Annotated in this window: 61 protein-coding genes and 4 pseudogenes (1 of these 65 only partly in view); 37 read left to right on the top strand and 28 right to left on the bottom strand. The window is 69.4% G+C overall.

Translation table 11 applies throughout. From position 1 onward, the window contains the following. A protein-coding gene (locus ACLZN2_RS19175; protein ID WP_416979701.1) for an alpha/beta hydrolase domain-containing protein crosses the window boundary here: on the bottom strand, positions 1-1393 show its 5' portion. It extends 74 nt beyond the left edge of the window; 1393 of the gene's 1467 nt are visible here — the first part of the coding sequence; its start codon is at positions 1391-1393; its stop codon lies beyond the left edge, outside the window. Between the two features lie 89 nt (positions 1394-1482). Between ACLZN2_RS19175 and ACLZN2_RS19170 the strand changes: the two genes are divergently transcribed. Continuing rightward, a complete protein-coding gene (locus tag ACLZN2_RS19170; protein ID WP_416979700.1) occupies positions 1483-2139 on the top strand; it encodes a response regulator transcription factor in 657 nt (218 codons plus the stop codon). A gap of 639 nt (positions 2140-2778) precedes the next feature. On the opposite strand, the gene ACLZN2_RS19165 is transcribed toward ACLZN2_RS19170, so the two are convergent. The 7 genes from ACLZN2_RS19165 to ACLZN2_RS19135 form a co-directional block, all read right to left on the bottom strand. Next, the gene (locus tag ACLZN2_RS19165) at positions 2779-3426 is read right to left on the bottom strand and encodes a hypothetical protein (protein ID WP_416979699.1); all 648 of its coding nucleotides are present in this window, start codon (positions 3424-3426) and stop codon (positions 2779-2781) included. Then, on the bottom strand, positions 3423-3962 hold the full coding sequence (locus tag ACLZN2_RS19160; RefSeq protein ID WP_416979698.1) for a TIGR03618 family F420-dependent PPOX class oxidoreductase: 540 nt from the start codon (positions 3960-3962) through the stop codon (positions 3423-3425). The genes ACLZN2_RS19165 and ACLZN2_RS19160 overlap by 4 nt, the downstream gene beginning before the upstream one ends. Further along, positions 3959-5383 (bottom strand): FAD-binding oxidoreductase, encoded by a 1425-nt coding sequence (locus tag ACLZN2_RS19155; RefSeq protein ID WP_416979697.1) that lies wholly within the window; start codon positions 5381-5383, stop codon positions 3959-3961. The genes ACLZN2_RS19160 and ACLZN2_RS19155 overlap by 4 nt, the downstream gene beginning before the upstream one ends. Next, positions 5380-6336 (bottom strand): fumarylacetoacetate hydrolase family protein, encoded by a 957-nt coding sequence (locus tag ACLZN2_RS19150; RefSeq protein WP_416979696.1) that lies wholly within the window; start codon positions 6334-6336, stop codon positions 5380-5382. Before ACLZN2_RS19150 ends, ACLZN2_RS19155 begins: the two co-directional genes overlap by 4 nt. 36 nt (positions 6337-6372) lie before the next feature. Then, on the bottom strand, positions 6373-7575 hold the full coding sequence (locus tag ACLZN2_RS19145) for an NAD(P)/FAD-dependent oxidoreductase (protein ID WP_416979695.1): 1203 nt from the start codon (positions 7573-7575) through the stop codon (positions 6373-6375). A 53-nt stretch (positions 7576-7628) separates the two neighbouring features. Continuing rightward, on the bottom strand, positions 7629-8165 hold the full coding sequence (locus tag ACLZN2_RS19140; RefSeq protein ID WP_416979694.1) for a VOC family protein: 537 nt from the start codon (positions 8163-8165) through the stop codon (positions 7629-7631). Positions 8166-8358: 193 nt separating this feature from the next. Continuing rightward, positions 8359-8520, bottom strand: a complete 162-nt coding sequence (locus ACLZN2_RS19135) for a hypothetical protein (protein ID WP_416979693.1) — start codon at positions 8518-8520, stop codon at positions 8359-8361. 284 nt (positions 8521-8804) lie between these two features. On the opposite strand from ACLZN2_RS19135, the gene ACLZN2_RS19130 reads away from it, so the two are divergent. From ACLZN2_RS19130 to ACLZN2_RS19120, 3 genes are all read left to right on the top strand, one after another. Beyond that, positions 8805-10991: a LuxR C-terminal-related transcriptional regulator gene (locus ACLZN2_RS19130; protein WP_416979692.1), complete on the top strand. Its 2187-nt coding sequence runs from the start codon at positions 8805-8807 to the stop codon at positions 10989-10991. A gap of 110 nt (positions 10992-11101) precedes the next feature. Continuing rightward, positions 11102-11290, top strand: a complete 189-nt coding sequence (locus ACLZN2_RS19125) for a hypothetical protein (protein ID WP_416979691.1) — start codon at positions 11102-11104, stop codon at positions 11288-11290. A 91-nt stretch (positions 11291-11381) separates the two neighbouring features. Beyond that, entirely contained in the window at positions 11382-12701 is a 1320-nt protein-coding gene (locus ACLZN2_RS19120; protein ID WP_416979690.1) for a PucR family transcriptional regulator, read from the top strand. Here the strand turns inward: ACLZN2_RS19120 and ACLZN2_RS19115 are convergent. Further along, positions 12683-13210 carry a flavin reductase family protein gene (locus tag ACLZN2_RS19115; RefSeq protein ID WP_416979689.1) on the bottom strand — a complete coding sequence of 176 codons (528 nt, stop codon included), beginning with the start codon at positions 13208-13210 and terminating at the stop codon, positions 12683-12685. The two genes, ACLZN2_RS19120 and ACLZN2_RS19115, sit on opposite strands and share 19 nt — an antisense overlap. A 186-nt stretch (positions 13211-13396) precedes the next feature. On the opposite strand from ACLZN2_RS19115, the gene ACLZN2_RS19110 reads away from it, so the two are divergent. Together ACLZN2_RS19110 and ACLZN2_RS19105 are read left to right on the top strand one after the other, a co-directional pair. Further along, a complete protein-coding gene (locus ACLZN2_RS19110) occupies positions 13397-14653 on the top strand; it encodes a CaiB/BaiF CoA transferase family protein (RefSeq protein WP_416979688.1) in 1257 nt (418 codons plus the stop codon). After that, positions 14650-15567 carry a hydroxymethylglutaryl-CoA lyase gene (locus tag ACLZN2_RS19105; protein WP_416979687.1) on the top strand — a complete coding sequence of 306 codons (918 nt, stop codon included), beginning with the start codon at positions 14650-14652 and terminating at the stop codon, positions 15565-15567. The genes ACLZN2_RS19110 and ACLZN2_RS19105 overlap by 4 nt, the downstream gene beginning before the upstream one ends. A gap of 323 nt (positions 15568-15890) precedes the next feature. Here ACLZN2_RS19105 and ACLZN2_RS19100 read toward each other — a convergent pair whose 3' ends face one another. After that, positions 15891-16274: a winged helix-turn-helix transcriptional regulator gene (locus tag ACLZN2_RS19100; protein ID WP_416979686.1), complete on the bottom strand. Its 384-nt coding sequence runs from the start codon at positions 16272-16274 to the stop codon at positions 15891-15893. Between the two features lie 176 nt (positions 16275-16450). On the opposite strand from ACLZN2_RS19100, the gene ACLZN2_RS19095 reads away from it, so the two are divergent. The 12 genes and pseudogenes from ACLZN2_RS19095 to ACLZN2_RS19040 all read left to right on the top strand — a co-directional run bounded on the left by ACLZN2_RS19095 (position 16451) and on the right by ACLZN2_RS19040 (position 26602). Further along, entirely contained in the window at positions 16451-16939 is a 489-nt protein-coding gene (locus ACLZN2_RS19095) for a luciferase family protein (RefSeq protein ID WP_416979685.1), read from the top strand. 63 nt (positions 16940-17002) lie between these two features. Further along, the gene (locus ACLZN2_RS19090) at positions 17003-17470 is read left to right on the top strand and encodes an ester cyclase (protein WP_416979684.1); all 468 of its coding nucleotides are present in this window, start codon (positions 17003-17005) and stop codon (positions 17468-17470) included. Between the two features lie 46 nt (positions 17471-17516). Next, positions 17517-17645, top strand: coding sequence for a hypothetical protein (locus ACLZN2_RS19085; protein ID WP_416979683.1), 129 nt, complete (start codon positions 17517-17519; stop codon positions 17643-17645). A 60-nt stretch (positions 17646-17705) separates the two neighbouring features. Beyond that, positions 17706-17990 (top strand): annotated as a pseudogene (locus ACLZN2_RS19080) (IS110 family transposase); the annotation flags it as partial. An 18-nt stretch (positions 17991-18008) separates the two neighbouring features. Continuing rightward, a complete protein-coding gene (locus ACLZN2_RS19075; protein ID WP_416979682.1) occupies positions 18009-18713 on the top strand; it encodes a response regulator transcription factor in 705 nt (234 codons plus the stop codon). A gap of 123 nt (positions 18714-18836) precedes the next feature. Then, positions 18837-20096 carry a cytochrome P450 gene (locus ACLZN2_RS19070; RefSeq protein ID WP_416979681.1) on the top strand — a complete coding sequence of 420 codons (1260 nt, stop codon included), beginning with the start codon at positions 18837-18839 and terminating at the stop codon, positions 20094-20096. Further along, a complete protein-coding gene (locus tag ACLZN2_RS19065; protein ID WP_416979680.1) occupies positions 20093-21091 on the top strand; it encodes a cupin domain-containing protein in 999 nt (332 codons plus the stop codon). Before ACLZN2_RS19070 ends, ACLZN2_RS19065 begins: the two co-directional genes overlap by 4 nt. After that, complete coding sequence (locus tag ACLZN2_RS19060) at positions 21091-21945, top strand: fumarylacetoacetate hydrolase family protein (RefSeq protein WP_416979679.1); 855 nt, start codon at positions 21091-21093, stop codon at positions 21943-21945. The genes ACLZN2_RS19065 and ACLZN2_RS19060 overlap by 1 nt, the downstream gene beginning before the upstream one ends. A gap of 64 nt (positions 21946-22009) precedes the next feature. Continuing rightward, positions 22010-22318: a 2Fe-2S iron-sulfur cluster-binding protein gene (locus ACLZN2_RS19055; protein ID WP_416979678.1), complete on the top strand. Its 309-nt coding sequence runs from the start codon at positions 22010-22012 to the stop codon at positions 22316-22318. A gap of 48 nt (positions 22319-22366) precedes the next feature. Continuing rightward, positions 22367-22906 (top strand): VOC family protein, encoded by a 540-nt coding sequence (locus ACLZN2_RS19050; protein WP_416979677.1) that lies wholly within the window; start codon positions 22367-22369, stop codon positions 22904-22906. A 112-nt stretch (positions 22907-23018) separates the two neighbouring features. Continuing rightward, positions 23019-24212, top strand: a complete 1194-nt coding sequence (locus tag ACLZN2_RS19045) for an NAD(P)/FAD-dependent oxidoreductase (RefSeq protein ID WP_416979676.1) — start codon at positions 23019-23021, stop codon at positions 24210-24212. A gap of 44 nt (positions 24213-24256) precedes the next feature. Beyond that, positions 24257-26602 (top strand): transketolase-like TK C-terminal-containing protein, encoded by a 2346-nt coding sequence (locus ACLZN2_RS19040; RefSeq protein ID WP_416979675.1) that lies wholly within the window; start codon positions 24257-24259, stop codon positions 26600-26602. A gap of 136 nt (positions 26603-26738) precedes the next feature. Here the strand turns inward: ACLZN2_RS19040 and ACLZN2_RS19035 are convergent, their stop codons facing one another. Next, a complete protein-coding gene (locus ACLZN2_RS19035) occupies positions 26739-26933 on the bottom strand; it encodes a hypothetical protein (RefSeq protein WP_416979674.1) in 195 nt (64 codons plus the stop codon). Between the two features lie 337 nt (positions 26934-27270). On the opposite strand from ACLZN2_RS19035, the gene ACLZN2_RS19030 reads away from it, so the two are divergent. Then, entirely contained in the window at positions 27271-27414 is a 144-nt protein-coding gene (locus tag ACLZN2_RS19030) for a hypothetical protein (protein ID WP_416979673.1), read from the top strand. Between the two features lie 194 nt (positions 27415-27608). On the opposite strand, the gene ACLZN2_RS19025 is transcribed toward ACLZN2_RS19030, so the two are convergent. From ACLZN2_RS19025 to ACLZN2_RS19015, 3 genes are all read right to left on the bottom strand, one after another. Then, positions 27609-27716, bottom strand: coding sequence for a hypothetical protein (locus ACLZN2_RS19025; RefSeq protein ID WP_416979672.1), 108 nt, complete (start codon positions 27714-27716; stop codon positions 27609-27611). A gap of 395 nt (positions 27717-28111) precedes the next feature. After that, complete coding sequence (locus tag ACLZN2_RS19020) at positions 28112-29098, bottom strand: aldo/keto reductase (protein WP_416979671.1); 987 nt, start codon at positions 29096-29098, stop codon at positions 28112-28114. Between the two features lie 48 nt (positions 29099-29146). Beyond that, positions 29147-30037: a helix-turn-helix domain-containing protein gene (locus tag ACLZN2_RS19015; protein ID WP_416979670.1), complete on the bottom strand. Its 891-nt coding sequence runs from the start codon at positions 30035-30037 to the stop codon at positions 29147-29149. A gap of 225 nt (positions 30038-30262) precedes the next feature. Here ACLZN2_RS19015 and ACLZN2_RS19010 point away from each other — a divergent pair, with 225 nt between their 5' ends. Next, entirely contained in the window at positions 30263-30586 is a 324-nt protein-coding gene (locus ACLZN2_RS19010; protein ID WP_416979669.1) for a carboxymuconolactone decarboxylase family protein, read from the top strand. Positions 30587-30618: 32 nt separating this feature from the next. Then, positions 30619-31020 (top strand): cupin domain-containing protein, encoded by a 402-nt coding sequence (locus ACLZN2_RS19005; protein ID WP_416979668.1) that lies wholly within the window; start codon positions 30619-30621, stop codon positions 31018-31020. A 147-nt stretch (positions 31021-31167) separates the two neighbouring features. Here the strand turns inward: ACLZN2_RS19005 and ACLZN2_RS19000 are convergent, their stop codons facing one another. Then, a complete protein-coding gene (locus ACLZN2_RS19000; RefSeq protein ID WP_416979667.1) occupies positions 31168-31380 on the bottom strand; it encodes a hypothetical protein in 213 nt (70 codons plus the stop codon). Between the two features lie 80 nt (positions 31381-31460). Further along, the gene (locus tag ACLZN2_RS18995) at positions 31461-31835 is read right to left on the bottom strand and encodes a hypothetical protein (RefSeq protein WP_416979666.1); all 375 of its coding nucleotides are present in this window, start codon (positions 31833-31835) and stop codon (positions 31461-31463) included. Positions 31836-32098: 263 nt separating this feature from the next. Here ACLZN2_RS18995 and ACLZN2_RS18990 point away from each other — a divergent pair, with 263 nt between their 5' ends. The 4 genes from ACLZN2_RS18990 to ACLZN2_RS18975 all read left to right on the top strand — a co-directional run bounded on the left by ACLZN2_RS18990 (position 32099) and on the right by ACLZN2_RS18975 (position 35054). After that, positions 32099-32263, top strand: a complete 165-nt coding sequence (locus ACLZN2_RS18990) for a hypothetical protein (RefSeq protein ID WP_416979665.1) — start codon at positions 32099-32101, stop codon at positions 32261-32263. A 103-nt stretch (positions 32264-32366) separates the two neighbouring features. After that, positions 32367-32552, top strand: coding sequence for an SDR family oxidoreductase (locus ACLZN2_RS18985; protein ID WP_416979664.1), 186 nt, complete (start codon positions 32367-32369; stop codon positions 32550-32552). Between the two features lie 280 nt (positions 32553-32832). Then, positions 32833-34047 (top strand): MFS transporter, encoded by a 1215-nt coding sequence (locus ACLZN2_RS18980; RefSeq protein ID WP_416979663.1) that lies wholly within the window; start codon positions 32833-32835, stop codon positions 34045-34047. Between the two features lie 128 nt (positions 34048-34175). Next, complete coding sequence (locus ACLZN2_RS18975) at positions 34176-35054, top strand: helix-turn-helix transcriptional regulator (protein WP_416979662.1); 879 nt, start codon at positions 34176-34178, stop codon at positions 35052-35054. 142 nt (positions 35055-35196) lie between these two features. Here ACLZN2_RS18975 and ACLZN2_RS18970 read toward each other — a convergent pair whose 3' ends face one another. Beyond that, positions 35197-35808: a TetR/AcrR family transcriptional regulator gene (locus ACLZN2_RS18970; protein ID WP_416979661.1), complete on the bottom strand. Its 612-nt coding sequence runs from the start codon at positions 35806-35808 to the stop codon at positions 35197-35199. 65 nt (positions 35809-35873) lie between these two features. Here ACLZN2_RS18970 and ACLZN2_RS18965 point away from each other — a divergent pair, with 65 nt between their 5' ends. Together ACLZN2_RS18965 and ACLZN2_RS18960 are read left to right on the top strand one after the other, a co-directional pair. Continuing rightward, positions 35874-36704, top strand: a complete 831-nt coding sequence (locus tag ACLZN2_RS18965) for an SDR family oxidoreductase (RefSeq protein ID WP_416979914.1) — start codon at positions 35874-35876, stop codon at positions 36702-36704. 509 nt (positions 36705-37213) lie between these two features. After that, a complete protein-coding gene (locus ACLZN2_RS18960) occupies positions 37214-37699 on the top strand; it encodes a hypothetical protein (protein WP_416979660.1) in 486 nt (161 codons plus the stop codon). Positions 37700-37741: 42 nt separating this feature from the next. On the opposite strand, the gene ACLZN2_RS18955 is transcribed toward ACLZN2_RS18960, so the two are convergent. Beyond that, positions 37742-38197 (bottom strand): putative PEP-binding protein, encoded by a 456-nt coding sequence (locus tag ACLZN2_RS18955; protein WP_416979659.1) that lies wholly within the window; start codon positions 38195-38197, stop codon positions 37742-37744. Between the two features lie 244 nt (positions 38198-38441). Between ACLZN2_RS18955 and ACLZN2_RS18950 the strand changes: the two genes are divergently transcribed. Beyond that, on the top strand, positions 38442-38873 hold the full coding sequence (locus ACLZN2_RS18950) for a PRD domain-containing protein (protein ID WP_416979658.1): 432 nt from the start codon (positions 38442-38444) through the stop codon (positions 38871-38873). Continuing rightward, positions 38860-39141, top strand: coding sequence for a PTS transporter subunit EIIB (locus ACLZN2_RS18945; RefSeq protein ID WP_416979657.1), 282 nt, complete (start codon positions 38860-38862; stop codon positions 39139-39141). The genes ACLZN2_RS18950 and ACLZN2_RS18945 overlap by 14 nt, the downstream gene beginning before the upstream one ends. A gap of 165 nt (positions 39142-39306) precedes the next feature. Here the strand turns inward: ACLZN2_RS18945 and ACLZN2_RS18940 are convergent, their stop codons facing one another. After that, on the bottom strand, positions 39307-39693 hold the full coding sequence (locus ACLZN2_RS18940; RefSeq protein WP_416979656.1) for a DDE-type integrase/transposase/recombinase: 387 nt from the start codon (positions 39691-39693) through the stop codon (positions 39307-39309). Positions 39694-39815: 122 nt separating this feature from the next. Then, complete coding sequence (locus ACLZN2_RS18935; RefSeq protein WP_416979655.1) at positions 39816-40178, bottom strand: hypothetical protein; 363 nt, start codon at positions 40176-40178, stop codon at positions 39816-39818. A 300-nt stretch (positions 40179-40478) separates the two neighbouring features. Between ACLZN2_RS18935 and ACLZN2_RS18930 the strand changes: the two genes are divergently transcribed. From ACLZN2_RS18930 to ACLZN2_RS18910, 5 genes and pseudogenes are all read left to right on the top strand, one after another. Then, positions 40479-41327, top strand: a complete 849-nt coding sequence (locus ACLZN2_RS18930) for an SDR family oxidoreductase (protein ID WP_416979654.1) — start codon at positions 40479-40481, stop codon at positions 41325-41327. A 96-nt stretch (positions 41328-41423) separates the two neighbouring features. Further along, entirely contained in the window at positions 41424-42218 is a 795-nt protein-coding gene (locus tag ACLZN2_RS18925) for an SDR family NAD(P)-dependent oxidoreductase (RefSeq protein ID WP_416979653.1), read from the top strand. 163 nt (positions 42219-42381) lie between these two features. After that, positions 42382-42922: pseudogene (locus tag ACLZN2_RS18920) on the top strand (2Fe-2S iron-sulfur cluster-binding protein). 32 nt (positions 42923-42954) lie between these two features. Then, positions 42955-43185: pseudogene (locus ACLZN2_RS18915) on the top strand (FAD binding domain-containing protein); the annotation flags it as partial. Between the two features lie 108 nt (positions 43186-43293). Beyond that, positions 43294-44391: an XdhC family protein gene (locus ACLZN2_RS18910; RefSeq protein ID WP_416979912.1), complete on the top strand. Its 1098-nt coding sequence runs from the start codon at positions 43294-43296 to the stop codon at positions 44389-44391. A 278-nt stretch (positions 44392-44669) separates the two neighbouring features. Here the strand turns inward: ACLZN2_RS18910 and ACLZN2_RS18905 are convergent, their stop codons facing one another. The 8 genes from ACLZN2_RS18905 to ACLZN2_RS18870 form a co-directional block, all read right to left on the bottom strand. Further along, complete coding sequence (locus ACLZN2_RS18905; protein WP_416979652.1) at positions 44670-45755, bottom strand: dihydrodipicolinate reductase; 1086 nt, start codon at positions 45753-45755, stop codon at positions 44670-44672. After that, entirely contained in the window at positions 45742-46122 is a 381-nt protein-coding gene (locus ACLZN2_RS18900) for a nuclear transport factor 2 family protein (RefSeq protein WP_416979651.1), read from the bottom strand. The genes ACLZN2_RS18905 and ACLZN2_RS18900 overlap by 14 nt, the downstream gene beginning before the upstream one ends. Next, a complete protein-coding gene (locus ACLZN2_RS18895) occupies positions 46119-46967 on the bottom strand; it encodes an SDR family NAD(P)-dependent oxidoreductase (protein WP_416979650.1) in 849 nt (282 codons plus the stop codon). Before ACLZN2_RS18895 ends, ACLZN2_RS18900 begins: the two co-directional genes overlap by 4 nt. A gap of 21 nt (positions 46968-46988) precedes the next feature. Next, entirely contained in the window at positions 46989-47762 is a 774-nt protein-coding gene (locus tag ACLZN2_RS18890) for an SDR family NAD(P)-dependent oxidoreductase (protein WP_416979649.1), read from the bottom strand. 39 nt (positions 47763-47801) lie between these two features. Continuing rightward, positions 47802-49082, bottom strand: a complete 1281-nt coding sequence (locus ACLZN2_RS18885; protein WP_416979648.1) for a cytochrome P450 — start codon at positions 49080-49082, stop codon at positions 47802-47804. Beyond that, positions 49069-49983 carry an NAD(P)-dependent oxidoreductase gene (locus ACLZN2_RS18880; RefSeq protein ID WP_416979647.1) on the bottom strand — a complete coding sequence of 305 codons (915 nt, stop codon included), beginning with the start codon at positions 49981-49983 and terminating at the stop codon, positions 49069-49071. The genes ACLZN2_RS18885 and ACLZN2_RS18880 overlap by 14 nt, the downstream gene beginning before the upstream one ends. A gap of 25 nt (positions 49984-50008) precedes the next feature. Further along, the gene (locus tag ACLZN2_RS18875) at positions 50009-50539 is read right to left on the bottom strand and encodes a nuclear transport factor 2 family protein (RefSeq protein WP_416979646.1); all 531 of its coding nucleotides are present in this window, start codon (positions 50537-50539) and stop codon (positions 50009-50011) included. A gap of 104 nt (positions 50540-50643) precedes the next feature. Continuing rightward, positions 50644-51699 carry a zinc-binding dehydrogenase gene (locus ACLZN2_RS18870; RefSeq protein WP_416979645.1) on the bottom strand — a complete coding sequence of 352 codons (1056 nt, stop codon included), beginning with the start codon at positions 51697-51699 and terminating at the stop codon, positions 50644-50646. 152 nt (positions 51700-51851) lie between these two features. On the opposite strand from ACLZN2_RS18870, the gene ACLZN2_RS18865 reads away from it, so the two are divergent. From ACLZN2_RS18865 to ACLZN2_RS18855, 3 genes and pseudogenes are all read left to right on the top strand, one after another. Beyond that, positions 51852-52430 carry a TetR/AcrR family transcriptional regulator gene (locus ACLZN2_RS18865; RefSeq protein WP_416979644.1) on the top strand — a complete coding sequence of 193 codons (579 nt, stop codon included), beginning with the start codon at positions 51852-51854 and terminating at the stop codon, positions 52428-52430. 109 nt (positions 52431-52539) lie between these two features. Beyond that, positions 52540-53280 carry a TetR/AcrR family transcriptional regulator C-terminal domain-containing protein gene (locus tag ACLZN2_RS18860; RefSeq protein ID WP_416979643.1) on the top strand — a complete coding sequence of 247 codons (741 nt, stop codon included), beginning with the start codon at positions 52540-52542 and terminating at the stop codon, positions 53278-53280. After that, positions 53222-53542: pseudogene (locus ACLZN2_RS18855) on the top strand (DUF6204 family protein); the annotation flags it as partial. The gene ACLZN2_RS18860 and the pseudogene ACLZN2_RS18855, both read left to right, overlap by 59 nt. Between the last annotated feature and the right edge of the window lie 76 nt (positions 53543-53618).

The following is a 53618-nucleotide window of genomic DNA, read 5'->3' as shown; positions in this document are numbered from 1 at the left end:
GCAGCCGGTTCGTCTCGCGGGCGATCTGCTTCACGTACGACGTCTTGCTCCCGTAGAGCGACTTCATCCGCTCCTGGGAGAAGGGCTCCTGGGCGCCGGCGCTGGTGCAGATCGAGTAGCGCTGGTCTGTGGAGTTGGCGAAGTAGCGGGCGGTCGGCAGGTCGCTGTAGGTGGTGCGGACACCGCCGAGGGGGATGCCGTACGCGTCGAGCTTCGCGGTGCCGTCGGTGTTGCGCTCGAACTGGGCGGAAGCCGGCGGGGTCTCACGCTTCTCGGACCAGTTCTCCAGGCGGGTCAGCGAGGACTGGAAGGTCTGGTTGAAGGGGAAGCGGCTGACGTCGTAGTCGCAGGCGAAGGGGCCGGTGGTGAGGAAGGCCTCCGGTGTCTGGCCGTAGGCGCGGGCCGCGCGAGGGGAAGCGGTGGAGGCGCCGGCGACCTCGTAGACACGGTAGTTGGGGCCGTCCGGGCGGCGACGAAGCTCCTCCTGTGGCCCGGTCAGGAGCACGATGACCGGTACGTCGAGGTCGCGGACCTTCTGGCGTGGGTCGTCCTTGGCGACGGCCGGTGCGGCGGAGTTGATCGGCTGGTAGTCGCCGGGGTTGCCGATCAGGTAGCCGTCGAAGACGGGCCGCCCGTTCGGCATGCGGATGCGGTCGTGGAAGCCCTCGCCCGTGTACGTCAGCCAGACCGAGGCGGCGAAGGCCCAGCCGTTGGCGTACACCGCCTTGACCCGGTAGCCGTTCAGCGGGTTGTCCGCGGTGCGGGTCTTCAGCAGGGTTCCCACCTGGCTGAGGATGTCCCAGTTCTGCCCGAACTCCGGGAGGCTGAGGGCGTCGTAGCGGACCGGGTCGGCCGTCTTCATGCGCTGCGTGGAGGACGACAGCGCGTGGGTGAGCACGGTGACCCAGGCGTCTCCGTCGGCGAACACCTTGTCGGCGGAGCGGGACAGGCCGTCGAGCCCGGAGGGACCCGCCTCCATGTGCACCTTGCCGGTGAAGTCCCGCGGGTCCTTCGGCATCCGCACCAACACCCGGGTCGTGTACGGCACATCGGCCTGCTTGACGCGCACCTCGCCGTCGGGGCCGTGCTCGTAGACGTTCGCCGTGCCGGAGACCAGGAACTCCTTCTCCGTGTAGTTGTCGGGGAGTTGGAGCTTGCCGCTGTAGTCGATGATCGGGTTGTGGTAGAAGGCTTGGCCGTTGCCCGCCGGAGGTGCGGTGACCGCGGTCGGCAGGGCGGCCGTGGCGGCGGCCACTACGGGCGTGGGTACCGGCGTGGGCGCCGGCGCGCCCGTCACGGTGGAGTTCGCCCCCATCACCGATGTCACTGGAACACCCACCGTCAGACAGGCCAGCCCGATCACCACGCACACACTCTTCTTGGACGTCCTCATCAGGTTCCTTCTCTCCCGTCCCCGAGGTCACCGCAAGTCAATACAGACCCGCATAACCAGGTCGTAACCACAGAAGGGAGAGGTAGCGAGTGCGCGTTCTGATAGCCGAGGGCGAGCGGATCCTGGCCGACTCGGTCGCCGAGCGGCTGCGGCGGGCGGCGTTCGCGGTGGACCTCGTGTCCGACGGGTCGGCCGCTCTGGAACGGATCGAACTGCACGCGTACGACGTCGTCGTACTGGACCGCGACCTGTCCGGCATCCGCGGCGATGCCGTCTGCCAGGCGATCGTCGCCTCCCGGAGCACCGCCCGGATACTGATGGTCACCGCGGCGGCCACCGTCGACGACCGGGTCGAGGGGCTGACCCTCGGTGCCGACGACTGTCTGCCCAAGCCGTTCGCCCTCGCGGAACTGACAGCCCGGGTGCACGCCCTCGCCCGCCGCGCCCGCCCCGCGGCTCCCCCGGTATTGGAACGGTCCGGCGTCCGGCTCGACCCCGCTCGCCGCGAGGTCTTCCGGGAAGGGAGCCAAGTCCGGCTGGCGAACAAGGAGTTCGCCGTCCTGACCGAACTGCTGCTGGCCGAAGGGGCGGTGGTCTCCGCCGAGCAGCTCCTGGAGAAGGCGTGGGACGAGAACACCGACCCGTTCACCAACACCGTCCGGGTCACCGTGATGAAACTGCGCAAGAAGCTCGGGGAGCCACAGGTGGTCGAGACAATCTCAGGGGCGGGATACCGCGTGCGGTGAACGCCTTTGGCAGAGGCGGCCGTCTTGGTCCTGAGCACGATCTCGACGTCGAGGGACTCCGACTCGCTGAAGGTGCGCAGCCGGATATCGGCCTCGTCGAGCGTGCCCGTCAGCAACTCCTTGGACAACGGCGGGGGGTTGTAGGGCTCTTCGCCCTCTGCCGAGGCCAGGGCGATGCGCCGACTCCCTTGCCGCGGAGGGGGTCCACCGCGCGCAGCCCTGCCACCCCGGCGCCGAGGGACGACGACGTTCTTCATAGTTGTTGCTCCCAGGACGCGGCGGCGAAGGCGCCGGCCATCGCCTCCGCGTCGACGAAGGTGCGAAAGCCCGCGACCCGGCCCCGTCCTCGGCGAGAGTGAAGATCTGGATCGCGTCGAGGTTCTTCTGTCCCGCTGAGGTCTGCGGTGCGACCTCCATGCGGGCGGCGGCCTCCGGCCAGTTCACGATGACGTCCACCGGGTTCAGGACGACCTTCACCCCGAGCGCCTCGAAGGTGTCGAAGAGCTGCTCGAAGTGCCGGCGCCCCCTTCGTACGCCGCTGTGCTGAACAGCGTGCGATGCCGGTCGATCACCCGCCGCGCGATCTCGATCTGTCCCGTGGTCACTGCCTTTCGAGAGCGAAGAGTTCGGAGTTCCACCTCAGGCCAGAGGAGTGATGGGTTTCTCGACGCCCACGAGCACCCGGCCGTACGCTTCGGCTGCGATCTGCGGGTTGAGCACTCCATGCCGGCTGGCGACCTCGAGGTCGCGCCAGAACCGCTGCAGTGGGCTGGATTCGGCGAAGCTGCTCGCGCCACCGATGTCCAGCAGGTGCTGCATCGACGTACGCAACAGCCGCAGGATGTTGCGTACGTCCATCTTGGCGCGGGCACGCTCGGCGTAGTCGGGGTAGGTGCCTGCGGCGGCCGCCTCGTCCACCACCGTGGCGACCCGGCGAGCGTGCAGCCACGCGTCGTCGAAGGCGATCTGGGCCTCGGCCCGGCTGCGCTGCACGCCGGCCACCGCGCGGGCGCTCGGTGCCAGCACGTACGCCATCGCCTTGTCCCTGGCGAGGAGTTCGTCGATGTGCTTGAGGGCGCCCTGCACCATGCCGAGCATCGGCGCGGTCACGATCAGGCACAGGTACGGCACGAACGCCGACCGGTACAGGGCTTCGTCGGGGTGCTCGTTGCCGTTGATTCCACCGACGGCCTTGACTACGGAGATGGTTCGGTGTTCCGGCACGACGATGTCGTGCGCGACCAGGGTGTTGGACCCGGTGCCCCGCATGCCGGCGACGTGGCTCATGGGCACTGGTCGCCGAACAGGCCGGCGAGGAAGCCGTTGCCGTTGCTCAGTGCGGTGACCCACGCCGTCGCCCCACAGCCCCGGCCCAGTTCGGCGACCGTCTCGACTAAGGTGCGCAGGTTGTGTTGGGCACCGCCGGACCGCTTCGGTACGGCGAGGTGGTTCAGGTCGGCGTCACGGAGCGCCTGGATGTTCTCGGCGACCACCACCCGGGCCTGTTCCACACCGAGGTACTTCTTGGCCAGCCGGTGGACGTGCTCGAGGGCGCCGTCCTCGACGATCTCGGCGCGGCCGCGCACCGAGAGCCACCGCCAGTGGTTCGCCGGGTCCACAACGGCCGGCGACACCATCGGGTTGCGCCGCAGATTGCGGTACTTGATCCGGTCCTTCGCCGTATTGAACAGCACCGTCTCCCCGTCGGTATCGACCCAGACGGGGGTCAGCTGTGGGGACCCGTCGCGCATCAGGGTCGCCACGATGCCCACGTGTGACTCGCCGAGCAGCGCCAGGTCGTCCCCGGTCAATTCGACGGTCATGTGCCCGCCTTCGCCGGCGCGATGTTCTTGTTGAAACGCAGCATGTTTCCCGGATCCCACGCGGTCTTCGCCTCGGCGAGCCGAGCGAACTTCGCCGGGCTGCCGTAGAGCCCACGAAGCCACTTGGGCCCCTGGTCGACGCTGAGGTTGACGTAGCCGTTCGCCCGCAGGTGCGGCCGCATCGCCGTGCGCACACCGTCGACCCAGGCGACGTAGGCGGCATCGTTCTCCTCGCCGTCCCACTGGCCGAGCGTCTCCCAGAACCAGCCGGCCCCCTCGCGCGAAAAGGCCACGGAATCCTCGGCGAAGTCGTTGCTGATGGCCCCGCCCATCGCCCAGAAGTTGATGATCGTCGGCGGCAGCACGTCAGCGGGTGGCGGCGCGAGCCGGGTGTGCTCCAGGGCGACCGCCACGGCGCCGTCGGTCAGATCGGTCAAGTACCCACCGCAGGTGTGCGCGCGGTGGCCGTAGGGCGCCACCACATCGAGCATCCGGTTGGTCTCCACCCATGTCGTGGGCTGGACGAGGTTGGCCAGCGGTCTGCCCAGCGCGACGAGCGGCGCGACGATGTCACCGGCACGCGCCTGATCACCCGTCCAGACGACCACCAGCAGCAGCACCCACTGGCCGTGCGCCTGTTCGGGGACGGACGGCAGCGGCGGACACGGCGCCATCGAGGCGATCACGCCCAACTCACGTGGAGCGGTGCGCATGTGGTGCGCGAGCCCGTCGAGCACCTGCGCCGCTTCGTCCATCCCGAACACGAGCAGGCCGCTGGTCACGTCGGGCCCCAGTTCGTGCGCCCGGTACTCGAAGCGGGTGACAACCCCCAGATTCGCGCCGCCACCGCGCAGACCCCAGAACAGGTCGGGATTCTCCTCCGCGCTGGCCCGCACCTTCCTGCCGTCGGTGGTGACCACGTCGCACGCCAGGAGGTTGTCGACCGTGGCTCCGAACCGGCGCATCAGGTACCCGACGCCGCCCCCGAGGGTGAGTCCCGCGACGCCCGTGGTGCTCACGGTCCCGGCCGGCACCACCAGTCCGTACCGCTGCAGCCCGCCGTCCAGCTCCCCGAGGAGGACTCCGGCGTCGATCTTCGCCACCCGGGTCCGCGGGTCGACGTCGATCCGTTTGAGCAGTGAGGTGTCGAGCACCAGACCACCACCGGGCATCGCTGTCCCGTCGACGCCATGGCCACCGCTGCGGATGGCGAGCGGGATTCCGGAGTCGGCGGCGAACCGCACCGCGGTGACGACGTCGTCGGCGTCCACGGCCCGCGCGATCAGCGCGGGGTCTTCGTGGGCCAACCGCATGTTGAAGATCGACCGGGCGGCGGTGTACCCCTCTTCGCCGGGCCGCAGTACCGGACCCTGAAAGGTCTCGGGGAACTTCGACAGGATGTCGGCGTGGTTCTGGGTCATCGGGTGCCCTTCCGGGTGGAGGCGGCCTCGACCGGGTTGATCAGCGCACCGAGACCCTTGACCTGTACGGCCACGACGTCGCCGGGTGCGAGGTAGACCGGAGGCGTGTGGCCGGCGCCGACCCCCGCCGGGGTGCCGGTGCTCAGCACGTCACCGGGCTCGAAGGTGTAGTACCGGGAGAGGCGTTCGATGAGTTCGGGGATGCCCACCAACAGGTCGCTCGTGTTGGCGTTCTGCATCACGGTGTCGTTGACCGTGGTGGTGAGGTCGAGGTCTCCGGGATCGCCGATCTCGTCGGCGGTCACGACTGCCGGGCCGAGCGGGGAGAAGGTCGGGAACTGCTTGCCCAACAGCATGTTCATCCAGGCGTACCGGCCATCGGCGGGTGTCCGCGCCGCCGCCAGGCCGTCGAGCGCGTCCCGGGCCGAGACGTCGTTCATGAGGGTGTAGCCGCCCACGTACGACAGGGCGTCCTCGGCGGACACGGCATGACAGGTGCTGCCGAAGACGACGCAGAGCTCGCCCTCGAAGTCGACCTTGTCCTGGAACCGCGCGGGGAGCCGGATCGGTTCGCCGGTGCCGATGACCGAGTTGGGGTTCTTGACGAACCAGGCCAGTTCCTCGGCCGGTTCCTCCCCCATCTCCGCGAGGTGGGACCGGTAGTTCGCGCCGGCGCAGACCATCAGCACCCGCTCGCCGAGAGGAGCCAGCAGCCGCGCACTGCCCGCCGGTACGAGCCGTCCCGCGGCCACGGCAGCGGCCGGGTCCGCAGCGGCGGCGTCGAGCGCCGCGTCGATCTCCTCGAACAGGGCGCGATCGGCGCCCATGAGCCTCGCGACGGTGGGTGGCGTGCGGTCACCGAGTATCGCGGGCAGGCTGAGCACGGCGCCGTCCGGCAACTCGGCGCCGGGCAGCGGGGGCCCGCCGAACGCGGTGTACGTCACAAGTCGCATGGCTGTCCTTCGTGTAGGTGGCGGGTGCGGCCGGGGTCAGGCCCGGCTGTCGTAGTGGTCGGGTAGCGCTGACCACGAAATCCTCTCGGCGATCAATCGCCTGAACTGTCGGAAGGCGACGCCCTGGTCGAACCCGACCGCGCCGACGACCAGCTCCTCGTCGACCAGCACCGCCAGCCAGGAACCGTCGTCTGGACCGCCCCGCAGAAACCGAATGTCCCCACCGTGGGTCGACCCGGCAATCTGCAGTAGCCGGCCGTGCTGCTCGGACCACCGGTAGGGCACGCCGTTGTAGGGCTCGGCGGCGTCGGGCCGTAGAAGGTTCGCTGCGGCGCGCGCTCCCTGCTCTCGGGCATTGGTCCACAGTTCGACCCGAAGGGAGCAGGACCGCCCATGAGGCCAGCGGGCGGCGTCGCCGGCCGCGTAGACACCCGGCACGGCGGTGCGCAGCATCCGGTCGGTCGCCACGCCGTCGGTGATCTCCAGGCCGGACGCCACGAGCCAGTCCGTCGCCGGTGCCGTTCCGACGCCGAGCACGACGACGTCGGCGCTGATCCGGGTCCCGTTGGTCAGTTCGAGCTCCTCCACCCGGTTGCGGCCGAGTAGTCGGGCGACCCCGACATCGCAGAGCATGCGCACACCGTGATCTTGGTGCAGACGCATCAGCGGCGCCGCGAGCGCCGGTCCCAAGGCGCGCTGCAGGGGCAGTGGTTGAATCTCGACAACCGTCGTGTCGAGGCCGCGGGCTCGTGCCGAGGACGCGATCTCACATCCGATGAAGCCGGCACCCACGATCACCACGTGCGGCCTGCCGCGGGCCAGGTCGGCCCGCAGGCCGCGGGCGTCGCCCAGTGAATGCAGCACGTGGACGCCGTCCAGGGAGCCCCACCCTCGCGGACGCACCGGGACCGAGCCGGTGGCGATGACCAACCCGTCGAAGCTGATCCCGCCGTTGTCGGTGCCGATCCGGCGGCCGCCGATGTCGAGGCTGCGCGCCGGCGTTCCCAGCATCGCCTCGATGTCGAAGTCGACGAGTTGGTCATCGGTCAGTAGCCGGATGTCGGACTCGTCCAGGTCGTCGGCGAGGAGTTGCTTGGACAACGGCGGGCGGTCGTACGGCAGCTCGGGTTCGGCGTCCAGGAGCGTCAGGCGACCGTCGTACCCCTGCCGACGCAGGGTCCGAACGGTATGGACGCCGGCGACACTGGCGCCGACGACCACGACGTTGCGCGGCGTCACCTGATCTCCTCTACGGGGTCTCGTCCTCATGACCGGGCGTTGCCCGGCTGCGTTCACCTCGTGGAGCGCAGCCGCGCCGCGAACTCGTCGTCGAGGACGTGCTCCACGGCGTCGGGATCGATGTCGGTCCGGCCGGTGATGTCGCGGCCTTCCGCATAGGTGAAGGCGTAACCGTGCGGGCGGCCGTGCTGGACCTCCCACCAGTTCCCGTCGCGGTCCTGGAGGTAGAAGGAATAGGAGCCGTGCTGTTCCATGATCTTGTTGACGCGCTTGATTCCGTACTTGTCCTTGACCTCGTTGAGCGTCTCGTAGGCAGCATCGACGGCCTCCCTCGACGCGACGTCGATCCCGTTGTGGTCGAGCATGGTCATCGTGCTCGGCGCCTCGGTCTCGACGACGACGTACGTGTGGTCCGTCCCCTTGCGCAGCAGTATCGAGACGGAGCTGAGCTGGACGACTTCGAGGCCGAAGACCTCTTCGTAGAATTCGCGAGAAGCCTGCAGGTCGATACTGGCCAGGGTCCCGTGCGAGAGCATGGCGACGTCGAGCAGCGGCTTGTCCGTACGGTGGCTGATGGTGATCTGCGGCATCGGAATTCCTTGCTCTTCGGTGACACGATTGCGGCGGGATGCGGGGTTGGTTTCTGGGCGCGACCGTCACTTCCAGGCCATCAAGCTCGGGCTGGTATTCGATCTGGCAGCTCAGCCGGGAGCTGTCGCGGCGACTCCCCAGTTCCTCGAGCATTTCCGTTTCGTACTCGTCCGGTTCTTCGAGCTGCTCAGCTCATTCCGGTGCGACGTAGACATGGCAGGTATCGCGCGTGGCGTTCCCGTTGCAGAGTCCGACGATTCCGATCTTGTGCGGACGCAGCTGCCACATCAGCGCCTGGCCCGTCTTCCCGTCGTACTCTTGCCGGGAGCCGTCAGGGCCTTTCACGACGATCATGCTGAGTTCATTTCCTCTCGTTCGGTAAGGACGAGTGACGAATCCCGGACTCGTGGGCTGACACTCCGGTGTGTGCAGGCTCCGGAGCGTTCGTTCGGAATAGGAGCGTGGATCGCTGAGGACAGCTCCCACAAGCGGCGATACCCGCAACGGTGGTGGGGTTCCCCCGCAAGCCGCTTTCGTGGAACATGAGCGGGGCTCGATCTGAACCGAGGTGTGCGATGGTCGCTGATGACCTCCTGCTGCCCCTTCCAGGCGGGGTGCGGACATCCGTTCCTCGGGTCGTGGAGGGATCCGACCGGCTGCTCCGGCTGGCGAAGTGTCTGTTGTCCGCGTCCGACTGGACCCAGTTGCTGTTCTGCGTTGGTCAGGCGTTCGAGAACGTTCCGGAGTTCCGTGGGCGCATCTGGGTACTGGGCTCGATCGACACCGTTGAGCTGGCACGCTTCCCGGTTGACGCGGTGTTGCCGAGCCAGTCGACCGAGGTACTCTCGACTGCCGCCGTAGCTTCCGAGGTGGCCCGTAGGCCGGACGGAACCGTGTTCGTCCCACTGCGGTCGCTGGGTGTGCAGCCCATGCTTCTTGAGCTGCACGGCTTCCCCGATGAGGAGCTGTCTGCGGTCGAGCACGCGGCATGCGTCGTCGCGTCGCGCGCGGCTTACCTCGCCATGGCGGATCCGGACGGCCGTATCATGCCGGCGCACCGCGGGACGGAGGAGGTGGCGCGGGCGGTTCGTGGCTTCTCGACCGCGCTGCAACCGCTCCTCCGGCACGACCGTCTCACGGTTTTCCTCCTGACGGCGGGGGATCGCGCGATCGAGCGCTTCGCGGTTGCCGGCGCCGTACCGCTGCCGGACGAGGAGACGATCTTCCCCATCTCGGAATTCGGACTCCGAGACAGCCTGATGCGGGACCTGCCGATGTTGACCGAGGACATCGCTCGTGACCGCGCGCCGCACAGCAGGGGGGCGCGGATCCTGGCGCGGGCCGGCTTCCGGTCGTCGCTGAGCGTGCCGCTGCGGCTGGCCGATCAACGGCTCGGGATGGTGCAGTTCCTCAGCCGGACCGCCGGCTTCTACTGCCGGCCCGACATCCGGGTCGCCCAGGACATCGCGGACCACGCGGCACCCTTCATCGATCATCTCCGTCGACAGGAGTCGGTGCGACCGGCGGCGCTGCGTGAGGCCATCGAGACGGAGCGGACCAGGTTGGCGCGTGACCTCGGTCGGGTTTCGCAGGGCGTGCTCGTTTCCGCCCGCCAGGCAATCGGCGACCTACTCACCTACGACGGCTCGGTGCCCGGCCTCCAGGGCCCGCTGGCCGGTATCGGCGAACTCCTCGACTCCGCGCGTGCGGAGATCAACGCGGCGCTCGCGGACATCGCCCCGCCCCCGCTCCGCTCCCGGCCGTTCGAGCGGGTCCTGAGGGAGACGGTGGCATCCTTTACCGCCACGTACGGTGTCGCGGCGGAGGTTCGGCTGGCCGGCGATCTCGCGACGCTCTCGATGACGGCCCGCCGGATGGGCCACGGGGTGATGTGTGCCGGGCTGGCCGCAGCGCACGCGGCGGGTGCCAGGCGCGTCCGGGTCTCGGTCACTGTCGACGACGACCTGCTGCTCAACGTGACCGACGATGGGGCACGTGGCCAGCGCCATCTCGACATCCAGACCGCTGCTCGCGGCGAACTGCAGACCATCGCGGAGTGCGCCCAGGCGCTCGGTGGCCGGGTCTACACCGAGTACGAGTCCGAGCGCGGCACCACGCTCGTACTCGACCTGCCCCGTACCCAGCCGATCCGCCGTGATCTTGAGGACGAGCGGTGGCTCGCTGCGGTTCCGGAGAATGAGCCCACCCGCTCCCTGCGGGTGTTCGTTCTGGATCAGCAGGGCGTCCGGCGAGCGGGTCTCACGCACTTCCTCGACGCCCAGCATGAGCTGCGGGTCGTCGGGCACGCCGCGGCCGCCGAGGAGGCGCGACGGTCGCTGGGTTGGCTGCAACCCGATGTCGTCTTCGTGGACGCCGAGGACGAGACGGCCGCCGACACCACGCGCGAGGTCCGCGCGGCCTGCTCGGGAGCCGTGGTGATCGGCCTCACGAGCCGCCCGGGCGCGGGCTTGACAGAGGATCTCGCTGCGGCAGGCATGGCGGGCGTTCTCCGGCAGAACCTCGAACGAGCTGAGCTCCTCGAGTCCGTCACAAGTCTGGTCGCGGGGGGCACAGTGGAAACCCACAGTGGCTCGCCGGGGGAGAACACGGCCGCCGACGCCGCACTCAACTCGCGCGAATGGGCCACCCTCAGGCTCATCGCCGAAGGACTCACGAACGCCGAGATCGGCGCGAAGCTCTACCTCGCCCCCAAGACGATCGAGCGGCATGTCGCCTCCATCGTTCGCAAGCTCGGCGCCCGGAACCGGGTCCATCTGGTGGCGGTCGCGATCGGCCGGGGAATGGTGCGCCCGGCGGCCGACTGACGCTCGAGCATGACGAGCCTGCGGGATCTGCCCTCGCAGCATCGGGTTCTCCCGCTTACTTGCGCGGCGTCGTGGGCCACACACTCGGGTGGTACCCCGAGCGGAGGACCATGAGCACACCGCAGCCCACGAGCGCCGAGGCACAGGCTCGCTCCTTCGACATGTTCAGCGTGCCGCCGACCTGCTTCGACGATCCGCACCACTGGCTGCGGATGTTGCGCGAATACGACCCGATCCACGCCAACGGCGATGGCACCGCCCTGCTGACCCGCTACGGCGATGTCCGGAAGTCGAGCTGAAGGTGCCGGCCATGGCCCGCACCTGACCGGGTAGGACCCGCACCCAGCGGCTCGGGCCCGGGATCGTCACGACCCCAATGGAGGGGACAGCGTGGATATCGCGATTCTGTCTGCAGCGCCGCCCGTGTGGGTTCGGCGGCTCAAGCCGCAGGCAACCCACAGCGCCACACCCCAGAGGCACTTCACCGACGATGTCGAGACACGCAATCGGGTCGGCGAAGGGGCCTGGCGATGGGCGATCGAGATGGGCCGGCGGGTAGCCACCGAGCTCGCGCGGCTGCATCCGGAATTTGCCCTGCCCGGAGATCCGGTCCGTCCCGCACCGACCTTCCTCAACGGCGTTCAGGCAGGCGCGGTCCGCGTCTTGCTGTCGGTCGCACTCAACGAGCAGCGCGGACTGATGACGAGGGAGAACCAGCTCGCGAATCAGGAGTTCGTCCGTATGGGGATCCCCTTGCCCACGGTGCTCCAGGCAGTCCGGACCGGCCCCACGTGGTTCGTCGACGCGTTCCTGGAGCAGATCGAGATCCACGCACCGGCCGACCAGCGCCCGGCGGAGATGCGTCGCGTCGTCCCGATCGTGCTGGCGGCGTTCACCGATTTCACGACCGACATGCAGGAGCGCTACCTGGCCGAACGCGCCCAATGGGCCACCGGCGTCGCAGCCAACCGTCGGGAACTGATCCGTCAGTTGGTCGCCGGCCACAGCCTCGACCTCGCCCAGGCATCAGTCACCCTGGACTACGCGCTGGCGGGCACACATCGCGCCTACATCCTTTTCTGCCCCGATCCTCCTGCCCCCGCCGTGCTCCAGCGCGCGGCCGCGGCCTTCACGACGCAGTTGGGCACCGCGCCGACGCTCGTCGTCCCTGTGAACGAACAAGAGGTCTGGATCTGGTACGCCGGTGAGCCCGCGCAACCAAGACCTCCGGCTGCGGCCAGGACCGGTGCGCCGCCCATCCGGGTAGCGTGTGGCCGTCCCGGCCCGGGTTCGGAGGGCTTCCGCATGAGTCATCTGCAGGCCCTCGAGGCGATGCGGCTGGCCCGGCATGACGTGGCCGCACCCGCCGAAGTGGATTACGCGGACGTCGAGGTCGTCGCCCTGCTCACGGCGAACCCGGAGCTGGCGCGACGCTTCGTCGAGGACACCCTGGGCGAGCTCGCACAGCCGACGGCCGAGATGCGCGAGGTCCGCGACACCGTCGCCTGCTATCTCGCCGAGAACGGCAGCCTCGTCCATGCGGGCAACCGGCTCTACGTCAACCGGAACACCGTGGCCTACCGGCTGTCGAAGGCCGAACGGCTCCTCGGCCACCACGTCAAGAGCCGTCAACTGGAGCTTCGCTGTGCGTTGGCGGTCATGCAGTTCCTGGAGAACGAGGCGCTGACCGTTCATGCGACCGTTCCATAGGCACCGCGCCAGAACACCAGTGGCTCAGCGGACCGGGCGTGCACCTCCATCGACTGCACCTCACCAATGACGATCACGTGGTCACCGGCTTCGCGTTCGGCCCAGATCCGGCAGTCCAGCCAGGCCATGGTGTCGCTGAGGGATGGTCCGCCCGGCCTGCGTCCCCATGAGCCGGCCCCGAAGCGGTCCACCCCGCGCATGGCGAAGGTCCGAGTCAGCTCGGCATGATGGCTGGCGACCACGTTGACGCAGAAATGGCCGCCTGCGCGGATGAGCGGCCAGGTTGACGACGTGAGCACCGCGCAGATCGACACCAGTCTCGGCTCGAGCGAGACCGACGTGAAGGAATTGCAGGTCATTCCGACCGGACCGTCCGCCGAATAGGCGGTGCCGAGCACAACACCCGTCGGGTACTCCGCCATGACCCGGCGCAGATCGGATCCGAGTTCCGCCCGCACGCTGCCGCCCTGATCGGCCGGTCCGGTGACAGTCGCCCCCTCAGAGGTCATCCGTCTCGTCCCTTCCTTTGCATACACCCGAAAGCGAGAGAGAATTGCGCACTTGGAATTCTGCGACGGGCGCCAATCTAAGCGGCGCCATAACCGGAGTCACGAGGCCCGCGAACCAAACGAAACGGTCCCAGCCTGGGCCGGCGGCTGGTATTCACGCCACCACATCTCATTGATACTGCAGGCATGGCGACGAACGTATCGCTACCCCTGGCGGGTATTCGAGTACTTGAGCTCGGCAACTATATCGCCGCACCGGCCGCAGGCCGGTTGCTGGCCGATTTCGGAGCCGAGGTCGTAAAAATCGAGAGACCGAAGACTGGAGACGAACTGCGGAACTGGCGGCTCTATGCCGGCACCACGTCGATGCTCTACCGGACGATCAACCGCAACAAGAAGTCGGTGGTCCTTGATCTGAAGACGGCGGACGGTCGCGCGGCGGCACTCGGCCTCGTTGCCCGCTCCGATGTGGTCCTGGAGAACTTCCGGCCCGGCACACTGGAGGCTTGGGGGCTCGGCCCTGCGGAGCTGGACGCGGCGCGTCCGGGCGTCGTCGTGGTGCGGATCTCCGCTTTCGGTCAGACCGGACCGATGTCGGACCGTCCTGGCTTCGCCGCCGTCGCCGAGGCGGTGGGCGGCCTCCGTGACCTGGTCGGCGAACCGGACCGTCCGCCATCCCGCACCGGCATCTCCATCGGGGACTCCCTCGCCGGCCTCTATGGCGCGTTCGGCGCCGTGATGGCGCTCTACCGCCGCGAGTCCTTGAGTGGGCGCCCGCACGCGCCGCTTGCCGAGCGGGTGATCGATGTGGCGCTCAACGAAGTGGTGCTCTCGGTGACGGAGTCGCTCGTCCCCGACCATCTTGCCCACGGGGTCGAACGCACCCGCGTCGGCGGACGTGTGGAAGGAATCGCCCCCTCCAACGCCTATCCGTGCGCCGATGGCACCAGCGTGGTCATAGCCGGAAACGGGGACGAGATCTTTCGTCGGCTGATGCGCGCCATCGGGCGAGCCGATCTCGCGGAGCGCCCCGATCTGACGGACAACGCCGGGCGGTGGGAACGACGAGACGAACTGGACGAGCAGATCGCCCACTGGAGCGCGTCCCTTCCGCAGCGGCAGGTACTCGAAACGCTCGCAACCGCTGGGGTGCCGGCCGCTCCCATCTACAAAGCCGCCGACATCGTCACCGACGCCCAGTACCGGGCGCGCAACATGATCCAGTATTTCGACGTCGACACCGGGGCCGCCGAGCCGCAGCGGGTCGGCTTCCCGGGGATCGTGCCCGTGCTGGGCGGGGCATCGCTTCCCGTCCGGAGTCTGGGTCCGGACCTCGGGGAACACACCGCCGAGGTCCTCGAAGAGTTCCGCAAGCACGACAGCGCCGACCGCGACACCGCCTCGGAGGCAGACGAATGGGCCGGGATCGAGGTGCCCCGATGACCGTACTCGTGCGGGACGTGACACTGCGCGACGGACTGCAGCTGACCGGCAAGACGCTACCGGTCGGCGTCAAGGTGCAGGTGGTGCGGGAACTGCTCCGGATCGGCCTGCCGGCACTGGAGGTCGGCTCCCTGGCCCGCCCCGATCTTGTGCCGCCGCTCGCGAACACCCTGGAGGTCCTCGCCGAGCTCACCGATGAGGAACGCGACCGGTGCTGGATCTGGGTGGCGACACCCGGCCAGGTGCGGCGCGCGATGGACGGCGGCGCCCGGCACGTCCAGTACTGCCTGTCGGTGTCCGACGCGCACAACCTGGCCAACATCGGCAGAGACACCGAGGCGAGTCTCGCCGCCATGCCCCAGGCCGTGGAGAACGCGCTCGGCGCCGGCGGCAGCATCCAGTTGTGCCTGGCCACCGCCTTTACGTGCCCCTTCGAAGGCCCGGTCGACCCGAACCGGGTCATCTCGATCGCCCAGGACCCCCGGACGGCCGGCGCCGAGGACATCGTCGTCTGCGACACCCTCGGTCAGGCCGTTCCGGCGGAGGTGACCCGGCTCATCCGTAGGCTTCGGACGGAGGCCCCTGCCCGCCGCACCGTGTTCCACGGACACGACACCTGGGGACAGGGCGTCGCCAACACTCTCGCCGCCGTCGAAGCCGGCGCGAGCATGGTGGACGGTGCGCTCGGCGGCCTCGGCGGGTGCCCTTTCGCCCCCGGCGCCAGCGGAAACACCGCGACTGAGGACCTGCTCTTCGCGCTCCGCCCCCACTGGCTGACGCCGTCGATCCTGGAACAACTGACGCGACTCGGCGAGGACCTCCTGTCCGAACTGGGCGAGCCGAACCGGTCGCGGTCAGCCCAAGGGGTGCGATCGCAGGCGACCGCGTTCCCGTGGACGGCAGGACCGCGGTGAGTGGTGTGCCGCGCGCCTGGATGCCTTCCGTGAGCGAAACCGGAGTTCGCCGCGCAGGCGGTACTCGAACATCCCGGTCAGAACGAGAAGTCGCGCAACGGGCGCTGGCCTGCGGGCCCTTCCTCGTGGACGGCGCGGTGAGGCCGTCCCTGTGGATGACCCCCAAGAAGGCGCGCACAGCCGCATTCACCGGGGCGTCCACCGGCGCCACGGAACCAGCTCTCGCCGCGCAATCGCCGCCGCAGCCGCCGCGAGCGCACAGGGCGGCCGCCTTGAGCTGGCCACCTAGGCTACGCAACGCACCTTCTTTATAAAGACCAAGCTCAGCCTTCGGCCCAGGCCGCCTCTTCTGCCTGCGCGGTGTCGTAGGCGCGGCGGGCTGCGGCGACCTGCTGCATATGCGCACCGGACCAGCTCGTGAGGGTGTCGAAGACTGGGATCAGGGTGCGGCTCAGGTCGCTGATCTCGTATTCCACGCGTGGCGGGATCTCCGCGTGGTAGGTGCGGACGACCAGGCCGTCGCGTTCGAGTTGGCGCAGGCGCTGGGTGAGAACCTTCGGCGTGATCGAGGGCACGGCCCTTTGCAACTCGTTGAAGCGCAGCCGACCGTGGTGTGCCAGCGCCCACAGGATCGGCGTCGTCCAGCGGCTGAACACCAGGTCAAGCATCGGGTTGATCGGGCACGCCTGCTCAGTCACGTCGGTCATGGTCTTTCCTTCGCCTCAGGATTCCCGCCACCGCGGGCACTTTCCTCAAGGTAACCACTATATCGGAGATAGTAGCCTGGTGGTAGAAGAAGCGGCGCCTGGAACACCCACCGGGGCGCTGACACGTCGGACCCGCCCCGCCACGGGCAGGTCCTGGACGCGAAGGAGGTATCACCATGACATTCCCGGCACTGCCCGAACGCGAGGGCACTCGGCCCCGGACCGGCCCCGAGGTCCCGCACCTCCAGCTCACCCAGACCAGCCCGCCGCAGATCAGGGAACAGTTGCGGCAGTGGATGGCCGGCACACTGCCCGGCACCGTCACGGGCCGCAGCGAAATCTCCGCCCCCGACACCTGGGCGGTTCTCCTCAAGGACGTCGCCCCGGCCAAGGACGCCGTGCTCTTCCCGCCCCGCTGGAACGCGGAGTTCGCCCACCTGCACGCCGACGGCAGCCTCCACCTGGCCCTGGACCCAGCCGACCACGCCTCGTTCCTGGCCTCCGGCTGGGGCGAGAAGCACCCGCTCTACCATCGCGGCGTCAACGTCGTCATGTTGTACGCCCCTCGCGACCAGGCCGACCTCGCCGTGGCCGGGAAGGTCATCGCGGCCGCCTACGAGTACGCCACCGGCCGCGCCCCAGTCACCGGAACCGCCGCGGCCTGACCCCGGCCCCGGAAACGGAACCCATCGCAAGCAAGACCAAGTGAACGCAGAAGGAAAAGAGACATGTCAGATCTTGAGAATGGCACCGAGCAGGACCTCGTCACGGCGAACATCGCCCGGCAGAAGGCAGCCGATGACGGCTTCAACACCCACGACATGCAGGCTTTCGAAGCGCTCCACACCGACGACGTCAAGGTGTACCTCACCGGACGCACCGAGCCGACGACCGACATCCACACCCACCGCGCAGACACCGAAGCCCTCATCACGGCATTCCCCGACATCCGAGTCGACAACGACCCGTACCGCACCACGTTCGGGGGCGGCGACTGGACATGTGCGATGAGCCTGATGCGCGGCACGCACACAGGACCGCTACAGGGCCCTGGCGGCCGGGTCATCCCGCCGACCGGCAAGTCCTTCGTGGTCAACTTCGCCACCATGTGCCGCTGGGACGACAACGGCAAGATCGCCGAGGAATACGTCATGTGGGATGCCCCCGCACTGATGGAGCAACTCGGCCTGGCCTAACGGAACCTGCCGGGTCGTTGAGACTCGGTGCCGTAGCCACCAGCAGGTGAGCACCTTCCTCGCCGGAACTTTCGAGTTCTGCTGTCAGACCGTGCCCCTGCTGGTCGGCCGGGAGGCCAGACCGCTGATGGGGTGGCGTGCCCGCTCCATGGGGCGTGAGCACTGGATCCATTAGGCCGCGTCCGTGCCTTCCGCAGGCTCCATGGGAAGCGAACTGCCTGACCGGGAGGATGATTTGCTGCTGATCGGTGACGACTGGGCCGAGGACCACCACGATGCCGAGCTTCAGGACGAGACCGGCCGACAGCTGGCCGCGATGCAGCTGCCCGAAGGCGCAGCGGGCATCGCGAAGCTGCACGAGCTCGTCGCCCGGCACGGTGGTGAGGACCTGGATCCGGCCGAGGTGGTGGTGGGGATCGAGACCGACCGCGGTTCCTGGGTGCAGGACCGCTCCCTGATCGCCTCCGGCTACCAGGTCTACGCGATCAACCCCCGACAGGTCGCCCGGTTCAAAGAACGCTAACGGGGTACCACCCTGGTGCTGGAGCTGCCCCGGGTCCAGCCCGTGCGCCGCGACCTGGAGGACGAACGCTGGCCGGCTGCCGTGCCGGACAGCGAGCCGTCGCCGTCGCTGCGGGTGTACGTACTCGATCCCCACGGGGTGAGAGGTGCCGGACTGAGGCACTTCCTCGACGCCCAGCACGAATTGCGGGTGGTGGGGAACGCCGCGACGATCTCCGAGGCCCGGCGCTCGATCGGCTGGCTGCGCCCCGACATCGTGTTTCTCGACGCGGAGGACGAGACCGCCCCCGTGGCCACCCGTGAGGTGCACCAGGTGTCACCGGACTCGATCGTGGTGGGCCTGACCAGCCGTATGGGGAAGGCACTGGACGGCGAACTCCTGAAGGCGGGCGCTGCCGGAGTGCTCCCGCAGGATCTGGAGCGCGCCGAGCTTCTCGGGGCGATCACGCGACTGGTGCGCGGGGATTCGCCGGAACGACGGACATGGACGGCCCACGCCGTGCCACAGGGTGCTTCCGCGCTGAACTCCCGGGAGTGGGACGTGCTGAAGCTGATCGCCGAGGGCCGCACCAACTCCGAGATCGCGGCGGAGCTCTATCTTGCGCCCAAGACCATCGAACGCCACGTCGCGACGGTGATCCGCAAGATCGGGGCCCGCAATCGGGCCCACCTCGTCGCCCTGGCGATCGGCCGCGGACTGGTGCGCGCGCCCCTCGACTGACCGCACGCGGGCAAGGCTGCGGGTTCTCCCCCACGCACATGCAGGTCTTCCCGCTTATCCGCGATGTCCTCTCCGTCGCAGACTTCGGGCACTGGCACCCGGCAAGACGCACGGAGGAGAGACATGGGTACACCTGATGTCGCCACAGGCGGGACGCTGGAGACGACGGCCGAGGCTCGCTCCTTCGACCTGTTCGATGTTCCCGAGGGGTACTTCGACGATCCCCAGCGCTGGCTGAGGCTGCTGCGTGACCACGACCCGATCCACAGCAATTCCGACGGCACGGTGCTGCTGACCCGCTACCACGACGTCCGCCGCGTCTGGCGGGACCTGTCGGCGTCCGTCGACAAGAGTGAGATGTTCCTCCGCAAGTTCGGCGAGGGCCCGCTCCTGCGTCACCACACGACCGGAATGCTCTTCCGCGACCCGCCGGACCACGACCGGCTTCGGATGATCGTCAATCCGTTCTTCGACCCCGACCAGGTGGAGCGGTTCCGCCCGTTCATCAACGACCTGACGGACCGGCTGCTGGACGAGGCCGCCGACCGCGGCGAACTGGACTTCGTCGCCGACTTCGCCCGGCGGATCCCCATCTCCCTGATCACCCGCATCGTGGGTTTCCCGCCCGAGGACGGCGGCCTGCTGCGCTCGCTCGGGCTGCGGGTGCTCTTCCCGCTCAACCCGCGGGTGAGCCAGGAGGTCATCGACGACGGCAACGCCGCGGCCGCCGAGTTCTCCGACTACATCCTCGAACACGTCCGCCGGGTCCGGCGCCGTGGTGTCGACGGCGAACCGGAGAGCGTGATCGAAGCTCTGGTCGCGGCCGAGGCCGAGGACCGGAGGATGTCCGAGGAGGAGGTGGTGCAGATGTGCCTGCTCGTGTTCAACGGCGGCCACGAGACCACCACCAACCTCATCGCGGTCGGTACGCACCACCTGCTGAATCACCCCGACGAGTACGCCCGGCTGCCGGAGTTCACGGAAGAGCAACTGCCGGGCGCCGTCGAGGAACTGGTCCGCTACGTGACGCCCTTGCAGCTCCAGGGGCGTCGTACGACGAAGGACCTGGAGCTCGCGAGCGGTCCGCTGGCCGCCGGCACGGAGGTCATCCTCTGCCAGGCGTCGGCCAACCGCGACGAGCGGGCCTTCGACGACCCGGCTCGGCTCGACCTGAGGCGCACGTCGAACGCGCACGTCTCGTTCGGCCTCGGGGTGCACGCCTGCCTGGGCAACCAACTGGCCCGGCTGGAAGCGAAGATCGTGTTCCCCAAGCTGGCCCGCCGTTTCCCGGCCCTCGCCCGAGCGGGAGCGCCGGCCTTCAACGAGAACGTCCGCTTCCGGGGCCTGAACAGCCTCCCGCTGGACGTGGGAGTCAACGCATGACCACCACCAGCCTGACACACGACCCGGCCGGCTTCTACGACCGTCTCGGCCCGTTGCACTACGAGCCGCTGTGGCGGATGCGGGGCGCCCTCCCCCTCGAGCCGGTCACCGCGATGGTGCCCCACCTGTGGCGCTACGACGAGGTACGCCCGCTGATCATGGAGGCGGGCGACCTGATCACCGCCGAGGAAGCCGAACGACGGGTTCTGGCTCTCAAGAACCCCGGCACGGCCACCCACGAGGTGGCCAGGGCGACCGACACCCTGTGGGCCGCGATCCAGCTCGTCCTGCCCGGTGAGGTGGCCCCCGCCCACCGGCACACCCCGGCCGCCCTGCGCTTCGTCATCGAGGGCGAAGGCGGCTACACGACGGTGAACGACGAGCGATACGACATGCGCCCCGGTGACCTCATCCTGACCCCGAACTGGTCCTGGCACAGTCACGGCCACACCGGCGGCGCGCCCATGCTGTGGCTGGACGGGCTGGATCTTCCGCTCTCGCACGCGCTGCACACCGTCTTCGCCGAGTTCCCCCCTGCCGAGGCGAGGCGGCCCGCCGCCTCTCCGGCCGGCCCGGCCAGAACCCACGCGTTTCCCTTCGCGGAGATGCGGGCCGCACTCGAAGCCCGCCGCGACGAGCCGGGCGATCCGTACGACGACATCCTGATCGAATACCTCCACCCGGAGACCTCCGGCCCGGTCATGCCCACCATCTCGGCGGCCATACAGCTGCTGCGCCCGGGCGTACGCACCGCGGCACACCGGCACACCCACAGCGTCGTGTATCACGTGGCCGCCGGATCGGGGTGGTCGACCATCGGCGGACAGCGCTTCGAGTGGACCCGGGGCGACACCTTCGCCGTCCCCTGCTGGGTACCGCACCGGCACGCCAATCCGACCAACGGGGACGCCCTTCTCTTCTCCTTCTCCGACGCGCCCGTCCTGGACGCGCTCGGCCTGTCACGGGAGAGCGCCGTCGACGAGGAGATCCACTGATGCGGCTGTACACGTTCGACGACTACCGCCTCGGCGCACAGGCCGACGACGGCCGACTGGCCGACATCACCGACCTCGTCAGCGCTGACATCGCCCCGCGCGACCGCATGACGGCGCTGATCACGCACTGGGATCGACTCGCCTCTCAGGTGCGAGGAGCCGTGCGATCGCCGTCCGGCCCGGCCCTCTTTGACGTCACGGTCCGCGCCCCGCAGCCCAGGCCCCGCACCCTCCTCGCCGCGCCGGTGAACTACCTGCGCCACCAGGCCGAGATGGGCGGCGACGGCGGTGTGTACGCCGACGCCGACATCAAGACGATCGCGTCGTACGCCGGCTTCGTGAAGGCGAGTTCGTCGATCACGGGCCCTGACGGAGCCATCGAGATCCCCTTCCCGGACCGGCGCGTCGACCACGAGGCCGAGGTCGGCGTCGTGATCGGGCGCCGTGCCTCCCGGGTTCCGCGCGAGCGGGCACTCGACCATGTCTTCGGCTACGTGCCGCTGCTCGACATCACCATCCGCGGCGAGGAGGACCGGTCCTACCGCAAGAGCTTCGACACCTTCACCCCGATCGGTCCCGCCATCGTGACCGCCGACGAGATCCCCGATCCCGCCGACATCGCGTTCCGGCTGAGCGTCAACGGACAGGAACGGCAGAAATCCACGACCCGTCATCTGATCTATGACATCCCGCGCCTGATCGAGCTCTACTCCGAGGCCATGACGCTGGAGCCCGGGGACATCATCGCCACCGGAACACCCGAGGGTGTGGGACCCATCTCCCCCGGAGACCAGGTGGTCCTCACCGTCGAGGGCGTCGGCGAGCTCACCATGCCGGTCGTCGAGCGACCATGACAGGCCTCTTGCGCACACTTTTTCGAGCCGTCTCCACATCTGTGAAAGAAAGCGGGAACCAGCCGTGATCATCGTGAATGGCCAGGACGGGGCACGACATGAATTCGACGCCAAGAAGGGGCAGGCACTCATGTGGCAGCTCCGCCCCCTCAAAGCGGGAGTCGTCGGGCTCTGCAACGGAAACGCGGCCTGCGGGACCTGTCACGTGTACGTCGCTCCCGAGTGGGCCGACCGCCTCGAAGCCCCGGACGAGTACGAGGAGGAAATGCTCGCCGAGATGAGCAATCGTCAGAAATTCTCCCGTCTGAGCTGCCAGATCGAGTACCAGCCTGATCTCGACGGTCTGGAACTGACTGTCGCCCCCCGCCGCTGACCCCGACCCACTGCCGCCAAGGCATCACCCGGACAACGGAGTTCGACCATGCCACAGATCACCAGAAGTCACCGGACCGACAAGCCTCTCCTCGACATCACCATGATCTCCCACGGCACGCTCGGGTCGGTCGACCTGCAGGTCTCACGCCGGTTCTACGAGGAGGTACTCGGCTTCGACGTCATCCAGCTGAGCCCGGTCTCGATACTGCTGCGCAAGGGCAGCGACCACACCTACGTCGTGGTCGAGACCGGTGAGCAGAGCAGGATGTCGATGCTCGACCACAACGGAATCGACGTCGCCTCCCGCGCAGCGGTCGACGCGGCCCACGAGGCGCTGCACTCGGTCAAGGACGAGTACGGGATCCAGCGCATCAACCCCGTCATGGAGCAGCACGGCGCCTACTCCTTCTACTTCAGGGACGTGGACGGGAACTGGTGGGAGCTGCTGCACGGCCGCTCCCAGGGCTATGCCTTCGCCTACGGCGAAGGCCGTGACATCACCGGTCGCACGGACGTGGATCCCGCCGACATGGAGCACGTGCTCGACGACGAGTTCGCCGAGCGCCTGCTCGGCGGAAGGGGCTGAGACATGCCACTCGTGGAAGCCGAACTCATGGACCACCTCTTCGACGGCGAGTTCGTGGGGGAACCGGCCGCCAAGCGCGCCGAGTCCGACACGGATTGAGGACAGGAGCGACATGCCGAGCAACATCGTCGTGGTCGGCGGCAGCGTCGCCGGGGTACAGGCCCTGCAGACCCTGCGGGCCTCCGGTTACGACGGCCGACTGACCCTCGTGGGCGCCGACCCCGAACTTCCGTACAACCCCACGCCGTTGTCGAAGGAACTTCTCACCGGGGAGATGGACGAGGACGACGTCCGCCTCCTGGTGGACGAGGAGTACGAGGATCTCCAGGTGGACCTGCGACTCGGGACACCGGCGCAGGCCCTGGACCTCACGGAGCGCAAAGTCCACGTCGGCCCTTCGCGTCTGGCCTACGACGGGCTGATCATCGCCACCGGCTCCGAGGCCGTCCGCCCCCGCGGCTGGTTCGACCTCGAGGGAGTCCACACCCTGCGCAGTCTCGACGAGGCCCGGCGCATCAATCAGGCCATGAACAGCGGCAGTCCGTCCGTAGCGATCGTGGGGGCCGGTTTCATCGGCCTGGAGATCGCCGCCGCCGCCCGCCACCACGGTCTCGACGTCACCGTCGTCGAAGCCGCGCCGTCCCCACTCCAGCGGGCGGTGCCCGCGGCACTGGCGGCGCCCGTGGTCCGCCTGCACCGCGACAGCGGAGTACGTGTGTTGTGCGGCGTCGGAGTGGCGCGGCTCGTCGGGTCGGGGCGGGTCGACAAGGTCGAACTCACCGACGGCACCGTCCTCGACGCCGATCTCGTCGTGGTCGGCGTCGGCGCCCGGCCGGCCACGGGGTGGCTGACGGGGTCGGGGCTCGCCCTCGACGACGGGATCGTCACCGACGCGACGCTGCTGACCAGCGCGCCCGGGGTCTACGCCGTCGGCGACGCGGCCCGCTGGACCGGCCCGGACGGCCGGACGATCCGGGTCGAACACTGGACCAACGCCCGTGAGCACGGACGACGAGCGGCCCTGAACCTGATCGACCCGCAGTCCGCGGAGCCGTACGCCGGAGTGCCGTACGTCTGGTCCGACCAGTTCGGGCAGCGCTTCCAGCTCGCCGGCACGGCACACGCCGAGGACCTCTACTTCCTCAGCGGAAGCCCCGAGGACGAGACCTACGTCGCGCTTCTCGGCGACGGCAACAAGGTCGTGGGTGCCGTCGGATTCGGCGGCCACCCACGGCAGTTCACCAAGGCCCGGCGCCTGGTTACGGCGGGCACCCCATGGCCGGAGGCCATCGGCCAACACCAGTGACCCCGGACGCGTTCCGCGCGATCCGGGGAGGAGAAAGGCAATTCATGGTCACCACTGTCGATTCGGCGACCCCCGACATCCGGGACGGCTCCCGGAAGGAGCTGCTGCGCACGCTCGGCATCGTCGAGAAACGCGTGTTGTGGCTCGCCACCGCGATCATCGACCACGCGAACCGGGTGCGGCCCAATCCCTCAGGGCTGAAGGTCGGTGGCCACCAGGCGTCGAGCGCTTCGATGACCTCCATCATGACCGCCCTGTGGTTCCATGAACTCACCCGGCACGACCGGGTGTCGGTCAAGCCGCACGCGTCTCCCGTCCTGCACGCCATCAACTACCTGCTGGGCGACCTCGCACCGGAGTTCCTCACCCAACTGCGGTCCTTCGGTGGCCTGCAGAGCTACCCCAGCCGTTCCAAGGACCCCGATCCGGTCGACTACTCCACCGGATCCGTGGGCATCGGCGCGACCGCGCCTCTGTGGGGAGCCATCGCCCGCCGCTACGTCGACGGCCGATTCGGCGGCGCGGACAGCGGCCGCCAGTATTCGCTGCTCGGGGACGCGGAACTGGACGAGGGCGCGATCTGGGAGGCCGTGCAGGATCCCATGGTGGCCGGCCTCGGCGAGATCGTCTGGGTCGTCGACCTCAACCGCCAGTCACTGGACCGGGTGGTCCCCGGAACGGCGGCGGAGCGACTGCGCGGCATGTTCGCCGCCGCCGGCTGGCAGGTCCTGACCCTCAAGTACGGGCAGCTCCTGGAGGAACTGTTCGCCCGCCCCGGCGGCGCCGAACTGCGCCTGCGTCTGGACACCATGGAGAACCCCGAATACCAGCGGCTGCTGCGCTGCACCCCGCAGCAGCTGCGGGACCGGTTGCCCGGCACGGGCACCTCGTCGGCGGCCGTGGCCGAGCTGATCACCCAGTTGGACGACGACACCCTGCACCGCGCGGTCCGCAACCTCGGCGGTCACGACCTCGGCGCGCTGTTGACGGCCTACGACGACATCGACGACTCCCGGCCGACCGTGATCTTCGCGTACACGGTCAAGGGGCACGGGCTGCCGACCGAGGGCCATCCGCAGAACCACTCCTCCCTCCTGACAGGCGAACAGATGGCCGAGTTCGCCGCCCGCCTGGGAGAGGACCTCGAAGCTCCCTGGTCGGTCTTCGCCGACGGCTCGCCGGAGGCGACGCTGTGCGCGGCGACGGCCGAGCGGCTGCGCAGGCCGCGCCAAGAAGCGCTGACTCCCCCAGCGGTGCCCGCCGACCTCGACCGGGCGGCTCCCGGCGGTGTCGGAAACACCCAACAGGCCCTCGGCCGCGTCCTGCTGGACCTGACCCGCAAGGCACCGGAGGTGGCAGGCCGGATCGTCACCGTGAGCCCGGACGTCAGCTCGTCCACCAACCTGGGCGGCTGGCTGAACAAGGTCGGCGTCTGGTCACCGACCGAGCGCACCAACTGGTTCGCCGACGACGCCGAGACAATCCTGCACTGGCGGGAGAAGCCCTCCGGCCAGCACCTCGAACTCGGCATCGCCGAGACGAACCTGGTCGGGCTGCTCGGCGAACTGGGCGCCACCTGGAGCCGCTGGGAGCAACCGCTGCTGCCCATCGGCGTGGTCTACGACCCCTTCGTCAACCGTGCCCTGGAGCCCTGGTCGTACGGTATCTACGCCGGCGGCCAGTCCATCCTGGTCGGTACCCCCTCCGGCGTCACCCTGGCCGCTGAGGGCGGCGCCCACCAGTCGATCACCACACCGTCGTTGGGCATCGAGCAACCCGGATGCGTCTCGTACGAGCCCGCGTTCGGGATCGACACGGAGTGGTGCCTCCTGGAGTCGCTGTCCAACCTCGGCAAGCCCGACGGCAGTTCGGCGTACCTGCGGCTGTCGACGAGGCCGGTGGACCAGAGCCTGGCGGCCGTACCGACCGATCCGGCCGCGCGCGAACGCCGCCGTCGCCAGACCGTAGCCGGCGCCTATCCGCTACGCCGCGCCCATACCCCGGCGGTCACCATCGCCGTGATGGGCGCCCTGGTGCCCGAGGCCCTGGCCGCCGCCGACCGGCTCGCCTCCCTCGGACACCCGGCCGATGTCCTCTGCGTCACCAGCCCCGACCTGCTCTTCCGGGCCCTGCGGGCCCGGCGGGGACAGGAGGACGCACCCAGCTGGATCCTCGACCAGGTTCTCCCTGCGGAGCGCGCCACCCCCCTGGTCACCCTCGTCGACGGGCATCCGCACACACTGGCCTTCCTGGGCACGGTGAACAACGTGCCGGTGACCACCCTCGGCGTCAGCCGGTTCGGTCAGTCCGGGGCACTCGACGACGTGTACCGGTACCACCACATCGACACCGACAGCGTCGTGCGGGCCGCCCTCGATCTCATCGGGTGAGACGCGCGCAGCACCGAGCCCACCCGAACAGCCGCCGGCCGAGCCCTGTCCTGCCCGACAGTCGGCCGGAGGTTCCATGTCCGGACAATCCTCGATGCGACATCGATAACAAAAGCCAGGTCGCCGAATTTTCGGCTCACCCGCTGGGGCCCTGCTGACCTTCCAGAAGATCCACGACGCCGACATGCGCACTGGCCCGGCGCCCCTGACCGACACTGAACGCGCAGCCGCCGAAGCCCACACCCCACCCGCCCTCACTGCGGCCAAGCCCGAACCGGTACACCCACAGCCGGAGATCGTTCCGGCCTACCTGGCAGATGCCGTCGACCACGACTCCCTCCTCGATACACACGGCGGATGGGAGAAATGGCGGACCTGGTCGGACAAGACACCCCACGCCATCCACGAATCCCAGACCCTGCGTATCGAGCGCGTCCACGAAACCCACGCCCACGAAACAGCGTGGACCCTGGCCGCCTGCGAGGCGCCCGTATCCGACTGCATATGGGTCCTCACCGCGACCGGCACCGCCCCTTCCCAGTGCTGCAGGAACTGCTGGACCACCTCGCCGGCAGCGACGGCTGGGAAACCGCCATCGGCGCACCGGTGGGCGAGAAGCTGGTCACCACGGCCACTCAGCCCCTCTCCGGAGCGGATCGAAGCACACCGTGGACGGGCGATGGATCCGCTGGACGTCCCCCGCCGGGGACGCGGGTGTCCCGTTCGACGCCTTCACCGCCCAGCACCCGAGCCAGAACCTGGCCACCTGGACCGTCTGGGCTCGTCCTGACCCGGACCTGACCCGGACCTGAGGCTGGTCCCCCTTGGTACCGCAGTACCACTCCCGCATTCAAGGAAGTCCCCCGCGGCCTCAGGGGTCACGCCCGATAATGTGTGCGACGGCCTGGTCAGCCTCACCGGCGCCGACGTCGTCCCCCGAGCGGCGCCTTCCCGCGCTACCACCGCAACCCCGGCTGGGGCGAGCCGAGGGCGACGGCGACCTCACTCACCCGTGCGTCGCACCGGGCAGCAGCCAGCCCTGGCGCTCCAACCGGTTCGCCTCCCGGACGACCCGTTTCACGTACGACGCCTTGCTGCCGTAGAGCGACTTCATCCGCTCCTGCGAGAAGGGCTCCCGGGCGGCGGAGCTGCTGGAAGGGCGGCGGGGTTTCGCGGCCGTCGTCGAGGGCCGGGGAGTCCGCGGAGTTTCCGTCGCCGCCCTGGGAGCTGCCGGAGACCCGGCCGCCCTCCCGGCTCCTGGCGGATGCCGTGTTATTTCAGTCATTCTGTGAAGAAGCCGCATTGTCAGTTCGGTCGACAGCCTGCGCTTCATAGCCCCTCGGCACCAGGAATGCCGCCCCGAGCCCCCAGTACTTCGTGAAGAAGGCGTTGTAGTTGGCCATTTTGTCGGCCCGCAGTTGGCCGATCGGGAGTTGATTGATGGCGCTGGTGCGCCGGTGGCCGGTACCTCCAGGCCGGCCACGGCCGCACTGTTGGGGCGCGGTCCGTTTACTTGTCGACCAGACTCATGTGGACCTCGTTGTAGCGGTCGCCGCGGACGCCGACGCGGGCCGCCAGCGCGTCCAGGTCCGCCTGCTCGTCCGCGGACAGGGCGAGCTGCGTGGCGGCGGCGTTCTCCTCCACCCGTGCGATGCGGCGTGTGCCGGGGATCGGCACGATCGACGGGTGCTGGGCGAGCAGCCAGGCCAGGGCCACCTGTCCGGGTGTGGCGTTCTTCGCGCGCGCAAGGGCGGCTACGTGGTCGATCAGTGCCTGGTTGGCGGCGAGGTTGTTCTGGTCGAACCGTGGGATGGTGGTGCGGATGTCGTCGTCGGTGAACGCGGTCGTGGTGTCGACGGTGCCGGTGAGGAAGCCCTTGCCGAGCGGGCTGAACGGTACGAATCCGATGCCGAGTTCGGCGAGCGTGGGCAGGACTTCGGGTTCGGGGTCGCGGGTCCACAGAGAGTACTCGCTTTGTACCGCCGTCACGGGATGGACGGCGTGCGCACGGCGGATCGTCGCGGCACCCGCCTCTGACAGGCCGAAGTGCCGCACCTTGCCGGCCTGCACCAGCTCTGCCACGGCGCCCGCGACGTCCTCGATCGGCACGTCGGGGTCGACCCGGTGCTGGTAGAAGAGGTCGATCGTGTCCGTGCGCAGCCGGCGCAGCGAGGCGTCCGCCACCCGCTTGATCTGCTCCGGCCGGCTGTCGAGACCGACGGCCTTGCCGTCTTCGATGCGCCAGCCGAACTTGGTCGCGATGACGACCTGGTCACGCACAGGGGCGAGTGCTTCGCCCACGAGCTCTTCGTTGGCGTAGGGGCCGTAGACCTCGGCGGTGTCGAAGAAGGTGATGCCGCGGTCGACGGCGCCACGGAGCACGGCGATCATGTCCTGCCGGTTGCCGGGATTGGGGCCGTAGCTCTGGGACATGCCCATGCAGCCCAGGCCGATGGCCGAGACCTTGAGGCCCTGACCGAGGATACGCGTGTGCATTGTGGTGGCTCCTTGCGGTGATCGAGGTCCGGCGGCGAGGGGCACGGTTCAGTGGCTGCCGGTACGGTCCGGGTCTGCGGTTGCGGAGGCGTCTTCGGTGGCGGCCCAGGCGGCCAAGAGCTGCAGTGCGTCCTGCGCCGGGGTATGAGGTCCGGTGCTGTAGGCGGTCAGGGTCAGGCCGGGCTGTGCGGGCAGTTCCATGGCGTCGAAGTCGAGGGTGATGTCGCCGACGACTGGGTGACGGAAGCCTTTGCGGCCAGTGTGGTGCAGGCGCACGTTGTGCTTGGCCCACGCGTTGCGGAACTCCTCGCTGCGGGTGACGAGCTCGCCGATCAGCCCGGTCAGGTCTCTGTCGCCGGGAGCCCGTCCGGCCGCGGTGCGCAACAGGGAGACGGTCGTGTTCACGGACTGCTCCCAGTCGGGGAAGAAGTCCCGGCCGTGCGGGTCCAGGAACTGGAAGCGGGCGATATTGACCGGGCGTGGTGCGCCCTCGGTGAACAGCGGAGAGTACAGGGCGCGGCCGAGGCGGTTGACGGCGAGGATGTCGAGGCGGCCGTTGCGGATGAAGGCCGGGGAGTCGGTCATGGAGTCAAGGACGCGCAGGACGCTGTGCGGGAGCGGGCCGCGGGTGCGTTTGGTCCGGCGGGTGGGGCGTCGGGCGACGGCGCGGGCGAGGTCGTAGAGGTGGGTGTGTTCGGCCTCGTCGAGTTGCAGGGCACCCGCGACCGCGTCGAGGACTTCCTCGGAGGCTCCGGCGAGGTGGCCGCGTTCGAGGCGGACGTAATAGTCGACGCTGACGCCGGCGAGCATCGCGACTTCCTCGCGGCGCAGCCCGGGCACGCGCCGGTTGCCGCCGTAGGCGGGCAGCCCGGCCTGCTGGGGGGTGATCTTGGCGCGGCGGGAGGCGAGGAACTCGCGGATGTCGCTCTCGGTACTCACGCCCTTCAGGCTAGGCGGGCCGGCGTAGGCGAGGGGGGTTCTGTCAGTACCTGGAACGGCCGTACCTTCCGCACTCGCGGGACCTGCGGTTCCCTCGGTGGTGGCCGCTGCTGCGGCTCCCGGCCGGGCCACCTCGGACGAGAGCTTCGGGCTGCCAGGGCGGGCACCTGGTCCCGGGACGGGAGTGCCCGGTTACACGCCGTTCGTGAGCGAAGGAGTTGTCCTATGGCGAAGCAGTCCGCACCCCAGGAGCTGGCCGGCATCGCGCCCAAACTCGTCGAGGTCACCAACGAGGTCCTCTTCGGCGACGTCTGGGAGCGGCCCGGGCTCTCCCCGCGGGATCGCAGCCTGGTCACCGTGAGCGTGCTCGCCGCGCTGTACCGCAGCGAGCAACTCGGCTACCACCTGCGCGTGGCGCTGGAGAACGGGCTGAGTGTGGAGGAGCTGTCCGAGGCGATCACGCACCTCGCCTTCTACGCCGGCTGGCCCAACGCGATGACCGCGATCACCCTGCTCAAGCAGATCGCCGACGAGCAGGCCGCCGCCTGACCACGCCACCTGCGACAAGAAAGGCACCACTCATGGAATTGTTGAACAAGCAGCCGACGATGAAGTTGCCCGCCCAGTGGTTCACCGGGGACGCGTGGGCGGACGTGATCTACCGAGGTGAGGAACCCTCCCGCGCCCGAGCGAACGCGGTGCGCTTCGCACCCGGCGCCCGGACCGCCTGGCACCGCCATGGCCTGGGCCAAACCCTCTATATCGTCGAGGGCATCGCCCTGATCCAGTCCCGCGGCGGCGAGATCCTCCAGGCCCATCCGGGCGACGTGATCTGGACGCCGCCGGGCGAGGACCACTGGCACGGTGCCGCCCCGGACCACTTCATGACACACATCGCACTGTGGGAGACCGACGAGGTCGACTGGCTCGAACACGTCAGCGACGACGAGTACGGCGGCCCACGCGCCAGAACCCACCGCTGAGGACAACCCGTGCGGAGCACCATCACGTGCGGACTCATTCTCTGCGCTGCTGGTGACGTGTGCTTCGAGGAGCGAGCCGACCCGAAGATCATAAGGGCGACCGAGTGCATCAACCCGGCCAGGCAAATCCCCTTCGCTCGCCTCGCTCTACCGAATGCCGTCGCCGAGGCCGAACTCGGTCCGCATGGAGGCCTTGATCGACCCCGCCGGAGAGGAGGAATCCTGGGCGGCGGCCCGCGAACGGCCGACGAACACCATGGTCACCCTCGCCATCGAGCGCCGCCGGACCATGCGGGCCGTCCTGATGGAACCCAGGATCATCAGGTTCGCTCCGAAGATGACGTCGTGCCGGCGGGTCATGGGCCGGATGAACCGGCTACTGGTGGGCAGCGTCGCCGGGCCCGACGGCTCGGCCCGGACGGCGCTGTTCGTCGCCGCGGTCAGCGGGGGGCCGTACACCCGCTGGTGGAGAGTCTCGACGACGACACCCTGCGGGCCCAACTGCTGCCGATCGCGCAGCGGTTCCTCGAGGAGAACTGAAGCCGCCGTCTGCTCCCAGGCACGTGGGCCAGGTGCATGCCGGTGGCGGTGGCGGTGACCCAGTCGGGTTCGGCCACCGGCAGACTCGGCTGCTTGTCCTGGAGATCGACGTCGACCGCGTACCCGAAGCCGGCGGCCTCCGCAGCCTCGAGGGACGTCCGGTCGCCCTCCGGCACGGCGTGGACCACCCGTCGGCAGCCGGGGTCCGCCGCGCGGACAGCGTGCAGGAGGGACCCGAGAAGCCCCGGCGTGCCGGAGTCGACGAGAAGTTCCACGTCCCGGGCACCGACCGGGTAGGCCTCGCGCAGCCGGCCCGCCGCGCAGCGCTCCGCACCGAGACGGCCTCGGTGCCGTCCGGCCCGCGCAATCGCAGACGGCCCGTGAAGCGCGTCCAGGACTCCACGGTGGTCCGCCGGGAGCCGGGGACGTCGAGCGGCGGCAGGGCCGGCACCGTGAGCATCGTCAGTTCCCCTCGTCGGCCAGGCGCCGGATGCTGACCTTGTCGAGCTTTCCGGAGGCGTTCTGGGGACGGGGGACAGTGGGAGTCGGCGACCTCCTCTCCGGCACCGACGCCGACTGGAACCTGTCCTGGCAGGTCAACGTCCTCGGCATGGCCCGACTCTGCCGCCTCGCCGCACCCCACCTCGCCGCCCGCGGCCCCGGCGCCGTCGTCAACGTCACCAACACGCTGTCGTCGGCCTGACTCGCCTCCTCGCCGCCGAAACTCGGCCCTCAGCGCATCCGGGTCAACGCCGTAGCCCCGGGCTTCATCCACACCGACATGGGGGGCGGCGGAGCTGGAGAGGATGGCCGAGGAGGCGGGCACCTCGGTCGAGGATGCCACCGAGGCAGCGGTCAAGGACGTCCCCCTGGGCAAACTCGGCAGTGCGGACGACGTGGCGGACGTGGTCGGCTGGCTCGCGTCCGCGGCCGCCTTGGTCACGGGCGTCGTCATCCCGGTCAGCGGTGGCATCAGCCCTGGCCTGAACTGACGACAGCTCGCGCGGCGTACGGCGAAGACCGGTGATGTCGGGGGTTCTGCCAGTACCCCTCACGGCAGGGACTCCCACGTCCCGGCTGCGTCCCATTGGATGGCCCCGGAAACCCCGGCAACGGTGTGGGAAGCCTCTGTCCGAGTTCGCGCTCCTTCTGGCGCGTCAAGGCGGGCCCATGACGCGCTACCGCGCGAACTCCGCAGACTCGACGCCTCGCGGTGCAGCCCCACCCTGCAGAAGACAAGGACCTGTTGTGACCTCTGTGTCCCATGGCGGGATGCCCCCGGCGCGCACCGCCGTTTTCGCGATCGCCTCCGGTCTGGTCATCGGCAATCTCTACTGGGCCCAGCCGCTCATCGAGACCATCGCGGCGTCCCTCGGTGTCTCGCCCTCCAGCGCCGCAACCCTCGTGACGGCCACGCAGGTCGGATACGCGCTCGGCATCTTCCTCCTTGTGCCGCTCGGTGATGTCCTTGACCGGCGTCGCCTCATTCCCCTCGTTCTGGCCCTGTCCGCCGTGATGCTCTTGGGCGCCGCCCTGGCCCCTACGTTCTCAGTGCTCCTCGCGGCGCTCGGCGGCGTAGGACTGACGACGGTCGGCGCGCAGCTGCTGGTACCGCTGGCCAGCGAGCTCGCCGACCCCGAGCGGCGCGGGCGAGTCGTCGGCGCGGTCGCCTCCGGAATCCTGATCGGCATCCTGCTCTCACGCACGATCAGCGGTCTCGTCGCCGATCTCCTCGGCTGGAGGGCCATATACGTGATCGCTGCCGCGGTGGCGATCGCCCTGGCCGGCGTACTCCGCGCGGTCATTCCGACCCTTGAACCCCGTGCTGCCGTTCCCTACCTACGCCTGCTGGGGTCGGTCTTCACCAGCGTGGCACGCCATCGCGCGGCTCCTCCGACACTGATCCTCTGCGCCTCGGTCTTCGCAGTGTTCTCGTTGTTCTGGACGTCGACGACCTACCTGTTGACGGCCGCACCGTTCTCCTATTCGACCAGTCAGATCGGCCTGCTGGGCCTGGCGGGCCTTGCCGGTGCCGTCGCGGCCCGGCGCGCGGGCGCACTGCACGACAGGGGCTGGTCCGTGCCGGCCACCGGCGCCTCGCTCGCGGTGCTGGGGCTGGCCTTGGTCGCCGCCTGGGCCTCCCGGGGCTCGATCATCGCGTTGACCGTCGCTGTCATCGTGCTCGACATCGCCGCTCAGCATGTATTCGTGCTGAGTCAGACCCGGCTGTTCGCCCTGCCCGGGGCCGCGCACAGCCGACTGAACACGGGACTGGTCGTCAGCAACTTCCTCTGCGGCGCGGTCGGATCGGCGGCCGCCGGCCCCTTGTGGGCGCTCGGCGGCTGGACAGCGACCATGGTCGCCTCCTTGGCCATCACACTCGTCGGCCTTGCCGTCTGGGCCGCCAGTCGCGGCCGTCTTGAGGACACCAGCTCTCCGGACGACCCTTCCGACCCGCGAGTGGAGACTGCGAAAACATCCCTTTAGGTCCGTGAGACACGTGGTGCAAAGATCGACGGCACCGACCTCGGTTCCGCGCCGCATGTGCGGATCCCTCTTGTGAGAGGTACTGACAGGGACCCCCAGCCGCCGCATGGTCTTTCTACACTGGATCCATGAACAATCGGGCCGAGGTCAGCGCATTCCTGAGGTCTCGCCGCGACAAGATCACGCCGGAGCAGATGGGGCTGCCGGTGTATGGGCGGCGGCGGGTGGCTGGGCTGCGCCGCGCGGAGGTCGCGATGCTGGCAGGAGTCAGCGTGGACTACTACACGCGTCTGGAGCGTGGCGACCTCCGCAGCGCCTCGGACAGTGTCCTGGACGCGCTCGCCCAGGCCCTGCGGCTCGATGACACCGAGCGGGATCACCTCTTCGCCCTGGCCCGTGCGGCCAACGCGGGACCCGTCCGCGGCCGGCGTCGGCCCATGAAGGCCACCGTGCGCCCCAGCGTGCTGCGCATCATCGAGGGCCTGCACGACCAGCCCGCCTACGTGCGCAACAACCGACTGGACATCCTGGCGGCCAACCCGCTCGCCCGCGCTCTGCACTGCCAGGCGTTCGAGCACGAGCCCGTGAACCCATGCCGGTTCGTCTTCCTCGACCCGCGGGCGCCTGCGTTCTACCGAGACTGGGAGCGCGTGGCCCGCGACGGGGTGGGGGTACTGCGGGTCGAGGCCGCCAGGAGCCCCTACGACCGCGAGCTCCAGAACCTGATCGGTGAACTGTCCACCCGCAGTGACGCCTTCCGCACCATGTGGGGCGCGCACGACGTGCACGTCCACACCGACGGCACCAAGCGGTTCCGTCACCCGGTGGTGGGCGAGCTGGAGCTGGCCCACGAGACGCTGGCCCTGCCCGGCGACGCGGGTCTGTCCCTCACCGTCTACAACGCGGAATCCGGCACGCCGGCCGCTGACGCGTTGCAGCTCCTGGCCAGTTGGGCAGCCACCCGGACCCCGGCCGACGTTGCCGTGCAGTCCGAAACGGAGCGCTGACCGAGGCGGACCTCTCGTAGAACTCCGCTCGCGCTCTGCCCGCGCGCGTGCCGTTTGCCGTACGCCTCCGGGTCCCGTGGGTCTGCCTCTCCCAGCACCACGGGGACAGCAACGCCAAGCAGCCCAGCCGCGCCTTTCGAGGTCAGTGACCAGCGGTGCGCAGCCCTGCCAGCAGAATCTCGAGCAGGTGCTCGGTCCGTTGGAGTGAGACGTCGCTTGTGCGGGTGAGGAGCTGATAGAGGACCGAGCCGATGAGGGCGTCAGCAACCGCTTCGAGGTCGGCATCGGCGCGGAACTCGCCGCTCGACACCCCCGAGCGCAGGCAGCTCACGACGGCGGCGTGCTGCGCACTGGTGTGGTGACGATAGAGGCTTTCGGCGTCGTGCGGGCTCTCAGCGGCCGCAGCGGTCAAAGCGAGAATCATGGCTGCGTGGCGTGGATCGCCGACCGAGGTGGCGTAGGCGCGGAACCAGTCGGTCAGCTGCTGAGCGGCACTGCCCGTGACGCCAGTCCAGGGCAGGCGGATGTCGGGCACGACAGCGAGAAAGCTGTGCAGCACGGCGTCGCCGACGAGAGCCGCTTTGGAGGACCAGCGGCGGTAGAGCGTGGGCTTGCCGACCCCGGCCGCGGCGGCGACCTTCTCCATCGACAGACCGGCGTAGCCCTCGCGCAGGAGGACTTCCCGGGCTGCGCCGAGGATGGCCTCGTCCCTGCTCGCATCCCGGGGCCGTCCAGGCAGCCGTGCCTCATCCATGGCGGCTCATCCTACGAGAGGTACACTCGCATTACGAAACGTATCGTAACGATATGGAGGTGCTCATGGGCGCGAACGTGGTGGTCGTCATCGGCGTGGGCGGAATGGGACAGGCCATCGCCCGGCGCCAGGGCACGGGCAACAAGGTGCTGCTCGCCGACTTCAACGAGGAGACTCTCGCCGTCGCCGCAGATCTACTGAGCGGGCAGGGACACGACATCATCACGCAGACGGTCGACGTCTCCTCACGCTCTTCGGTCGCCGCTCTCGCGGACATGGCTGCGCAGCTCGGCTCCGTCGCCCAGCTCGTGCACACCGCGGGACTCTCCCCTGTTCAGGCCCCCGCCGCCGCGGTCCTGAAAGTGGACCTGCTCGGCACGGCGCTGGTCCTGGAAGTATTCGAGCGGGTCATCGCACCTGGCGGATCAGGCCTCGTGATCTCCAGCATGGCCGGCTACATGCTGCCCGCCCCCCTGAGCGCGGAGCAGGAGCACGCCCTCGCCCACACGCCCGCCGACGATCTGCTGGACCTGCCCTTCACCGACCCGGAGGTCGCAGGCCAGGGCGCCTACGGGCTGGCCAAGTACGGCAACCGGCTGCGCGTCCAGGCCGCCAGCGCACCCTGGGGCGAGCGGGGAGCCCGAATCAACTCCATCAGCCCCGGCGTGATTGCCACTCCCATGGGACAGCAGGAACTCGACGGGGAAAACGGCCAGATGATGCGCGCCCTGATCGCCGCGTCAGGAAGCGGCCGCCTGGGTACTCCCGACGACATTGCCGAGGCCGCAGCCTTCCTGCTGGGACCCGGCGCCACCTTTATCACCGGAAACGACCTGCTCGTGGACGGCGGCGTCGTGGCGGCCATCCGCGCGGGCCGTCTTGCCCCGGCCGCGTAATGGGAGCTACGGGGCCGGGAATGCTCGGTTCCGTAGCCGCGGGCAGGCTAGGACCCTGGCTGCCGGAAGCAGTCGAGTTCTGGTGTCAGACCGTGCCCCTGCTGGTGGCCGGGAGGCCAGACCGCTGATGGGGTGGAGTGCCCGCCCCGTGGGGCGTGAGCACTTGATCCATGGGGCCGCGTGGGTGCCTTCCGCAGGCTACGCGCATCAGAGGGCGTTCGTGCAGGTCAAGCCCTATATGCGGCTCTCACCCCTACGCTGCCTTGAGGGCTTTCATCCCATGGTGTTCTTCACCGACAGGCTCGTACGTCCCGTACCCGCGTACCCGGGGCATCGGCCAAGGTCTGACGCAGCTCAGAAGTCCGACTACGACGCGGCGCTACTCCTGGTCCGCCCCTTCCCCGATGTCCACCTGCGCCGTCCCGATCTCCCCCCGTGCCCACCGCATGCCCCGCGTTGGACTCGGCCGTGAAGCTCGCCGCGAGAGCCGGGCCTCTGGCGTCGCCGTCATGTTTGTCGTGCTCAAGCACAAACGGCTCGGCCGCGTCATCGAACTCACCATGCCTGCCGAAGAACTGAAGGCCGGGCAACGTCGGCCTGAAGTTCGTCACCGGGGAGCTCAAGGGCTCGCACCCCCTCCGGCATCGGGCTCACTGCTCACCGCGATCTCCGGCATGGAGCGAGTACATCCGCGACCGCACCCCCGAAGGCCAAAAGTCCGCCCGCAAACGCGGCGGCACCATCGGCGGCGCCTCCTCGGCTCGGCACGGCTGGTGACGCGGCCGGCGCTGGATGCCGCCGCCACGGCCAGGAAGGCCTTTCCCGGCGGAACCTGGCTGGTGGACCTCGCACCGACGCGGGAGCGCTCGGCGGTGGCGAGTGCAGCTGCCGCCGCCATGGGGATCGTGGAGCAGACCTATCGGCCCGTCCAGCAGCATCTCGATCACCATGCCCCCCGAGACCATCAGCCGGCTGTGAACGCCCGCCTCGGCTGAGAGGCACCGCCTCAAGGCGCGTGCCTCCCTCCGCGCCGAGCGTCAGAGACCGAGCCGCGCCACCACCTCCCCGTCGGCGAGAGCACGGGCGGCCTTGCGGGCCTCCTCCGCGCTCGGCGCGGCGAGCACGGCTTCGGCGATCGCCTCGCACTGGGCGAGACTGTGACGGCGCAGTGCGTGACGCACTGCGGGCAGCGCCGGAGGGGACATCGAGAGACTGGTGACGCCCATGCCGGTCAGCGCCAGAGTCATCAGCGGATCCGACGCCGATTCGCCGCACACACCGACAGGTTTGCCCGCGGCCGTCCCCGCGCGGGCGGTCGCGGCGACGAGTACGAGCACCGCCGGCTGCCACGGGTCCAGCAGGTCCGTGAGTTCACCGCGGAGACGGTCGGTGGCCATCGTGTACTGGGCGAGGTCGTTGGTGCCGACGGAGACGAAGTCGACCTCTGCGAGGATCGCCGCCGCCTGGAGGGCCGCTGCCGGGACCTCGATCATCACACCGACGGTCCGGATGGACCCGGGGCGCGGCTGCCTCGTGACAGCTCGTCCCAGGTCTTGCCCGGCTGACGCCGGTAACAATCCGTGAACCGCACCGTAACCGCAGGGAGAGCGCGACGTCAACGGGTCGGCCGCCACAGGTTACTGCCGTCGATCCGGCGAAAAATGGGGCCTCTACCCGGCGGAGGCGGCCACCGGCCGAGCCGCCCTGGACGTCATCGAGCGGCGGCTCGGCATCCGCATGGACGAGGACGAGGCACTCCCCCTCGCCCTGCACTTCGTCAACGCCCAGATCGGGTCGGGCTCCGGCGACATCGCGGCGACCATGCAGATGACGCAATGGCTGAGGGTCGCGCTGGAGACGACAGGCGAGGACTTCGGCGTCGAGATCGACCAGCACTCCCTGGCGGCGGCACGCTTCATCAGCCACCTGCGCTACCTCTTCCTGCGCGCCCGGGACGGCGAGCCGACCCCGGAAGTCGGCGACGGGATCGGCGAGGCGGTCAGACAGGCCAAACCGCTCCAGTACGCCACCGCCGAACGCCTGGCGCACAAGATGGAGGAGATGTTCGCCTGGAGCGTCGGCAGCGAGGAGATCCTCTATCTCGCCCTGCACGTCAGCCGACTGACAGCACGGGACGACACAGCGGAGGGCACCCATGCCGGCACCTAGCGACGACCAGGCCGCAGCAGCGATCCTCCGAGCCGTCGGAGGCCAGGAAAACGTCACACGCCTGACCCACTGCTTCGTCCGCCTCCGCTTCCGCCTGCGCGACCCGGAAGCCGCCGACATCGAGGCCCTGACCGCGCACCCTGCCGTCGCCTACGCCGTCTGGCAACTGGACGAACTCCACATCGCCCCACGGCGCGACCTCTTCGGCCTGTTCGGCGGGCTGAAGGAGGTGCTCGGCGACGCGGCTTCGCCCCAGGACCTTCCGTGATGTCCGACGTGACACAAATCGCCGGAGCTCCCGACATCACCCGTCGGTCGGCACGCGACTTCCTCCGCAGCAGGTCTGCGACTGTGTCCACACTGTGAATCGCCCGGGTTCGATGGAGACATCGGACTGTCCCGAGGTGGTGGAGTCGAGTTGCTTGGTTTCAGGCTACTGGCAGGGTGCGGAGTTCGTACTCCACCGGGCTGAGCATGCCCGGCGCGGAGTGCCTGCGCGGTGGACGGTTCCAGACGCGTCCGCCACCGTCTTCGGTTGAGCAGTTCGACCTGGAGCCGGGCCCAGAAGGACTTCATTGGGCGCGGCATCGACCGACCGGCCCACCACACGTCGCGAGAACGTGTCCAGGACGACCGCGCAGTACACCTTGCCCTCCAGAGTGGGGTGCTCGGTGATGTCCGTGACCCATAGCTGGTCCCTGGCGTGGCGGGTGAAGTTGCGCTCCACCAGGTCGGTCACGGACGGGGTCACGTGCTGGGCGCGGGAGCGCCGGTTGCCGGGCAGGCCGTGCAGGCCGGCGCGCTGCATCAGCAGTTCCACGGTGCCATGGCTGACATGGATGCTCAGGCCCAGACGACGTTCGAGGGCGGACGATCCCGCCAGGCGCAGTAGCCGGATTCGGCGACGTGCAGCACCCGCAGGCCAGCCGCACCGGCAGATACTCACGGGCCATCACGCGGATGGCTTCGAAGCGCCTTTGGGGGGGACGTCACCTCGCCCAGCGGTTCGGCAGCCCACCGGTGGATGGCCAACTCGGCCTCCGACTCGGCGATGCGCTTGCGGGCCGCAGCGAGCCCGGACAGGTCGCTGCTGTTCGCGCCGGGCAACTGCCCCGTATCGATGAGGTGCCGACGGCGCCAGACATGGATCGTCTGGTCGCTGATACCGAGGAGCTGAGCCAGGCGTTCTGCGTCCGGCGGGCATCGCCCGGCGCCCGCCGCCACTACGACAAGCAACACGCCCGCGACGTCGACTACAACCCCGCACTGCGGCACGTCGGCAACCGCCTCGTCGGCATCCTCCACGAATGCCTCAAGACCCGAACCCACCATGCCGAAGCGACCGCATGGTCGCACCACGCCGAACCCCGGAGGCCGTCCGCATCACGGCCCATGACACAGCAGCTCACGCCGACATGGACGGGCGGTCAACCCTGCCGGGGCGGACGGCTACGGCTCACGACCCGGCCCTTGGACCACGGCCGCTCACCTCACCGACCTGAAGACTCCACGGACCGCCCGACCTCCACGAGATGGACATCATTGACGACCGTGTTGAATAATAAACGCCAAAGCGGAACCCCGAACCGTCCGGAAGGTCTTCCCATGAGCATCGTCATCACAGGAGCCTCTGGGGCAGCGGGCCAAAGCCTGATCGCCGCCCTGAGGTCGCGGGACGTCAAGGTCGTCGCGCTCAGCCACAGCGACGCGGGCGAGCAACGTCTGCGTGACACGGGCGCGGTCGTTGTCCGCGCCGACCTGGCGCACGCGGCACAGTTGCGGGACGCGTTCGCCGGTGCGCAGGCCGTACACGTGATACCTCCCTCGCTCCACCCCCGCGAGGACGTCCTGGTCGAGAACGCCGTGCAGGCGGCCGAGGCGGCCGGTGTGCCACGCCTGGTCTACCACTCCGTGATGCATCCGCACACGCCCACGCTGCGCAACCACATGCGCAAGTCGCGGGCCGAAGTCGCCGTGCGCGAGAGCGGCCTTCGGTGGACGATCCTCCAGCCGTCGATGTTCGCCCAGGTCGTGTTGCCCCTGCTCGGCCGCGTCGTCGACGGAGAGATAGTCGTCCCGTTCAGCCCGGAGGCCCCCATCTCGGTGATCGACCTGCTCGACCTGGCCGATGTCGCGGCACGGGTGCTGACCGAGGACGGCCACGACTACGCGACCTACGACCTCGCCGGGCCGCTGACGACCCTGGAGAAGATGGCCGCCGAGATCTCCGCGGCCCGAGGTGTACCCCTGAACGTACGTCAGGTACCGGTGGCGGCCGGCCCGTTGCCACCGTCCGCCGCCGCACACCCTTTGTCCGCAGCCGACATGATCTCCACCTTCGCCCACTACGACCAGCACGGCTACCGCGGAAACCCCCGTGTCCTGGGAATGCTGCTCGGCCGACCTCCGGCCACCTTCGCCGAGGTCGTCCGGCGGGAACTCGCGAAGGTCTGACCCCGGCGACCGGGACTCACCCCCGGCAGACATACCGACAGTCTCAACGCCGACACCAGCAACCCGACACCAGCAACAGAACGGAACGTCATCAACATGTCGCGAACCCTTGCCCTGATCACCGGCGCCTCCTCCGGCATCGGCACCGCCTACGCCCGACAGCTGGCCGTCGACCACGACTTCGTCCTCGTGGCCCGGCGCAAGGACCGACTCGACGATCTCGCCGATGAACTGCGGAGCGCCGGGGCCACGGTGGAGGTCCTGCCGGCCGATCTGGCCACCCCGGAAGGCCTCGGCACCGTGGCGAAACGCGCGGCCGTCGGAGACATCCGGCTGCTGATCTGCAACGCCGGGGCCGCCGGCTACACGCGGCTCACCGAGATCGACCCGGACGAGATCGACCGCATGCTCCGCCTCAACGCCGTCGCCCCCGTCCAACTCGTCCGGGCGGCCCTTCCCGGGATGCTGGACGCCGACGAGGGGACCGTCATCACGATCGCGTCCCTGCTGGCCTTCAGCGCCGGGCAGAAGAACCCGCCGGTGCCGCGAACCCTGTACACGGCGGCGAAGTCCGCCACCCTCGCCTTCATGCGGACGCTCTCCCTCGAAATCGCCGGCACCGGCGTCCGCACCCAGGTCGTGTGTCCGGGACTGGTGGCCACGGAGTTCTACGGCGGCTACGGCAACGGCAACCCCACCGCCATGACCGCCGAGGACATGGTGCGGTCCAGCCTCGCCGGACTGCGCCTGGGGGAGTCGATCTGTTCCCCGGCCCTGGTGGACCAGACTGCCGCGCTGGACGCGCTCCTGGCCGCCGAGACCGCGCTGATGGCGGGCGGCAGTGGGCCCTCACCCGCCGCCCGCTACCAGGAGAAGGAGCCGACGGCCTGATGTGGCGCATCGACCGGCAGCAACTGAGCTGCGCTGTCCACGACTCGCTGCACTCCCCCGTTCACGATCGGGTGCCGTCCCGCTTCTGATGCGGCCCCCGTCACCCGCCTGCCGGATCCCCCCACGCCCCACTCCACCCCGGATCCGTGAAAGAAGCTGACGCATGGCTCCAACGGCCACCAGCACCGTCACCGTGCCCGTCAGCGGCGAGAAACACGCCCTGCCCGTCGACCACCGCACCACGCTGCTCGACGCCGTGCGTGAACACCTCGATCCGACCGGCACCAGAAAGGGCTGTGACCAGGGACAGTGCGGCGCCTGCACCGTTCTCCTGGACGGGCGGCGGGCCGCGTCCTGTCCGCAGCTCGCAGTGGCCGCCGAGGGTCGGGAGGTCACTACCGTCGAGGGCTTGGCCGAAAGGGACCGGCTCCATCCGGTGCAGCAGGGCGTTCCTCGACCTCGACGGCTATCAGTGCGGCTACTGCACACCCGGTCAGATCCGTTCCACGATCGCGGTGATCGAGCGGCACCCGGCCGGCTGGCCGAGCGCCGTCACCGCCGATGTCAGGCCCGAGTCAGGGCCGCCGCCGCTGACCCCGGAGGAAATGCGGGAACGGATGAGCGGCAACCTGTGCCGCTGCGGGGCTCAGGGGGTGTTCATCGTCGAGGCAGTCACCGCTGCGGCGGAGGAGGCCACGGTGTGAGGGAGTTCGACTACCGACGCGCCCACGATCTGATGAAGACCGGTGTCGAGCGCCCCACCCGGCGGGTCGACATGCGCGAACTGCCGCTGGACGAGACCCAGTTGGCGCCGGACGGTGGCCTGCGCATCGGTGCCACCGTCACCGACAGGGACCTTGCCGCCCATCCAGAAGTGCGCCGCCGCAACCCGGCGTTGGCGCAGGCAGTGCCGGCCGGCGCCTCCGGGCAGCTGCGCACCACGGCCACCGTCGGCGGGAACCTGCTCCAGCGCACACGCTGCGGCTATTTCGCCGACCTGAGCAAGCCCTGCAACAAGCGCCTGCCGGGCAGTGATAGCGCGCTGCCTCCGGGTGCGCTGATCACCGGCGTCGCGCTGCCGCCGGTCCCCGCGGCCGCGGGCTCCCGCTACCGGGAGGTGCGCGAGCGTGCCTCGTACGCCGCGCTCGACGTCGAGGAGGGCGTCGTCGGGTCGGTCTCCGGCGGCTGCGTGGAAGCAGCCGTGTACGACCTGTGCGTCCAGGCGCTCCAGGACGGCGAGACGGTCCTGCAGCGGTTCGGGTACAGCGACGAGGACGCTTTCGCCGTCGGGCTGACCTGCGGCGGGGTGATCGACATCCTGGTCACGCCGGTCACCGGCCCGGCCCCGGAACTCCGCGAAGCTCTGGCGGCTGCCGCGCGCGGTGAACCGGCGGCCCTCGCACGGGTGATCCGCGGCCCTGCCCGGCTCCTCGGCACCGCCCTCTTCGTGCGCACCGACGGCTCGTACAAGGGCGGGCTCGGCGAGCATCCTGACCTGGATCGCACGGCGGCTGCCGAGGCCCGCGCCCTGCTGGATGCCGGCCGCACAGGCACGATCGAGCTCTCGGAGGACGGCTCCCTTTGTCCCGGGGGCCTCACACTGCTCGTCGAGTCGTCCGTCCCGCCGCCCCGCATGATCGTGTTCGGCGCGATCGATTTCGCGTCGGCACTCGTCCAGGTCGGCAAGTTCCTTGGCTACCACGTCACCGTCTGCGACGCCCGGCCCGTCTTCGCCACGCGGGCCCGCTTTCCGGAAGCCGACGACATCGTGGTCGACTGGCCGCACCGATACCTGCGGCATACGGAGACCGATGCTCGCACCGTCCTGTGCGTGCTCACCCATGACGCCAAGTTCGACATGCCCCTGCTCACCGAGGCCCTACGGATGCCGGTCGCGTATGTCGGCGCCCTGGGCTCGCGCCGCACACACGCCGACCGGGAGCGACGGCTACGCGAAGTCGGGCTGGCGGAACGGGAGTTGAGGCGGCTGCGATCCCCCGTCGGCCTCGACCTCGGTGGCCGTACGCCCGAGGAGACCGCCCTCTCCATCGCCGCGGAGATCGTCGCGGCCCGGCACGGCGGAACAAGCGTCCCACTGACCCGCACCAGCACGTCCATTCATCACGACAACGGAGCCCCGAGCATGCTGGTCGCGGAGGGTGCGCTCGACTGACCCGGTCCGGCAGAGCCGCACACCGTCCACCGGACTCTCGCCCCGGGCCGACCTGCTGGGCCTCGGCGCCATGCGCCTGCCTTCCAAAGGCCGCGGCCCGGTGCGGCGTCGCCGTGGCCAGCCGAGGAAGACCTCGCCGACCCCCGGGACGCTCGTCCTGGACACTCCAGAGCATGAGCGCCGTCGGCAGCTCAGCGGACAACGCACTCGCCGATGCCTTCAACACCCCCTGCAAGCGGGACGGGAGGCAGCCTCTTGATGATCTGCAAGCCCAGCCGTCAGGCCAGCGTTGCCGTGAAGGGGGGCAGGTCGATGGTCGTACGGATGCCGGGGGGAGCGGCGCAGACGGAATGAACGGCGTTGACGGCGCGGTGGGCGGTGTATCCGGGTGAGACCTCGCCCATGCGCTCCAGAGGCACCGGGAAGCGCATGTCGATGTCCAGTGGCGTGTCTCCGTCGACGGTCAGGTGCCAGCCGGTGGGACGGACGGTCCAGGCGGGGTCGAGATCGGTGGTGCAGTACCAGGTGGCCATGAACTGCAGGAGCGGACGACCTGCCCGCATGCCGGAGACGGTCATCCGCTGCGCGGCCACGGTTCCGGCAGGCAGTGTTCCGGCGGCGATGGTGGCCGTCCGGGCGGCGACGGCCACCTCTCCGCTCGCCTCGACCGAGTCGAGCGGCAGCGCGAGGGCGTCGGCGACCAGGCGCAGGGACGGCCCGAAACTGCTTCGTACATGCGACAGATGGCGTTCGTCGAACTCACCGGCCGGGGCCCGGCCGAATCCCATCACGTCGAAGAGGAGGCCCGGTGAGTCGCGTCGGGACAGGTCGGCGAACTCGTGGACGATCAGGGTCTCCAACCGTCGCTGGACGGAGACCAGGACCAGCGGGACGGCCTCGGTGATGAAGCCGGGGCTGCTGCCGGTGCTGTGGACGGAAGTGCCGCCCCGCGCGCAGGCTTCCTCGACGCGCTCGCGTACGGCGGGGTCCATGCTGGGCGGGTGGTGGAAGTCGCTTCGGGTGGTCACGACGTTCGCCCCCGAGCCGAGCAGCCGGCACAACTCGTCGATGTCGCCGGCTCGCGGCATGTACAGCACGCAGTCGGCGCCGAGGGCGAGGATGTCGTCGATGTCGTCGGTGGTGGTGACCCCGACGGGGTCCAGGCCGCACAGTTTGCCCGCGTCGAGGCCGGTCTTGTCCGGTGTGTGGACGTGTACGCCTGCCAGCGTCAGGTGTGGATGCTCCAGTACTGCGCGCAGGGAGCGGGTGCCGATGTTTCCCGTGGCCCATTGGACGACACGAAGAGGCTTCGCCGTGTCCGCCGGACCGAGGACCCCGGCACGCGTGCGGTCATCGTGGTGCATGGCTGTCTCCGCTGTCTCCATGGGGTCGGGCCGCGTTCCGCACCGCCCGGAGCAGCACCAGGGTGTAACGGCGGTGGGTGATCCTCCAGCCCTGATCGGTGCGGACGAGATCGTCGTCGAAACAGCCGGACGCCTGCATCCCGCCGTCGTTGTCGGGGCCCAGGACGAGGGCGTCGCAGTAGCTGCGTGCGGTCGCGGTGTCGCCGTCCAGGGTGACCTCGGTGTTCGTGACACGGTGCATGAGGTGGCCGCAACGGGCGTGCGCGTGTTCCATGTACGCCGTGAGGGCGTCCGCGTCGTGCCAGCGGCCTATGTCGCCGTAGGCGATGTCGCTTCGGACGTCATGTCCGGCGGTCGGTGCCGTCATCGGAAGGTTTTCTCCTGTCGTCCGGAGTCCATGACCCCGCCGGAGCGCCGCGCGATCGCTCTGGCCGCGTCACCGCGGTCCATGGCGGCGAGTTGCCGGATGGTTTCGCGCAGCCGTTCCCCGACGATGCGGGTCGGGCCGTCGGCGAGGTGGGTGAGCGCCTCGGCCACGGCCTCCTCGGGGGTCGAGGCGCCGGGGACCGGAGTGGTGTCGTCGGGCAGGTGGCCTCGCCGGACCAGGGTCCGGCGCAGTGCGGGAGTGTCGGTGGCCCCCAGCACCAGGGACAGGATGTCGACCCCTTGTTCGTGCAGCTCCGCCCACAGTCCTTCGGCCAGCAGCATGTCGAAGGCCTTGGTGGCGCCGTAGACCGCGGTGTTGGGCGTGCCGTGCAGACCGGCCGCCGAGGAGACCAGCACGATGCCTCCCGTGCCCCGGGCCACCATGGGTGCGGCGAAGTGATGACAGATCTGCATCGGCACCACGCAGTTGCGGTGGATCAGGGGCTGCGCGATCTCGACCGCGCCCGCCAGGAACGGCTGGTAGTTCGGGTCCGCTCCGGCGCAGTACATGACCATGCCGACATCCAGCCCGTCGACGGCCTTGATGACGTCTGCCGTCGCGTCGGGCAGAGAGAGGTCGACAGCCGCCGTCCGGACCTCCGCACCCGTGTGCCCACGGATGTCGGCGGCCACCTCGTCGAGCTTCCCCTGGCGGCGGGCCAGGAGGAAGACCTTCAGCCCGCGTTCGGCCATGGCACGGGCGTACGCCGCGCCGACCCCTTCCGAGCCGCCGAGTACCAGGGCCCAGGGGCCGTAGCGCTCGGCGAAGGACCTGGCGGAACTCATCGCGGAGTCCTTCCTGTGGTGTCAGATGTACCAGCCGCCGTTGACTCCGATGATCTGGCCGGTGATGAACCCCGCGCTCTCGGAGCAGAGGAACGCGCAGGCTGCGGCTACGTCTTCAGGCGTGCCCACCCGGCGTACGGGGGTGAGGGCGGCGGTCGCGTCGATGCCGGGGTGGTCGCCGTCCCGCTCGGCCTGACGCGCCATGGGAGTGTCGATGATCGACGGTGGGATGGTGTTGACGGTGATGCCATGGGGTGCGAGTTCGAAGGCCAGTGCCTTGGTGAGCGCGATGACTCCGCCCTTCGACGCCACGTAGTGCGCCATACGGGGCGCACCCGACTGCGCGGAGGAGGAGGAGATCGTCACGATCCGTCCCCAGCCGGCGGCCAGCATGTCGGGGACGACGGCCTGGACGCAGTGGAAGGTCCCGGTGAGATTGACCGCGAGGACGCGGTCCCACTCCTGGGCGGTGATGTCGGTGACGGGGGCGAAGGCGTCGACACCGGCACTGGTGACCATGATCTCCACCGGTCCCAGCGCCTCACGGGCCGTCTCCAGTGCGGTGTCCACCGCGGCGCGGTCGGTGACGTCGACCTCGTACGCCAGAGCCCGGACGCCGTCGGCCCGCACCTCCTTCACCGCCCGCCGTACCTCGTCCCCGTCGCGGTCGAACAGGGCGAGGGAGTGGCCTCGGTCGGCCAGGTGCCGGGCGATCGACAGCCCGATCCCGGACGCGGCCCCGGTGACCACGGCCACACGCGCCGGTCCCGGGGCGCTGTTCGCCGCACTGTCCACGGCGGTCTCCTTCGTGTTCCTGGATGTCCCCGGCATCGCTCAGCCGGCGGGAAGCGGGGTGTACTCAAGGTGCAGGGCGTTGAGACCGCGCAGGATGAAGGTGGGTTCGTACGCGTAGCGGCGCGCGTCCGCCGGGCCGTGTGCGGCTTCGGAAATCCGGATGTCGTCCATTCGGTCGAGGAGGCGTTCGATGCTGATGCGGGCCTCGACCCGGGCGAGGGGGGCGCCGGGGCAGGTGTGGACGCCGCGGCCGAACGCCATGTGATCACGCACGTTGGCCCGGTCCATACGGAAGACGGCCGGGTCCTCGAAGCGACGGGGGTCGCGGTTGACCGCGCCGGGCATCACCATGACCGTGGTGCCGGCCGGGATGTCGACGCCGGCCAGTTCCGTCGAGGTACGGGCCAGCCGGAAGTCGCTCTTGACCGGGCTCTCCACCCGCTGCGCCTCCTCGACGAAGACCGGAATGCGGTGGCGTTCGTCGCGCAACTGTTGCTGCAGACCGGGTTCCTCGGCGATGACGCGCAGAGCCGTGGCCAGCAGGCGGGCCGTCGTCTCCTGGCCCGCGGCGAAGAGGAAGGAGGCGATGCGGACCACGTCGATGACATCCGGGGTCGATCCGTCGGGGAATTTCGCCGTGGCCAGTTTGGTCAGCACGTCGTCACGAGGTTCGCGCCGGCGGTCCTCGACGTAGGCCGTGAACCGTTCCCGGAGGAACTGCAGAGGATCGATCGGGGCCCGACCCTCGTCGCCGAGCAGACCGGGAGTCCTCGACTCCGTCTGCAGCAGGGACCGGAACAGGCCGTGGTCCTCTTCGGGCACGCCGAGGAGATCGGCGATGACCAGCAGGGCGAAGGGCTGGGCGTAGTGACCGATGAACTCGCAACGGCCCCGTTCGAGGAACGAGTCGATCTGAAGGTCGGCCAGGCGCCACATGAACGCCTCGTTCTCCTTGAGCCGCCTCGGCGTCATCAACTGCCGCAGCAGTACCCGGTGTTCGGTGTGCTTCGGTGGATCGAAGGTGACAAGGTGCTCGTTCGAGGGGAACAGGCCGCGGTGCTCCTCGATCTGGGCGCCGATGTCATCGCCCTCGGGCTGGAACGGGAGTCCGGGAAAGGGACCGGTCACCGCGTTGCACGAGGAGTACGTCGTGGTGTCCCGGTAGACCTCGACGGCCTCGTCGTACCCGGACACCGCCACCACGCCGTGGTGCGGCTCGCGGTGCACCGGGCACTTGGCCCGCAAAGAGTCGAAGTAGGGGTAGGGGTCTTCGATGACAGAGCCGTCCGTGAAGAAGTCGATCGCGTCAGGGTCGTTCATGCCGTGCCTCCTGGATGGTGCGTGCGGTAGAACTCAGCGATGGTGGAGAGGGGTTCGGGAAGGCCCTCGGGCCGGGCGGTCGGCCCGTGCCGAGCACCCTGCCCACAACCGTGTCCGAGGAGAGAACCGACCCGACGAGACCGAGGTCCACGCCCGCGCGCCGCGCGGCCTCGCGTACCACGGCGACGTCCTTGCTCATCAGGTCCGCCAGGCGTTCGGCGACCGCGTCGACCGATCCGCCTCTGGCGACGACGTCCAGGGCGCGGCTGGAGCCGCTGCCCTGCTGGACGGCCTCCAGGATCGTGCGCTCCTCGATCCCCAGGGAGCGGGCCAGGCGCACCGCGTCGGCCACGAGCCCCACCTGGGCCACGAACAGCGCGTTGTTGACGAGCTTGACCCGTTGGCCGTTGCCGACCGGACCCACGGGGACGATCGGCGAGGCGTACGTCTCCAGGACGGGACGCAGTCGTGCCAGAAGAGCCCCGTCGCCCCCCACCCACAGCGTGAGCCGGCTCGCGGCGATGTCGTGCGGGCCACCCGAGAGCGCCGCGTCGAGCACCTCCACTCCGCGTTCGGCGCCCTTCTGCGCGAGCAGCTGAACGGTGTCGGGTGCGCAGGTCGTGTGCTGGACGAGGGCCGCTCCCGGCCGCATGCCGGCGAGGGCACCTTCGGGCCCGAGGCAGACCGACCTCACCTGGTCGTCCGTCAGTACGACGACGAACACGGCGTCGGCCTCGCGTACGGCTTCCTCGACGGTCGCGGCGCACCTCAGCCCTTCCGCCTCCGCATCGGCTCGGATGTCGGCCCGACGCACCAGGACGGTGATGTCGTGCCCCGCCTCCGCCAGCCGGTCGAGCATCGGGCGGCCCATACGGCCGCGTCCGATGAATCCGATCCTCACGCTTCCTCCCTGGCGCAGGACATGCTCAACCACCCGGCCGCCGGCCTGTGTCGGGCGAACGGTCAGCGGGCGGCGCCAGCATCCGGCGGTGTTCCGCGGAACCGTCGAGGTTGGCGTTGATCCGCTCCGCGACGCGCCAGCCCTGCTCGGTCCGCACCCACCGCCAGGTGTTGGCCGACACCCGGGCCACCCTGAACCCGTCGGCCGCGGGGTCCCAGCGGATGTTGAGCGCGTAACTGCGCCCGGTCGCCCGGTCGCCGTCGACCACGATGTGCGGCACGGTCAGCACATGGGCGCAGCCGGCGCGGACGAGGCTCTGGTGGCCGGCCCCGTGCACCATCGCGGCGATGTCCTCCCGCCCCTTCATCCGCAGGTGGCCGGCGACATCGAAGGTGCCGTCCTCGGTCCACAGCGCGGCCGCGGCCTCGCCGGAGCCACTGTCGACCGCCGGCCCGTACCGGGCGACCAGTTGCATGATCTCCAGCTGGTCCTCCAGATCGCGGACCTTCGTGGCCAGCGCCTCGACGGCGACCCGAAGGTCGTCGGCCTCGCTCATCTCTCGCAGCCCCTTCCATCGGTTCGGTGACGAGGTACACTGCGACCGCTCATGAGCCGACAGCTCCACGGTCGGCGAACGGCAGCCCGGTGGCGCCGCCTCGTTCAGGGGACGACGACGATGCGCGCCGGCCCGTTCGCGCCACGGGCGGCGTCGAGGGCCTCGGGCACCTCGTCGAGTCCGACGGTCCGCCCGAGCATCGGCCGGACATCGAGGTCTCCTGAGCAGACGGCCTCGAACGCCTCGTCCCAGTGAGCGGGCGAAGGGCCGCCGCCGAACTGGATGTTGATGCCCTTGCGCTTGGCGATCATCGTGTTGAGCACATCGCCCTCGGGTGGGCCGCCCATCGAGAAGATCCGGGTTCCGCGCTCCGCCGCCCGGACGATCGAGTCCAGCACGCCGCGGACCCCGACACACTCGAAGACGACACCGCCGGACGCCGTGGCCGCCGGCATCACGTCCTTCGCCTGTTCCGCGTCCGCACGGGCCAGGTCACGCCACGCCAGGAGCGGTGAGCACTCGGCGGGATCGACGGCCACATCGGCCCCCATGGCCAGGGCGGTCGCCCGCCGGGACGCCATGAAGTCGACTGCCACGATCGGCCCGACGCCGAGCAGCCTGAGCGCGGCGACCGTCGCCAGCCCGACGGCACCGCAGCCGATGACCAGCGGTACCTCCTCCGCCGTCACCGCGGCGCGGACCGCGGCGGACCAGCCGACCGCGATCGCGTCCGCGACGCATACGACCTCGCTGGGCAGATCCGAAGCCACGACCCGGGTGAGGGCCTCGGTGAGGAGCAGGTATTCGCCGAATCCACCAGGTGACTCGGGATTCTGCCCGATGATCTTCCGGCCTCCGGGGACGACCAGGATCGGCAGGGAACTCACCCGTGTGCCGACCGGTATCCGGCGGTCGGTGCCGGGACCGTGGCCGACGACTTCGGCGCAGTACTCGTGTCCCATGACGATGTCGACGTCCTGGTCATAGGTCGACATTGCGGAGTCGTCGTGCAGGCCTGCCTCAGGGTGATCCATGAAGTGCAGATCCGAGGCGCAGATCCCGCAGGCAAGCGTACGGACCAGGAGCTGGCCCGGACCGGGAACCGGATCGTCGACGGTCCCGGTCCGCACCGTCCCGTCCCGCAGCACGGCAGCGCGCATCAGCATCTCCTCGTGACGAGGGTGGGCGGGGGCGGCGAACGCACCACCCGCCATGCGACTGTAGCGACGAGCCACCATTTATAGAAGACAGTCTCCTAAAATTAGCGGGAGAGCCGAACGTCCGGCGATGGCGGACGATTACGATCGGCGACGTGGACAAGCCCCGACGGCGCCCGGGCCGCCCAGTTGACCCGACCATCAGCGAACGAGCTCTCGCGGCGACTCGCGAACTCCTGGAGCAGCGCGGCTTCGAGGGCACGACCATCCAGGCCGTCGCCGAACGCTCGGGCGTGCACGCCTCCGCCATCTACCGGCGCTGGCCGTCACGGATCGAGCTGATCAGCGAGGCCACGTTCCCCGGCCTCGACCCTCTCAGCGTCGAGCCGACCGGGGACCTTCGCGGCGACCTTCACCGGTTCACCAGCGCCTACACGGCCGCCCTCACCACTCCCGCGGCGCGCGCGGCCGCGCCCGGCCTCCTGGCGCACAACCGGACTTCGACCGCTCCACGCTCGCAGGAACTGATCCTGCGTGTGTCGGCGCGACCCCAGTTCCGCGACATCCTTGACGCCGCCGCTCCTGGCAGCGTCGATCCCCATGTGGACCCCGACGACGTCTTCGACATGCTCCTCGGCGCCGTCCTCGTCCGCGTCCTGCTGCCTGGCGCCACCTCACGCCGTCGGTCTGTGGAACACACCGTGGAAATGATCGTGCGGCTGCTCCGTCCTTGACCGGCACCTTCACCAACTGGGGCTTCGACTCACTGTTGCCGCCTCTCTCACCGTGCCAGACTCTCCCTAACGGCGTTAGATTGCAGGCTGGTTCAGACGGAGGTGGCCGGTGACGGACGACAGCGCACCCGAGGACCGTGCACAGCCCGGGCTGACCCGCCAGACGCTCGTGGCGGCGGCTCTGCGGGTGCTGGAACGTGAGGGAATCGCCGGGTTGTCGATGCGCAAGGTCGGCGCCGAATTGGGGGTGAAAGCGGCCTCCCTGTACTGGCACGTCCGCAACAAGGAACAACTGCTGGACCTGCTCGCCGACGAACTCATGGCTGATGCCGAGCCGCCGCCCAGGCGGGGCGACTGGCGGGAGCAGCTCCGCGAGTACTCACTGCGCTACCGACAGCAACTGCTGGCGAAGCGGGATGCCGCCAAGGTCGTCGCGGGGCGCCTGGCGCTCGGCCCCAACCTGCTGCGTCTCATGGAGGAGCAACTGGACCGGCTTCGGGAGGCCGGTTTCGCTGATGCCGACGCCGCCCTGGCCAACCACCTTCTCGGTGCCTTCGTCCAGGGCTTCGTCCTCCAGGAGCAGGCGCCGATCTCCGCATCCGAGACCGAGGGCGCCAGTCGTTCCGAGGTCGCCCAGATGGCGGCCGACCGGCTGCGGGGACTGCCGGAAGCACAGTTCCCGAACCTCGTCGCCCTGGCCGGCGACCTCACCGCCCCGTCCATGGAGGACCGCTTCGCCTTCGGTCTCGAACGTCTCCTCGACGGACTGGCAGCCCTGCTCGCCGAGAACCATGCACACCCGAAAGCCGAACCCGCACCCCTTGAGGGGAAGCCCCCGCCACATGAGTGACCGTACCTACCGCGTCATCGTCCGCGGCACGTTCGCCGACCTCGACGAGGCTCAACGTGCCGCACTCATCGCCAGCGCCGCCGAACACAACATTCTCAACGCCGCGTTGACCGACGAGGGAACCCTCATCTACGAACTGCCGCTCCGCAACTTCACTTTCCGCTGCGTCGTCCGGCAACCCGCCGACGCCGACGGCGCAGCGGCGGTCCAACGGGCCTGCGACAGGGCAGCTGCCTACCTGGCCAACCTCGGAATCCGACACAGCGCGCTGCGCGGAACCGCCACCAGCCTCGACGACATGAAAATCCGACGCCCTCGACGCTGGCCGAGCCGTCGGG

The sequence above is a fragment of the Streptomyces sp. T028 genome (assembly GCF_048159505.1).
Taxonomy (GTDB): Bacteria; Actinomycetota; Actinomycetes; order Streptomycetales; family Streptomycetaceae; genus Streptomyces.
This window is presented reverse-complemented; position numbering and strand designations above follow the sequence as displayed.

Excerpts from the sequence above, each read along its gene's own strand:
- ACLZN2_RS18980 (WP_416979663.1), top strand. The coding sequence starts at position 32,833 with ATGCCCCCGGCGCGCACCGCCGTTTTCGCGATCGCCTCCGGTCTGGTC.
- ACLZN2_RS19115 (WP_416979689.1), bottom strand. The coding sequence starts at position 13,210 with ATGACCTCTGAGGGGGCGACTGTCACCGGACCGGCCGATCAGGGCGGC.
- ACLZN2_RS19010 (WP_416979669.1), top strand. The coding sequence starts at position 30,263 with ATGGCGAAGCAGTCCGCACCCCAGGAGCTGGCCGGCATCGCGCCCAAA.
- ACLZN2_RS19065 (WP_416979680.1), top strand. The coding sequence starts at position 20,093 with ATGACCACCACCAGCCTGACACACGACCCGGCCGGCTTCTACGACCGT.
- ACLZN2_RS18985 (WP_416979664.1), top strand. The coding sequence starts at position 32,367 with ATGGCCGAGGAGGCGGGCACCTCGGTCGAGGATGCCACCGAGGCAGCG.
- ACLZN2_RS19000 (WP_416979667.1), bottom strand. The coding sequence starts at position 31,380 with ATGACCCGCCGGCACGACGTCATCTTCGGAGCGAACCTGATGATCCTG.
- ACLZN2_RS19155 (WP_416979697.1), bottom strand. The coding sequence starts at position 5,383 with ATGACCCAGAACCACGCCGACATCCTGTCGAAGTTCCCCGAGACCTTT.
- ACLZN2_RS19140 (WP_416979694.1), bottom strand. The coding sequence starts at position 8,165 with ATGCCGCAGATCACCATCAGCCACCGTACGGACAAGCCGCTGCTCGAC.
- ACLZN2_RS19050 (WP_416979677.1), top strand. The coding sequence starts at position 22,367 with ATGCCACAGATCACCAGAAGTCACCGGACCGACAAGCCTCTCCTCGAC.
- ACLZN2_RS18965 (WP_416979914.1), top strand. The coding sequence starts at position 35,874 with ATGGGCGCGAACGTGGTGGTCGTCATCGGCGTGGGCGGAATGGGACAG.
- ACLZN2_RS19125 (WP_416979691.1), top strand. The coding sequence starts at position 11,102 with ATGAGCACACCGCAGCCCACGAGCGCCGAGGCACAGGCTCGCTCCTTC.
- ACLZN2_RS19100 (WP_416979686.1), bottom strand. The coding sequence starts at position 16,274 with ATGACCGACGTGACTGAGCAGGCGTGCCCGATCAACCCGATGCTTGAC.
- ACLZN2_RS18975 (WP_416979662.1), top strand. The coding sequence starts at position 34,176 with ATGAACAATCGGGCCGAGGTCAGCGCATTCCTGAGGTCTCGCCGCGAC.
- ACLZN2_RS19105 (WP_416979687.1), top strand. The coding sequence starts at position 14,650 with ATGACCGTACTCGTGCGGGACGTGACACTGCGCGACGGACTGCAGCTG.
- ACLZN2_RS19095 (WP_416979685.1), top strand. The coding sequence starts at position 16,451 with ATGACATTCCCGGCACTGCCCGAACGCGAGGGCACTCGGCCCCGGACC.
- ACLZN2_RS18870 (WP_416979645.1), bottom strand. The coding sequence starts at position 51,699 with ATGCGCGCTGCCGTGCTGCGGGACGGGACGGTGCGGACCGGGACCGTC.
- ACLZN2_RS18950 (WP_416979658.1), top strand. The coding sequence starts at position 38,442 with ATGGACGAGGACGAGGCACTCCCCCTCGCCCTGCACTTCGTCAACGCC.
- ACLZN2_RS18895 (WP_416979650.1), bottom strand. The coding sequence starts at position 46,967 with ATGAGTTCCGCCAGGTCCTTCGCCGAGCGCTACGGCCCCTGGGCCCTG.
- ACLZN2_RS18945 (WP_416979657.1), top strand. The coding sequence starts at position 38,860 with ATGCCGGCACCTAGCGACGACCAGGCCGCAGCAGCGATCCTCCGAGCC.
- ACLZN2_RS19150 (WP_416979696.1), bottom strand. The coding sequence starts at position 6,336 with ATGCGACTTGTGACGTACACCGCGTTCGGCGGGCCCCCGCTGCCCGGC.
- ACLZN2_RS18970 (WP_416979661.1), bottom strand. The coding sequence starts at position 35,808 with ATGGATGAGGCACGGCTGCCTGGACGGCCCCGGGATGCGAGCAGGGAC.
- ACLZN2_RS19070 (WP_416979681.1), top strand. The coding sequence starts at position 18,837 with ATGGGTACACCTGATGTCGCCACAGGCGGGACGCTGGAGACGACGGCC.
- ACLZN2_RS18930 (WP_416979654.1), top strand. The coding sequence starts at position 40,479 with ATGAGCATCGTCATCACAGGAGCCTCTGGGGCAGCGGGCCAAAGCCTG.
- ACLZN2_RS19060 (WP_416979679.1), top strand. The coding sequence starts at position 21,091 with ATGCGGCTGTACACGTTCGACGACTACCGCCTCGGCGCACAGGCCGAC.
- ACLZN2_RS19020 (WP_416979671.1), bottom strand. The coding sequence starts at position 29,098 with ATGCACACGCGTATCCTCGGTCAGGGCCTCAAGGTCTCGGCCATCGGC.
- ACLZN2_RS19135 (WP_416979693.1), bottom strand. The coding sequence starts at position 8,520 with ATGATCGTCGTGAAAGGCCCTGACGGCTCCCGGCAAGAGTACGACGGG.
- ACLZN2_RS19110 (WP_416979688.1), top strand. The coding sequence starts at position 13,397 with ATGGCGACGAACGTATCGCTACCCCTGGCGGGTATTCGAGTACTTGAG.
- ACLZN2_RS19040 (WP_416979675.1), top strand. The coding sequence starts at position 24,257 with ATGGTCACCACTGTCGATTCGGCGACCCCCGACATCCGGGACGGCTCC.
- ACLZN2_RS19005 (WP_416979668.1), top strand. The coding sequence starts at position 30,619 with ATGGAATTGTTGAACAAGCAGCCGACGATGAAGTTGCCCGCCCAGTGG.
- ACLZN2_RS18885 (WP_416979648.1), bottom strand. The coding sequence starts at position 49,082 with ATGAACGACCCTGACGCGATCGACTTCTTCACGGACGGCTCTGTCATC.
- ACLZN2_RS18955 (WP_416979659.1), bottom strand. The coding sequence starts at position 38,197 with ATGATCGAGGTCCCGGCAGCGGCCCTCCAGGCGGCGGCGATCCTCGCA.
- ACLZN2_RS19025 (WP_416979672.1), bottom strand. The coding sequence starts at position 27,716 with ATGAAGTCGCTCTACGGCAGCAAGGCGTCGTACGTGAAACGGGTCGTC.
- ACLZN2_RS18960 (WP_416979660.1), top strand. The coding sequence starts at position 37,214 with ATGTTTGTCGTGCTCAAGCACAAACGGCTCGGCCGCGTCATCGAACTC.
- ACLZN2_RS18925 (WP_416979653.1), top strand. The coding sequence starts at position 41,424 with ATGTCGCGAACCCTTGCCCTGATCACCGGCGCCTCCTCCGGCATCGGC.
- ACLZN2_RS18905 (WP_416979652.1), bottom strand. The coding sequence starts at position 45,755 with ATGCACCACGATGACCGCACGCGTGCCGGGGTCCTCGGTCCGGCGGAC.
- ACLZN2_RS19160 (WP_416979698.1), bottom strand. The coding sequence starts at position 3,962 with ATGACCGTCGAATTGACCGGGGACGACCTGGCGCTGCTCGGCGAGTCA.
- ACLZN2_RS19045 (WP_416979676.1), top strand. The coding sequence starts at position 23,019 with ATGCCGAGCAACATCGTCGTGGTCGGCGGCAGCGTCGCCGGGGTACAG.
- ACLZN2_RS18875 (WP_416979646.1), bottom strand. The coding sequence starts at position 50,539 with ATGAGCGAGGCCGACGACCTTCGGGTCGCCGTCGAGGCGCTGGCCACG.
- ACLZN2_RS18900 (WP_416979651.1), bottom strand. The coding sequence starts at position 46,122 with ATGACGGCACCGACCGCCGGACATGACGTCCGAAGCGACATCGCCTAC.
- ACLZN2_RS19165 (WP_416979699.1), bottom strand. The coding sequence starts at position 3,426 with ATGAGCCACGTCGCCGGCATGCGGGGCACCGGGTCCAACACCCTGGTC.
- ACLZN2_RS19090 (WP_416979684.1), top strand. The coding sequence starts at position 17,003 with ATGTCAGATCTTGAGAATGGCACCGAGCAGGACCTCGTCACGGCGAAC.